Raw genomic sequence first — 56,064 nt, forward strand, 5'->3', positions numbered from 1 at the left:
CGATCTGCTGCTGCAGCCGGCCCGGCACGCGTTCGAGCGGACCCTGACCGGCCGCGGCTACCGGCCGACCGCGACCGTCGCCCTCGCCTCGTTCCGCAACGACGCCGGCCTGATCGGGGCGGCCGACCTGGCCCGCGTCTCGATGTCCGAGCCCCCGGGCTCGGAGGGCTCCGGGTTCTGGCCGCGGCGCCGGAAGCGCAAGTCGCGCCGGATCCTGCGCGGCCGCGGCCAGGTCTGATCACCGACGCCGCCGACCCCTGAGCCTGTCGAAGGGACGCCGACGACCCCTGAGCCTGTCGAAGGGCAGAGCCCGGGTCCCCATCTCGGACGTCAGGCGATCCAGGCCGGCAGCACCGGCTCGGCACCGCCCGGCGTGGTCGCGCGGCCGCCGGCGGTGGCCGCGACGATCGCGGTGAACCCCGCCTCGGTGCTGACCCGGCGCGGCACGCCGGCCGGGATCACCAGCGTGTCGCCGTCGTGTACGTCGATCGGCCGGTCGTCCACCGCCACGGTGGCCGAGCCGGCCAGCCAGGTCCAGATCTGCTCGACGTCGAAGGCATGATCGGGGCCGGTCTTCCCGGCCTCCATCTCGACCTGCCACAGCGCCAGTCCCGCGTTGCCCTGAGTCGGCGACGCGAGCGTGATCATGACGGCGTTCGGTGTCTCGGTGCGTCGCGCGTCGGCGCGACGGATGGCGTCGGTCATGGTTCCCCCTCTATGATTGGTCAATCAGGTTGACCAATATAGTCAATGAGGTTGTCTATCGTGTCAAGTGAACCGCCCGGCTTCGAGCTTCCGCTGCGGCTGCTGCTCGGGTTCCGGATGATCATCGACCGGTTGCACGCCGAGCTGGCCCGGCAGGGTCATCCGGACCTGCGGCCGCTGCACGGCTTCGTCTTCCAGGCGGTCGGCCGGGACGGGATCACCGGTGTCGAGCTGGCCAGGCGGCTGGGGGTGAGCAAGCAGGCCGCGGGCAAGACGATCGAGCAGCTGGAACGGCTCGGCTACCTGGAGCGGAGCACCGACCCGGCCGACGCTCGGCGCCGCACGGTGCGGCTCACCGAACGTGGCGTCGACGCGCTCCGGCGCTCGGCCCGGATCTTCGACCGGGTGCGCAGCGAGTGGGCCGAGACGCTCGGCCCCGAGCGGTACCGCGCGTTCGAGCAGGACCTGCAGCGGCTCACGCCGGATGACCTGTTCCGTCTGGACGCGCCGGGCTGGCTCGGCGGCTGAGTGCCCGGCGGAGCGTTGGTCGGCTCTGCTCGATGATCGAGATCCGCCCGGTGCCGGGCAGGGTCAGAGGATCGCGCCGTCGTCCGAGCCGGGCGGCCGGTTGCGGGGCAGCCGGAAGACCAGGATCGCGCAGCCGATCAGGAAGCCGACGATCGCCAGGACGCCGGCCCAGGCCGGGAGCGGCGCGCCGAACATCAGGGCGATCATGACCAGCGTCGCGTACCCGATCGAGACGGTGGCCAGCAGCGTCGGCCAGGACGGCCGGGGGAGCGGTGGCGGCGGCTCCGGCACGTACCGCTCGTCCTCCGGCTCCGGATCGGGCCGGGTCGGCGGCGGGTCGAACGTGAACAGCGGATGATCATCGGCCCAGATCGTCGGCTCCGGTTCGTCGACCGGATCGCGCTCCGAGTGGGGCGGCAGCGGCTCCGGGTCGTGCTCCGGGCCGTCGGCGGTGTGGAAGCGAGCGACGATCTCGGCGAAGGTCCGGTCGATCTCGTTCTGATCCTCGGGAGCGAGATCGCTGGGGTCCGCCGGACTGTCGGGTCGATCCGGCTCGGAGTCGGGCGTGCTCATCACGTCACTCCTTCCGATCCCGCGGACCGGGCCTCCCCGGCGATCGCCGAGCAGAATGCCGCCGAACGATCGAAGATCTCCGGAGCATCGGCGTCCATGGTGGCTACATGGTAGCTACGGCGGAGCACGATCTCCTCCGTCGTGGGCGAATTCACAGTTTCCAGAATCAGTCGGGCCGATGACGGATCGACGACGTGGTCGGTCGCCGAGCGGAACAGCAGCAGCGGTGCGGTGACCTGGTCCAGCCGACCCGCGACGTCCCGCCAGAGCCGGGTCAGCGAGCGCAGCGCCCGCAACGGCAGTCGGTCGTAGCCACCCTCGTCGACGCCGGGCAGCGCGATGTCGTTGGTGATCCCGGCGATCGACGGGGTCAGCAGCTGGAGCAGGGGCAGAGCGTACAGCCGCGGGTCGGGATTGCGCACCGACGGGTTCACCAGCACCAGCCCGGCGACCCGGTCGGCGTGCTCCGCGGCCAGCCGCAGCGCCAGGCTGCCGCCCATCGACAGCCCGAACACGAACACGGTCCGGTGCTCCCGGGCCAGCTCGACGAAGGCGCGGTCGACGCAGTCGTACCAATCCGTCCACCTGGTCGCGTTCAGCTCGCGCCAGTCGGTTCCGTGACCGGGCAGCCGGGGCAGGTCGACGGTGTAGCCGCGTCCGATCAGGTCCTCGGCCCAGGCCCGGAGTGACTTCGGCGAGCCGGTGAAGCCGTGGCAGAGCAGGACGGCGGTCTCGCCGCTGCCGCCCCGGAACGGCTCGGCGCCGGGCCGTACCGTGACCGGGTCGGGACCGGCGGCGGGGGTGTTCATGAGGCGACGATAGCCGTCGCGAATAGAGTTGGGGCCGGTGAAGGAGGCAGTGGGTTGTTGTTCTTTGTGCTCAAATGGGTGATCGTCCGACCCTTGGTGAAGGTGCTGTTCAAGCCGTGGATCGAAGGTGAGGACAACATCCCCGCGAAGGGCCCGGTGCTGATCGCGAGCAATCACCTGTCGGCCGGTGAGACGTTCCTGATCCCGGCCATGATCCGCCGTTCGATGAGCTTCCCGGCCAAGATCGAGTTGTTCACGGCGACGTCGCTGCCGGGACGGCTGCTCGGCCTCTTCCTGCGCGGCATCGGGATCCGCCCGATCGACCGCTCGGGCGGCCGGGTCAGCGCCTCCGACATGGACCAGGTGGCCGACATCCTGCGCGGCGGCGGCGTTCTCGGCATCTTCCCCGAGGGCACCCGGTCGCCGGACGGCCGGCTCTACAAGGGCAAGACCGGGGTGGCCCGGCTGGTGCTGCAGACCGGCGCGCCGGTGGTCCCGGCGGCCATGATCAACACCCATCTGGTGCCGACCAAGCTGTTCGGGATCCCGTGGATGCACCGGCCCGGGCTGCGGTTCGGCAAGCCGCTCCGCTTCGATCAGTACGCCGCCGCCGGCAACGACCGCGAGGTGCTGCGCTGGATCACCGACGAGGTGATGAATTCGATCATGGAGCTGTCCGGCCAGGTCTACGTCGACGCGTACGCGGCGTCGGTGAAGTCCGCCGAGGAGGAGGGCCGCGAGCTGAAGGCTCCGGTCCTGGAGCGGCCGGGAGCGGGTGCGCGGGTGCCGCCGTTGCCGGGCGATCGGCCCGCCGCGCCGCAGGGTTCCCCCTCCAAGGACGCCGATCGGGCACGATGAGGTCATGAACGACGAGCTGGTCACCGTCGACCCGCAGCCGCCGGGCGGGCGTCGCAACGCCGGCCGGGGCATCTACTGGGCGCTGAAGAACGTGGTGCTCGGGCCGACGGTGCGCCGGCTGTTCCGGCCGATCGAGGTCGGCGCCGAGAACGTACCGGCGACCGGGGCGGCGATCGTCGCCAGCAACCACCTCTCCTACGCCGACTGGCTGTTCCTGCCGCTGGCCCTGGACCGGCGGATCACCTTCGTCGCCAAGTCGGACTACTTCACCGGCGCGGGCCTCAAGGGCTGGGCGCAGAAGCGGTTCTTCGCCGGCACCGGCCAGGTGCCGATCGACCGCAGCGGCGGCCGGGCCTCGGAGGGCGCGTTGCGGGCAGGCTTGAAGGTGTTGGAGCGCGGCGAGCTGTTCGGGATCTATCCCGAGGGCACCCGCAGCCACGACGGCCGGCTCTACAAGGGCCGGACCGGAGTGGCCCGGATGGCCTTGCTGGCCGACGTTCCGGTGATCCCGTCCGCGGTGATCGGCACCGACCTGATCGCGCCGCCGGGCAAGATCATCCACAAGGTGATCAGCCCGACCGTCAAGTTCGGCAAGCCACTCGACTTCTCCCGCTATTCCGGGATGAGCGACGACCGCTTCATCCTGCGTTCGATCACCGACGAGATCATGTACGCGATCATGGAACTCTCCGGCCAGGAGTACGTCGACCTCTACGCCCCGGCCGCGAAGGAGCTGGCGGCGAAGGAGAAGGCCGCCGACGACGAGGCGGAGACCTCGCCCCAGGCCTGACCGCCCGCGCTGGCGCCCTGGAACGCAAAGAACTGTTCCGGTTGCCCCGTTGTGTGCAAGGAACGAATGTGAGAGATTGATTGATCGCTGAATTCCTTGGCTCCTCGGGGTGACAGGGAGAGCACGGTGGAACTCGATGTCGACGATGTCTCCCAGGTCGTCTCGACCGGCACGCTCCCGGGTTGGCACGAGGTCGACACACTGGTGGAGCAGGCGCGGGCGAGATATCGGGACCTGGCCGAGGGCGCCGTCGCGGACTACATCCCGGTGCTCGCGTCGGCCGATCCGTCCCTGTTCGGGGTCGCCGTCGCCGAGACGAACGGCGCCGTCCACACCGCCGGCGACTGCCTGGTGGCCTTCTCCATCCAATCCATCTCCAAGGCCTTCGTGTACGCCCTCGTCTGCGAGTCCCGTGGCCATCGGCTGGTCAAGGAACGGGTCGGCGTCGACAACACGGGACTGCCGTTCAACTCGGTGATGGCGATCGAGCTCAACGACGGGTTCCCGATGAATCCGATGGTCAACGCCGGCGCCCTCGCCACCACCGCGCTGGTGGCCGGCGCCACCCCGGCGGAGCAGTGGGAGCACATCCGCACCGGGTTGTCCCGGTTCGCCGGCCGCCCGCTCGAACTGGACGGCGTCGTCTACCACTCCGAGTCGCAGACCAACCAGCGCAACCGTGCCATCGCCCGGCTGCTGGAGAGTTACGGCAGGATCGATCTCGATCCGCTCGAGGTGGTCGACGTCTACACCCGGCAGTGTTCGCTGCGGGTCACCGCCCGTGACCTCGCGGTGATGGGCGCGACGCTCGCCGACGGCGGGGTCAACCCGGTGACCGGCGACCGCGTGGTCTCCGCCGACGTCTGCCGGGACACGCTGGCCGTGCTCGCCGCGAACGGGCTCTACGAGCGGTCGGGGGAGTGGCTGTTCGAGATCGGGCTGCCCGCGAAGTCGGGCGTGGCCGGCGGCGTGGTCGCGGTCTCGCCGGGCAAGGGCGGGATCGGCACCTACTCGCCGCTGCTCGACTCCGCCGGCAACAGCGTGCGCGGCCAGCGAGCGACGGCGTACCTCTCTCGAGCCCTCGGGCTGAACCTCTTCGCCTCCGCTGTCCATCACGCGATCCGGGAGGACTCCGATGTCCACTGACGCCGACACCCGACCCGCCGGGACCGTCCGGTCCTCCTGGACGCCACTGGTCGGGCTGTTCCTGGCCCAGGTGCTGATGTCGTTCAACGTCGCGGCCCTGCCCGTGTCGCTGGGCGGCATGGTCGCCGACTTCGACGTCCCCGCGACCACGGTGAGCACGACGATCGTCGTGTACGGCCTGATGGTCGCGGCCCTGGTGATGGTCGGGGCGAAGCTCGGCCAGCGGATCGGCTGGGTGATCATCTTCCAGGTGGTGGTGGCGCTGTTCGCCGGCTCGGCGGTGTTGATGATCACCGCCCCGACGGTGGAGTTGGCGATCACCGGGCAGGCGCTGGCGGGCGCGTCCGCGGCGATCATCGTCCCGTCGCTGGTCGCCCTGATCGCGGAGAACTACCGCGGCGCTCAGCAGGCGACCGCGATCGGATCGCTCGGATCGGCGCGGGCCCTGTCCGGCGTGAGCGCCTTTCTGATCGGCGGAGCCCTGGCCACCTGGATCAGCTGGCGTCCCGTCTTCGCCATCGTTCTCGGGCTGGCGGTGTTGGTCTTCGTCTTCAGTTTCCGGCTCCGGTCGGACCGTGGCGACGCCGGGATCAAGATCGACATCATCGGTGCGGTCCTGATCGGCGCAGCGATCGTGTCGCTGACCCTGGGCTTCAACAACCTGAACGCGTGGGGCGTCTTCCTGGCCGAGCCGACGGCGCCGTTCGACGTGCTCGGGGTGTCGCCGGCGCCGCTGCTCGTCGTCGTCGGGGTGCTGCTGGGGCAGGGATTCGTCATGTGGACGCTGCGCCGGATCAAGGACGGCCGGGTGCCGCTGGTGGACCTGTCGGTCCTCGGCTCCTCCCGGGAACGGGCCGCCGTGTATGCGATGTTCACCGTCGTCGCCATGGAGGCGGCGCTGAACTTCACCGTGCCGCTGTACATCCAGATCGTGCAGGGCCGGACCCCGTTCGACACGTCGTTGGCCATGCTGCCGTTCAACCTCACGGTGTTCGTCACGGCGATGCTCGTGGTCCGCTTCTACGACCGGTTCACGCCGCGGGCGATCGCCCGGTTCTCCTTCGGGCTGACCACCGTGGCGCTGATCTGGCTGGCGTTCGTGGTGAACAACAACTGGGAGACCCTGCCGACGATCCTCGGACTGATCGTCTTCGGCGTCGGCCAGGGCAGCCTGGTCACGCTGGTCTTCAACGTGCTGGTCACCTCGGCGCCGAAGCAGCTGGCGGGCGACGTCGGCTCGATCCGCGGCACCACCCAGAACCTCGCGTCCGCGGTGGGGACCGCGGTCGTCGGGGCCTTGCTGGTCACCCTGCTCGGGGTGAGCCTGGGCCGGGCGGTGGTCGAGCATCCGGAGCTGCCGCCGGAGCTGACCTCGCAGGTGGAGCTGGACAACCTCGACTTCATCAGCAACGACCAGCTCCGCGAGGCGCTGGCCGAGACCGACGCGACGGACGCCCAGGTCGAGGCGGCCGTCGCGGTGAACGAGGAGGCCCGGCTGCGTGCCCTGAAGCTGGGCCTGCTGATCCTGGCCGGGGTCAGTCTGCTCGCCCTGATCCCGGCGAGCCGGCTGCCGGATTACCGATCGGAGGCGCTGCCCGACCCGGCGCCCGCCGGCGAGGGGGAGGACCTGCCGTGAGACAAGCGATGATCAGGACGATGACCGAGGCCGAGCAGCGGCTGATCGCCGAGACGGAACGCGCCGTCCTGCAGGAGCTCGACGAGGACGATCTCCTCGACCTGCACGGCCGGATCCGGCGGGCCCGGAACAAGTACGTGAAGCTCTACCGCCGCCAGGCCGGCGCCCGGGTCCGCGACGTCGGCGGCCGTGGGTTCGCCCGGCCGCAGGGCCAGCGGGACCGGGACAAGGCCGAGGTTTTCGAGGACGCCCTGGCCCGGGTCAGCCGGCAGGTCGCGACGGTGGCGAGACGTGCGGCGGCGGAGCTGCGGGCGGAGCGGCTGGCGGCGGCCCGCGGCACTGGTGGATCCGGGCCGAGCCCGGAACCACCGGCCCCGGCCACGGTGACCGAGGGTCGTGCCCGGACTCATCGCAAGACGACGGGTGGCCTGAAGAAGGACGCCAGCAGCCGCGCGGCGGGCGCCCGCCGCCAGGCACGCCGGGACGGGTGACCCGGCTCGGAGCCGAAAATCGGGTCGCCGTCGCGGATCGGGCGCGGTTGAGTGGGGCCGTGCGCGAAGAGCGAGCGAGCGGACGGCCGGCGCTGGCCCTGGCCACCGAGCTGCTGCGACGAGCCCGGCTGGCTGGGCCCGATGCGGGCGTCTGGGAGGCCGCGGATGTGCAGTGGTGGAGCCGTCGGCCGCGCGCCTCGGACGACGTGCCGCAGCCGTTCTGGCTGGACGACGACGGTCCGGTCGCGGGCGTCGTGATCACCAGCTGGCGCGACGATCGTTGGCAGTGCGACCCGGTCCTGGTCCCGGGTGCCGGGCCGGAGCCGGAGGTCCTCCGGGACCGCGTTGTTGATCTTGTACGGACGTACGCCCGCGGCACCGTCGAGCTCACCGTACGGGAGGACGACCCGACCTTCACCGAGTTGATCATGGACGCGGGCTTCGTCGTCCAGGGCCGCGGCATGATCGACTGGCTGGCCCCGGGCGACCGGGCGGTGTCGCCGCCACCGGCGACTGGATTCACGATCATCGACCGCATCGCCCGGCCCGACACCCCACACCCGCTGCGCGGGCGCAACGGTCCCGAGGTCGCCGAACGGCTGCGGGCCTGCTCCCTCTACGACCCCGGGCTCGACCTCGCCGTGGAGACCGACGACGGCCGCCTCGCCGGCTATTCGCTCTACTGGTTCGACCCGGTCACCCGAGTCGGCTTGGTCGAGCCGATGCGGGTCGAGGACGAGTTCCAACGCCGCGGCCTGGCCACCGCGATGCTGCTGGAGGGAATCGACCGGCTCGCCCGCCGCGGCGCCGAACGGATCAAGGTCTTCGGCCCCGAGCCGAGCCGCCGCACCCTCTACCGCACCGCCGGCTTCCGCCCGACCAGTCCCGTGATCACCTACGCGTGGTCCCTCGGCTGACTCGCCCCGCGTCGGTTTTTCACGTTGCGTGAAAAACTGGCGCTTTGCCAGAGAAGCTTCTCGGGTAAAGCGCCAGGAAAGTTGGTGAGGTGGTGCGATCAGGGTACGAGGCAGCGCGGATTCGTGCGGTCACGTTCGACTGTCCCGACGCCCAGAGCCTCTCCGCGTTCTACGCCGAGCTTCTCGGGCTGGACGAGCGGGTGGAGAATCGCACGGTTGGGTGATCATCAGGAGAACCGACGGACAACCGCCAGGGCTCTCGTTCGCAAGCGCCGCCGGGAAACCGCCACGGTGGCGGGATCCGGAACGGCCGCCTCAGGCGTACCTGGAGATCGAGGCCGCCGACCCTCGCGCCACGGAGGAGCGGCCGCTGAGGCTCGGCGCGACCAGGCTCGACCGGCACCCGTCGGGCGACATGCTCCTCGCCGATCCGGAAGGCCACCCGATCCGCGTGCACCCTGGTTCCTCGCTACGAGGGTCGGTCCTCGATGCCGAGGAGCTTGCCGTTCTTCGACAGTTCCGGATCGGTGCAGGAGGCCAGGTCGAAGCAGCAGGGCCGGCGCTTGCCGGACCGGAGCTTGGCGACGCTGACCTCGATCCGGCGTTCACGGGTCTGGCTGTTCTTGGTGGCGTTGACCCAGCGCACCCACTCCCAGCGCGCCATCGGCGTGATGTCCTGCCACACCTCGGCGAGGTCCGCAGCCTGGGCCAGCGCGGCGTCGAGATCCTCCGGCAGGTCGGGCTCGGGCCAACCGTCGGTCAGCCGCAGCCCGAGGGTCACGGTGTCACCGTCCGCGAAGACCGGCCCTCCGTCGATCGGCAGCCAATGGCCGCGCCGTCCGTCCGGCTCGACGACCGTGTCGAAGGACCGGCCGCCGATCGTGGCCGTGACGGCGACCTGGCCGCGTGACGGCAGTCGGGCGCTCGCCTCGTCGGGCAACCTCAGGATCGTCCGGTCTCCGATCCGTTGCACGCGCGCCAGGCAGTCGATCGCCGCCTCTTCTCGGACCTGTCCCTTGCCAGCCATGGTTCCGTGCTCCTCCTCGGTGTTTCCCTCACCGTAGGCCGGCCCGGTCGGCGGTGCTTCTCGATTCCTGATCATCCGGTCCGCCTCCCGGCTCCGGGAGCGCGGGCGGCGGGCCGGCGCGGGGTCAGGCCCGGCTGAGGACGGGGTAGCCCACGACGGGGAAGCTGGACATCCCGCGGATCAGGCTGCCGGGGCGCCGCACGCCGGGTTTGATCATGGCCAGGTTGCCGAAGCGCTGGGTGATCTGCTGGATCGCGATCCGGGCCTCGAGCTTGGCCAGCGGCGCGCCGACGCAGTAGTGGATGCCGCTGGAGAAACCGAGATGATCATGGGCGTTGGGCCGATCCAGGTCGAACCGGGCCGGGCGGTCGAACACCTTCGGGTCCCGGTTCGCCCCGCCGAGCAGGGTCACCACGTACTCGCCCTTGCGGACGATCCGGCCGGCGATCTCGACGTCGTCCAGCGCCATCCGGCCGGTCCGCTGCACCGGCGCGTCGTAGCGCAGGGTCTCCTCGATCGCGGCGGTCGCGAGGTCCGGCTCCGCGGCCACCCGGTGCCAGGCCTCGGGGTGTCGGAGCAGCGCCAGGGTGGTGTTGCCGATCAGGTTGACGGTGGTCTCGAAGCCGGCGATCAGCAGCAGGGTGCACAGCGGCACCATCTCCTCGGGCCGGACCTTGTCCCCCTCCGCGGCCACCAGCCGGCTGATCACGTCGTCGCCGGGCTCGGCCCGCTTCAGGTCGAACAGCCGGGTGAAGATCCGCTCCAGCTGCTTCTTCGCGTCCAGCAGTTGGCTCACGTGCCGCAGCGACTGCAGCCCGCCGAGAGCGCTGCCGAAGACGGTCCCGTACCGGGAGAACTCCTCGGCGTCGGCGTCCGGGATGCCGAGCAGTTCGGTGATCACCGCGATCGGCATCGGTGCGGCGAAGTCGGCCACCAGATCGAACGGACGGCCGGTCGGCACCCGGTCCAGCAGCTGCCCGACCACCGTCGTGATCGTGGCGTCGAAGCCGGCGATGGCGCGCGGGCTGAAGGTCGGCGCCGCGAACCGGCGCAGCCGGGTGTGGTCCGGCGGGTTCATCTCCAGGAAGGACAGCTCGGCGGTGTCGTCGACCACCCGGCCGCCGACCCCGAACCGGCGGTCGCGCAGCACCTGGTCGCAGATCGCGTGGTCGGCGGTGGTGAACACCCCGAGCCTGGACAGGGTCAGCGGGCCTGCCGCCCGAACCCGCTCATAGAGGGGGTACGGGTCGACCCGGCCCTCGTCCAGGTGCAGCAGCGCCAGCGGGTCACCCCGCAGCCGGCCGTTGATCAGGATCGTCGCTCGTTCCTTGAGGAACTCCCGGACAAAGGCCGCCTGTCCTGCCATGGTCGCCGTCCTTCCCGCCGTGCTGGACCGTCTACAGTAGCCCCGTGTCCGTAACCCTTCCCTCGCTCGACTCACTGCATGCCCTGAAGCCGCTGCAACAGCCGAGCTATCCCGACGCGGAGCAGGTCGCCGAGGTCGTCGCCCGGCTGCGTGCGCTGCCGCCGCTGGTGTTCGCCGGCGAGTGCGACGACCTGCGGGCGAAACTGGCCAGCGCGGCGGCGGGCGAGGCGTTCCTGCTGCAGGGCGGGGACTGCGCCGAGACGTTCGCCGGGGTGACCGCGGCCAACATCCAGGGCAAGCTGCGTACGTTGCTGTCGATGGCCGTTGTGCTCACGTACGCGGCGCAGGTGCCGATCGTCAAGGTCGGCCGGATGGCCGGGCAGTACACCAAGCCGCGCAGCTCCGACACCGAGACCCGCGACGGCGTGACGCTGCCGGCCTACCGCGGCGACTCGGTCAACGGCTTCGCCTTCACGCCGGAGTCCCGGGTGCACGACCCACGCCGGCTGTTGGACACGTACAACGCCTCCGCGGCCACGCTCAACCTGACCCGGGCGTTCGTCACCGGCGGCTTCGCCCACCTGCGCAGCGTGCACAGCTGGAACGCCAACTTCGTCAAGACCTCCGCAGCCGGCGTGCGCTACCAGAACCTGGCCGACGAGATCGACCGGGCGCTGGCGTTCATGGTGGCCTGCGGCATCGACGACGAGGAGTTCCGGACCGTCGACTTCTACTCCAGCCACGAGGCCCTGAGCCTGGAGTACGAGCACGCGCTGACCCGGATCGACTCCCGCACCCAGCTGCCGTACGACGTGTCCGGCCACTTCCTCTGGATCGGGGAGCGGACCCGCCAGTTGGACGGTGCCCACGTCGAACTGCTCCGGCACGTCCGCAACCCGCTCGGCGTCAAGCTCGGCCCGACCACCACCGCCGACACCGCGCTGCAGTTGGCCGACCGGCTCGACCCGGAGCAGGAGCCCGGCCGGATCACGTTCATCACCCGGATGGGCGCCGGCAAGATCAGGGACGTGCTGCCGGACGTGGTGGAGAAGGTGACCGCCAGCGGCCGCCAGGTGACCTGGGTCTGCGACCCGATGCACGGCAACACGTTCGAGTCGGCCAACGGCTACAAGACCCGGGCGTTCGCGGACGTGATCGACGAGTTGAACGGCTTCTTCGACGTCCACGAGGAACTCGGCACCTGGCCGGGCGGCGTGCATGTCGAGCTGACCGGCGACGACGTCACCGAGTGCCTGGGCGGCGGCGACGACCTGGTCGAGGCGGACCTGGCCAACCGGTACGAGACGCTGTGCGACCCGCGGCTGAACCGGAACCAGTCGCTGGAGCTGGCCTTCCTGGTCGCCGAACGGCTGACCACCGGCCGGATCAAGCGGCCGAATCCGGTGCAGGCCTTCCAAGCCGACGAATGAGCAAGATCATCGATCTTCGGTCGGACACGGTGACGCGTCCGACCGAGGCGATGCGGCAGGCCATGATCATGGCCGAGGTCGGCGACGACGTGTACGGCGAGGACCCGACCGTGGTCGCGCTCGAGCGGCGCGTCGCCGAACTGCTCGGGCACGAGGCGGGGCTGTTCTGTGCGACCGGGTCGCTGGCCAACCTGCTCGGCGTACGGCTGCTGGTCGAGCCGGGCCAGGAGGTCGTCTGCGACGTCGAGGCGCACATCGCCCGGGCCGAGATGGGGGCCCACGGCGCGCTCGGCGGGTTGACCATGCGGACCTTCCCGTCCGACCGCGGCCGGGTCGACGTGGCCGAGGTCGCCAAGATCATCTCGCCGAACGCCGGCCCCTATCTGGTGTCCACCGCGGCGGTCGCGGTGGAGAACACGCACAACTTCGGCGGCGGTACGGTGCAGCCGCTGGAGCAACTCCGCGCGGTCTCCGAGCTCGGTCGTGATCATGGTCTCGGGCTGCACCTGGACGGTGCCCGGCTCTGGAACGCCCACGTCGCGACCGGCACGCCCTTGATCGACTACGGCCGGCTCTTCGACACGGTCAGCGTCTGCTTCTCCAAGGGACTCGGCGCTCCGGTGGGCTCGGTGCTGGTGGCCGACGCGGACCGGATCGCGCGGGCCCGGGTGCTGCGGAAGCGGCTCGGCGCGGGCTGGCGGCAGGCGGGAATCCTTGCCGCAGCGGCCTTGTACGCACTTGATCATCACGTGGACCGGCTGGCCGATGATCATGCCGCGGCCCGGGCGTTCGCCGACGCGGTGGCCGAGAGCGCGCCGGCGGCCGTGGACCCGGACACCGTCGAGACGAACATCGTGATCATCGACACGGGGGACCGGCCGGCCGGGCCGATCGCCGCCGCGGCCGCGGAACAGGGCGTCCGGGTCTCCGCGCTCGGCGCCCGCATGATCAGAGCCGTCACCCACCTCGACGTCGACTCGGCCTCGTGTGCCGCCGCCGGAAAGATCATCGGCACCCTGCTGACCACCGCGCCCTGAGCCTGGCGAAGGGCTTGCGGAGGACGTGCCCTGAGCCTGTCGAAGGGCCTAGCCAGCTGTGGCCTTGCCCTTCGACAAGCTCAGGGAATGTCGTGGCGGGTCAGGTCCAGACAGGCTCGGCGGTTTCGCTGACTCGGCCGTCGCCGCCGAACTGGACGAAGCGGTCGAAGCCGCGGACGAACCAGCGGTCGTGGGTGACCGCGAGGACGGTGCCGTCGAACTCGTCCAAGGCCGCCTGCAGGGCGTCGGCCGAGGCGACGTCGAGGTTGTCGGTCGGCTCGTCGAGCAGCAGCATCGTCGCGCCGGACAGCTCGAGCAGCAGGATCTGGAAGCGGGCCTGCTGGCCGCCGGACAGGGTGTCGAAGGGCTGCTCGCGGGCGGCGACGAGCTCGTACCGGTTGAGCACCCGGGCCGCCTCCTCGGACCGCAGTGAGCAGTCGGTCCAGAGGATGTCGAGCAGGGTGCGGCCGGCCAGCTCCGGGTGCTCGTGGGTCTGCGAGAAGTGCCCGGGGACGACCCGCGCGCCGAGCTTCCAGGACCCGGTGTTGGCGACCGCGTCCGGCTCCGGCCAGCCCGCCAGCAGCCGCAGGAAGTGGCTCTTGCCGGTGCCGTTGCCGCCCAGCACCGCGACCCGCTCGCCGTAGTACACCTCCAGGTCGAACGACTCGGTCAGCCCGGTCAGCGACAGCCCGGCGCAGGTCAGCGCACGGACCCCGGTCCGGCCACCGGGCAGCCGCATCCGCAGGCTCTGCTGGCGCGGCGGCTCCGGCGGCCGGACCGCCTCGTGCCGGCGCAGCCGGGTCACCGCGGCCTGGACCTTCGGCGACTTGGCCAGCCGCAGCGTCTGGACCAGGTCGGCGAGCCGGGACCGGTGCTCCTCCCAGCGGCGGCCCAGCTCGGCGTACCGCTCGTGGCGGTCCAGCCTGGCCTGGTGGTAGGTCGCGAAGCCACCGCCGTGCGTCCAGGCCGTGTTGCCGGCCGCACCGCCCTCCAGGGTGACGATCTGGTCGGCGGTGTTGGCCAGCAGCTCGCGGTCGTGGCTGACGTACAGGACGGTCTTCGGGGTCTCGTTGAGCTGCTCCTCGAGCCACCGCTTGGTCGGCACGTCGAGGTAGTTGTCCGGCTCGTCGAGCACCAGCACCTGGTCCGGGTTGCGCAGCAGCACCCGCAGCACCAGCCGCTTCTGCTCGCCGCCGGACAGCGTGCCCAGCTCGCGATACTTGGCCCGGTCGTACGGGACGCCGAACGCCTCCGTACAGCAGATGTCCCAGAGCACCTCGGCCTGGTAGCCGCCGGCGTCGGACCACTCGGCGAGCGCCGTCGCATAGCCCAGCTGGGTGGCCTCGTCGTCGCGTTCCATCGCCGCCAGCTCGGCCCGGTCCACGGCGGCAGCGGCGGCCCGCAGCCGCGGCGGTGACACCGACAACAGCAGTTCGCGTACGGTCTCGGTGCCCGACCCGGCGAACTGGCGCATCACGCCGAGCCCGCCGCTGGTCGTGACCGCGCCGGCGTCCGGGTCCAGGTGGCCGGCGATGATCTTGAGCAGGGTCGTCTTGCCGCAGCCGTTCGCACCGACCAGCGCCACGTTGGCGCCGTCACCGACCCGGAAGCCGACCTCGGCGAGCAGTCGCCGCCCGTCGGGGAGTCGGTAGTCGACGCCTGACACCTCGACATGGCCCATGGCGGGACAGTCTTCCGGCAGGCCCGCCCCGGAGCGACTGAATTTCGATGGTGACGTTTCCAGAATGTCCGTACAGCTGCGACCAAATCTCAGACAGATAAGCAAACTCTTGTGGTGAGAACGTTTCCACTCTACGGTTGGGCCCAGGCATCGTTGAGGGGATCGAGGCGGATCTGACATGAGACTTGGTGCACTTCTGGCGACCGGCGCGCTGGTCGCCGCGGCGGCCCTGTCGGCCTGTGGCGGCGGCGGTACGGCGGACGGACCGGTGACGCTGACCTTCCGGCAGTTCGACCCGCCGGCCGAGACGGCCGGCCTGCAGGCGGCGGTCCAGGCCTGGAACGAGAAGCATCCCGAGACCCAGGTGAAGCTGGAGACGCTGTCCGGGCCGGACAGTGCTCAGCAGTTCGCCCGGGAGGCCAACTCCGGGTCCGGTCCGGACGTCGTCCAGATCGCCAACGTCAACGTCAAGGACCTGGCCAAGCCCAAGATCCTGCGTCCGCTGGACGAGCTCGCGGCGACGTCCGCGCCGGAGACGCCGGTGGAGGACTACCTGGCGCTCGACCTGGCCCGGTTCGAGGAGAAGACCTGGGCCCTGCCGTGGACGGTCGACACGTTCGCGCTGGCGTACCGGCCGGAGTTGCTGGCCGACGCCGGGCTGAAGCCGCCGACCACCTGGGAGCAGCTGGCCGACCAGGCGAAGCAGCTGTCGGACGTGAAGGCGAAGCGGTCCGGCTTCTGCCTGCCCGGCGCCAGCGGTCCGGACTCCGGCCAGTGGTTCGCGATCAACTACTACCTCTGGTCGCACGGCGCGACCTTGATCAAGAACGAGGGCGGCACCTGGCAGGTCGGTGCGACGGCCGAGCAGCTGCAGCAGGCGATCGACTGGTTCAACGGGCTGTTCACCGACGGCGGCACCGCCAAGTCCATGATCGCCGTCGCGTCGCTGACCGATCCGCAGATCGTCGACGGACTGGCCCGCGGCACCTGCGCGATGACGCTGATGGCGCCGCAGACGTTCCGCAAGGCCAAGGAACTCGACTCCTCGCTGCGCACCGCGCCGATGCCCGAGGCGCTGAAGGACGGCAACAGTCACCTGGGTGGCCGGATGCTCGGCATCAACGCGTCCAGTGATCATCCGGAGCAGGCCTGGGAGTTCATCCGCTATCTGAACAGCGCCGAGGCGTTCACCGAGATCGATCAGTACCCGGCGGCGACCAGCGTGCTGACCTCGATGAAGGTGCCCGAGGGCGAGGAGGGCTACCAGCAGCAGCTGCCACACTCGGAGACGTTCGGCCGCTACATCGCCGGCCCGGTGCCGGTGACGACGATCACCAAGATCACCAACGCCCAGTTCGGCGCCGTCTACTCCGGCCAGACCGACAGCCGGGCTGCGGCCGAGGCGATCGTCGCCCAGCTGCAGGCCGAGCTGGCCGCGGGGCAGTGACGGTCGCGACCGGGGCCGCCCCGACCGGCACCGCCCCGGTGCCGGCCCGCCGCCGGCCGTGGGCGACCCGGCTGACGCCGTACGGGCTGGTGGCGCCCGGAATGATCATGCTGCTCCTGCTGTTCGGGGTGCCGGCCGGCTACAACGTCTGGCTGTCGCTGCACGAGGTGACGCCGTACGACGCGCTGGGTGACGGCCCGTTCGTGGCGCTGGGCAACTTCGCCGCCGTGCTGAGAGATCCGCAGACACCGCTCAGCCTCGGCAACACCGTGCTCTGGCTGACCCTGCTCACCGTGGCATTGCGGCTGGTCTTCGGGCTCGGTGTCGCGCTGCTGCTGAACGCTCCGGTGCTGCGCCGGCTGCGGCTGCTCGGGGTGTGCCGCACCCTGGTGCTGATCCCGTGGATGATCCCGCCCACCGTCGCGGTGGCAGCCTGGCGCTGGCTGCTGGACGGCCAATCCGGTTTGATCAACCAGCTGCTGCTGCGCTGGGGGCTGATCGAGCAGGGCATCCCGTTCCTCGGCCAGACCAGCACGGTGTGGTGGTGCCTGACCGCGATCATCACCTGGCGGGAGCTGCCGTTCGTGATCATCGTGCTGATGGCCGGGCTGCAGGCGATCCCGGGGGAGCAGTACGAGGCGGCGGCGATCGACGGAGCCGGTGCCGGGCGGTCGCTGCTGCACGTGACGCTGCCGAATCTGCGCCCGGTGCTCGGTGTGGTCGGCCTGATGATCACCATCGGCTCGTTCAACAACTTCGTCTACGTCTGGCTGACGACCGGCGGCGGACCGGGCACGTACACCCAGGTGCTGGCCACCCAGCTCTACACCTACGCCTTCGTCGACAACGATCTCGGCCGCGGTGCGGCGATCGGGTTGATCATGTCGGTCTGCATGGTGATCTTCGCCCTGGCCTATCTGTTCCTGCTGCAGCGCCGGGAGCGATCATGAGTGCCACCGTGCCGGTCCGGCGCCGGCGCCGGCTGATCCGGCCGTCCGAGATCGCCGTGCTGGCGGCGGTCGCCGTGGTGTTGTCGATCATGGTCTTCCCGTTCGCCTGGATGCTGCTGACCTCGCTGCGGCCGGCGGCCGAGATGTTCGACCTGCGGCAGATCCTGCCGTCGGCGTTGACGTTCGACTCGTACGGGAGGCTGTTCGCCACCTCGTCGTTCGGCCGGTTCCTGATCAACAGCCTGCTGGTCGCGACGGTGGCCATGATCGCGTCGGTGGTGTTGTCCTGCCTGACCGGCTATGCGTTCTCCCGGTTCGAGTTCCGCGGCAAGCGGGTGCTGATGGTGCTGGTGATCGCGGTCCATCTGTTCCCGTTCGTCATCCTGATCACGCCGCTCTACCTGTTCTTCTCCGAGCTGCGGCTGCTGAACACGTACCAGGGCTTGATCATCGCCTACGTGGCGATCACGCTGCCGTTCGCGACGTACCTGATGATGGGCTACTTCGAGACCGTACCGAAGGGTCTGGACGAGGCGGCCCGGATCGACGGCTGCTCCACCCTGTCGGTGCTGTTCCGGGTGGTCTTCCCGGTCGCCTGGCCGGGCGTCGCGACGGTCGCGATCAACACGTTCATCGTGGCCTGGGAGGAGTATCTGTTCGCCAAGGTGCTGATGACCGACGAGACGCTGAAGACGGTCCAGGTCGGGCTGTCCAACTTCTTCGGCGAGTTCACGACCCAGTGGGACCTGGTCATGTGCGCCTCCGTCGTCGCCTCGGTGCCGACTATCGTGCTCTTCGCGATCGCCCAGCGCCGGCTCGTCTCGGGCCTCGCGGTCGGTGGCGTGAAGGAGTGAACGTGAGCAAGGGACTGCGGGGGCGCCCGCCGACGATCCGCGACGTGGCGGCCCGGGCCAGGGTCAGCATGTCGACCGTGTCGCGGGTGCTGAACGATTCCGGCCCGGCCTCGCCGGACGCCCGGGAGCGGGTGCTGCGGGCGGTCGACGAGCTGGACTTCGTGACCAGCGCCTCGGCCCGGACGGTCCGGCCGGACGTGCGCTCGATGACCTGGGGACTGCTGGTCGACGACGTCGACTCGCACTACTTCGCCCGGATCGTCGTCGAGCTGGACCGGGCCGCCCAGGAGCACGGCAGCACGCTGCTGGTCGCGGTCACCCAGAAGGCCTGGGCCCGGGAGAAGCACCTGGTCAAGGAGATGACCAGCCGCCGGGTGGACGGCCTGATCGTGGTGCCGGCCAACGGCGACGAGTACGGCGAGCGGCAGCGCCAGACCGGCGTGCCGCGGGTCTACCTGGACCGGTTCCCGGGCGGCGGGATCACCGCCGACGTCGTCACCTTCGACTACTACCGGGCCGTGGTGGACCAGGTCGAGGAGCTGTGGCGGCGCGGCCACCGGCGGATCGCCTTCGTCGGCGGCGAGATCGAGACCGACCCCGGGACCCGCCGGTACGCGGCCTGGAACGACACGCTGCACCAGCACGGGATGCCGGTGGAGACCCGACTGGTCAGCGTCGGGCACGGCGCCGCGGCGACCGCGCGCCGGGCCGCGGCCGAGCTGCTGCGGGCTGCCGACCCGCCCACGGCGATCGTCACCACGACCGGGCTGCTGCTGCTCGGCGTCCTCGAGGCGGTCGCCGAAGCGCGCGCCACGGTCGAGGTCGCCGCGTCGGAGGACATCGACGCGGCGTTCCTGTCGCCGGTCCCGCTGCGGCTGGTCGAGGCCGACATCGGCCGGCTGGCGCACGAGGCGGTCGACCTGCTGGTCGCCCGGATCGAGGGGGCGGACGGGCCGCCGCAGACCCGGATGCTGCCGGTCGGGCACGTCCGGCACGGATTTCAGGAGGAGCAGGAGTGAGCGGACCGAACGTCGTGATCATCTACACCGATGATCTTGGTTGGGGCGACCTCGGTTGCTACGGCAGTACGGACGTCGAGACGCCGCACCTGGACGCGCTGGCCGAGCGCGGCGTCCGGTTCACCCAGTGGTACTCGAACTCGCCGGTCTGCTCGCCGTCCCGGGCCTCCCTGCTGACCGGCCTGCACCCGGCGCACGCAGGCGTCGAGTCGATCCTGGGTGCGGCCCGGACGGTGACCGGGCTGCCGGACCAACCGACGCTGGCCTCGCGGCTGGAGGAGCTGGGCTGGACCACGGCGATCTTCGGCAAGTGGCACCTCGGCGTCGAGCCGGGCTCGGCACCGCAGCGGCGCGGCTTCGGTCGGCACCTCGGGTTCCGCGCCGGCTGCGTCGACTACTACTCCCACATCATGTACTGGGGGAATCGCTACCCGCTGCACGATCTCTGGGACGGTGACACCGAGATCTGGCGCAACGGCGAGTACCTGACCGACGTGATCACCGACGAGGCGGTCGGCTTCCTCGAAGAGGTCCGGGATCCCTTCTTCTGTTACGTGTCGTACAACGCGCCGCACTACCCGATGCACGCGCCGGCGGAGGCGATGGCCCGGTTCGCCCATCTGCCCTGGGAGCGGCAGGTGATGGCGGCCATGATCAGCCGGGTCGACGACGGGGTCGGCCGGATCGTCAAGGCGCTGCGCCGGACCGGTCGGCTGGACGACACGATCATCGTCTTCTCGTCCGACAACGGACCGTCCGCCGAGGAGCGGAACTGGCTCGGCGGCGAGGAGATCGCCTACCCGGGCGGGTCCACCGGCGGGCTGCGCGGACACAAGGGATCGCTGTTCGAGGGCGGGATCCGGGTGCCCGGGATCTGGTCCTGGCCGGGCGGGCTGCCGCAGGGCGTGGTCTGCGACGAGCCGGCGATCATGATGGACGTGCTGCCCACCGTGCTGGCCGCCGCCGGCCGTCCGGTCGACGACGTGGACGGAGTTGATCTTGGTCCGCTGCTCCGGGACGGCCGGGCGGCGGAGCGGACCCTGTGCTGGGCGTACGAGAGCCAGCGGGCGGTCCGGCGCGGGCGGTGGAAGCTGGTGATCGATCCCAGCGAACGGCTCGGCACGCCGTCGGTGCCGGGACGGTTGCTGTTCGACCTGGAGGCCGATCCGGCGGAGGTCCACGACCGGTCGGGTGACCGGCCGGACGTGCTGGCCGAGCTGTCCACGGCGGCGCAGGACTGGTCGGCCGAGCTCGATCGCTGGCGTACCGGAGCGGTTGCCCCGACCGGCTGAACCCGCCCGGGTGGCGTACCGTGGCGATCATGAAGATCAGCCACCTTGGGCACGCGGCCGTCCTGGTCGAGACCGAACGGACCCGGATCCTGATCGACCCGGGCAACTTCGAGCCCGCCTGGCACGGACTGACCGACCTGGACGCGGTGCTGGTCAGCCACGTCCACCCCGATCACCTCGACCCGGCCGCCGCGGCGGACCTGCTGGCGGCCAACCCCGGCGCCGCGGTGCACGTCGAGCCGTCGATCACCGAGGCGGGGCTGCCCTTCGCCGACCGGCTGGCCGCGGCGCCGGTCGGCACGACGCTGACCGTCGGTGAGTTCACGGTGGAGACCGTCGGCGGGCAGCACGCCGAGATCCACCGCGACATACCGCGGATCGGCAACATCGGTCTGGTGCTGCGGGCGGAGGGCGAGCCGACGCTGTTCCATCCGGGCGACTCGTACGCGACCGCGCCGGAGGGGATCGACGTGCTGGCGATGCCGGCCTACGGTCCGTGGGCGGCGATGAAGGAGACCGTCGACTTCGTCCGGGCGGTCGGCGCCGCGCACGCGTTCCCGATCCACGACGAACTGCTCAACGACCGCGGTCGCGGGCTGGTCGCCGGCCGGATCGCCGACATGACCGAGACCGCGGTCACCGATCTTCGGGATCACCAGCCACACACCTTCTGAGGGAGACCAACATGCGGATCGCCATCGCCGGCGGGCACGGCAAGATCGCCCTGATCATGATCGAGAAGCTCGCCGCGGCGGGTCACGAGGCGATCGGGATCATCCGCAAACCCGAGCAGGCGGCCGATCTGGTCGCGCTCGGCGGGATCCCGCTGGTGCTGGACCTGGAGGCGATCGGTCCGGACGAGCTGGCCCGGGACCTGGCCGGCGCCGACGCGGTGGTGTTCGCGGCCGGTGCCGGGCCGGGCAGTGGGACGGCCCGCAAGCTCACCGTCGACCGGGACGGCGCGATCCTGCTCGCCGAGGCGGCGGAACGGGCCGGGATCCGCCGCTACGTGATGATCTCCGCTCACCGTACCGACGACTTCGATCCGGACTCCGACGAGGTCTTCCAGGTCTATCTGCGGGCCAAGAGCGAGGCCGACGCCGACCTGCGCGGCCGGGACCTGGACTGGACCATCGTCCGGCCCGGCGGGCTGACCGACGAGCCGGGCTCCGGCCTGGTCATCCTGGCCGAGCAGACCGAACGCGGCCGGGTGCCGCGGGCCGACGTCGCGGCCGTGATCACCGAGTTGTTGATCACGGGCCACGGCGTCCGGCGTCAGCTGGAGTTGATCACCGGGCCGACGCCGGTCGCCGAGGCTGTCGCTGCCTCCTGATCAGGCGGCTTCCTTCGCGCAAGATCCGGAGACCTTGCTGAAGGCCGCCGTGTCGCTGGCGTCCATCTTGGTCGGTTCGCCGTCCTTGAACGCCGTCATCGTCTTCGGCTTCGCCTGGTCATACATCGCGTCGACGATGCAGGTGGCGATCTTCTCCGCCTTGTCCTGCGGCAGGCCGTTCGAGACCCAGTACTTGGCGAAGCCGGCGATGACCTCCTCCTTGGCCGGCTTGCCGCCGGTCTCGGTGCCGCCGCTGCTCTCGCTCGGTGCGGAGCTGCTCGCCGGGGCCTGGCTGGACGGCTGAGCCGCCGGCGGCTGGCCGGTCTCGGCGGCGCCGGAGCCGCCACAGCCGGACAGCAGCAGCGCGGACGCCGCGACGGCGCCGGCCAGGGTGATCGACAGCTTGCGGATCATGAATACTCCTTGTTCGTCTGGTCGTCGGACCGCGACGGCGACTCCGGCGGAGCGATCCGAGGCGCGAGACTAGCGAAGCATCGGGTCAGCCGACGAATCGGCTCAGGCCGGGGGAGCCGGGACCGGCGGCGCGGCGCCGAGATCGTTCCAGACGAACTCCGGGATCCGGCCCAGGAAGGACGTCATCAGGTCGGCCAGCCGGGAGATCGCGGCCGGGTCGTGCACGCTCGGGTACGTGATCAACATCCCGCGGGTCATGATCAACTGCGGCGGCCGGGCCCAGATCAGGAACTCCATCATCCGCGGGTGCACCACGTCGTGGGCGAACTTCGGATGATCACTGGTCACGTCGAAGAGGTCGTTGAACGCCGAACTCTCGAAGTCGATCGAGCCGCTCCCGAACAGCCCGCTGAACGCCCCGTCGGAGGCGATCGTCAGCGACGGCGTGTGCACCGGCAGCGTCACGGTCATGATCGGCTGCTGGTGGGACCGGGTGTACGTCTCGGTCCGGGTGCCGCCCTTGCCGTCGGAGACCGTACGGGTATGGGTGGTCTTCCAGTGGTAGACGAACGCGACCAGTGGCACCAGGCCGCGGGCGGTGCCGGTGATCACGTTGCTGGTGCTCCAGCCGTGCCCCTGGCCGAACGGACGCAGGCCCTGGAATCGGTCGATCAGCGAGTTGTCGACGCCGACCAGCGTCCAGTCGGTGCCGTGGAAGCCGAGCCGGGGTTGCTTGGGCTCGATCCGGTACGGGGCGAGGGCCGCCGGGTCGAACGCGGCGGCCACCGCGTCCAGCCGGTCCAGGTAGCCGCGCAGCTCGTCGGGGTCCTTCGGCGCACCGCTGGAGACCAGGTTGTCGCCGTCGACGCTGAGGTCGATCGCCTGCGGTTCCGCGCCCGGCGGCCGGCCGAGATGGTCGACGGCCTGGACCAGACCCGGCGTGACCACGGTCCGGGCGTACTGCGGGTCGGCGCCGAGCACCTGGAACGGCGTCCCGAGGTCGACCGGCGGTTCGGTGACGCCGGCCCGGGGCCCGTTCCCGGTCAGGTAGAGCTCCGGCAACGGCAGCGGCAGCTTGACCAGGGCCAGCCGCCGCTCACCCGTACCGCCGTAGCTGTAGTCGAACACCGCGAACGGGCGCCCACTCGCCGTCCGGCCGGTGATCAACTCATCGGTCTTGCGGTCGAAGCCGAGGTCGAACGGCGGGTTGGCCAGGGGGAGCACCGGCGCCAGCGAGGGCGACGACTCGAAGGTCCAGCCGAGCTCGCGGACCCGGCCCTTCCAACGTTGCCGGCGGATGATCAACACGGTGGCCACGACGGCGCCGATCACCAAGACGATGATCAGCACAAGGGCGACGGTCTGGCTCATCGCGCGACCATAGCGAACCCGACGGCCGTCGCGCGCAGGGTGATCGGCATGGCGGATCTTGACCGGATTGCTGGCACGGCCGCCGATCCACGTCATGATTCAGCTAGTTCGTCCCCAACCAACGACTGACGGGAGTTCGACGATGAGCAACGTGGTGAGCAGGCGAACGGCACTCGGACTGGGCGGCGGCGTTCTCGCCGGCGCCGTCGCGGGCACGGGAACGGCACACGCAGCGACCGACTGGTACCGGCTGCCGGTGATCACGGCGAACGTCGGGCGGACCAATCTCGGCGCACGGGAGGCCGCGATCGACGCGGTACGCAACGCCGACGGGGACCATCGGCCTCTGGTCTGCTTCCAGGAGATCGGCGAGGGCACGAACGATACCGGGGAAGACGACATGATCGACCACTACTTCGGGCCGCTCTACACCAAGGCCTTCCTGCGCGACGGCAGGGCGTTCCGGGTCCCGATCTGCGTCGGCCGGCCGTGGGTCGTCGTGTCCCAGGTGCGCCATTTCGCGCACCCCGGCGTCTCCGGCTGGTCACCGGAACGTTGGCTCACCGAGGTCGTCGTCCAGCACGAGACGTACTCGCAGCTCGAATTCGTCGTGCTCAACACCCACTACATCGCCAACGCGTTCAACGGCGACCAGCGCACGGACCTGCAGGACGAGTGGTGGCTGATGCGGGACATCCATCGGGCCCGGTCGCGCTTCCACCACGAGGCGAATCGGCTGGTGATCTGGGGCGCCGACACCAACCGCCCGGACTTCGGCACCGCGTCGGACCTGTCGGCGGAACAGAAGGCGTTCGGTACGGGGATCGACCGGCTGCACTGGTTGCCCGGCAAGAACGGGAACGTCCAGATCACCCTGAACGACACCAAGATCATTGACATGAACGTCGACTCGCACAACGCGCGGCTGGCCATCTTCCACGTCCGCGCCGTCTGAGGCGGCTCAGGTCCGTTCGGTCGCGGCCGGCTCCGCCGCGGTCCGCGGAGCCGCTCCGCGGCGGCGCAGCCGGGGTGCGAGCTCGGTCAGATACATCGCCGCGACGATGGCGAGGCCACCGACCAGCATCCGCCAGGTGATCGACTCGCCACCCAGCGCCACCGCGAACCCGGCCGCCCAGATCGGTTCGCCGGCCATGATCACCGCGGCCCGGGTCGGCTCGATCCGGGCCTGCGCCCAGGTCTGCAACAGCATGGTCAGCGCGCCGGCCACCACCGCGATGTAGACGACGATCGCCCAGTCGGTGCCGGTGGCCGGCAGCTGGATGCCGCCGGGCAGCGCGAAGATCGCGCAGAGGACGGTGATCACCACGAGCTGCACGGCGGTCAGCCCGAGCGCGTCGCCCGGTTTGCTGAGCCGGCTGAGCGCGAGGATGTGACCCGCGTAGACGACGGCGGAGGCGAGCGTGAGCAGCTCCCCGTACCCGACCGAGAAGCCGTTCAGCGACAGGATGCCGAGCCCGACCGTCGCCAGCCCCACCGCGAGCCAGGTCAGGGGACCGATCCGGGTGCGCAGGATCAGCGCGCCGAGCAGCGGCGTCGCGACGACGTAGAGCCCGGTGATGAAGCCGGACACGCTGGCCGCCGTATGCGCGAGGCCGAACGTCTGCAGCAGTTGCGCGCCGCCGTAGAGCAGTCCGAGCACCGCGCCGTCCCGCAGAATCCGGCGGTCCAGCCGGAGCCCGTTCGGCCGGCCGACGGTCGGCGCGGCCAGCAGGATCAGCGCCACCGCCGCGATCCCGAACCGCACGGCGAGCAGGTCCGGCACCGGGATCCGGGTGACGATGTCGCCGATCATGAAGAACGTCGAGCCCCACGCCGCGGTCATCGCGATCAGCGCGACGAACGCCAGCGTCGTCCCTCGTCCGCCCAGCTTCACCCGGACAGCCTAAGGTCCCGGCCCGGCTCCGCCGGCACGGTCCCGGTACGGCCGCGGAGGCATTCGCGACTGCGATCTGGAAGGGGGCGGCGAGGAACGGTCACGGCACGTGGAGGGAGCATCCGAGCCCGCGCCAGGCAGTCGAGAGGCAGCTCAGTCGATCCCCGGCCCACCGGCAGCTGCGCTCGGTTGCCCCGTCCGCGACCGCTCGGCCCGTCCGCGACCGTTCGGCCGGTCCGCGACCGTTCGGCCGGTCCGCGACCGTTCGGCCGGTCCGCGACCGTTCGGCCGGTCCGCGACCGTTCGGCCGGTCCGGGATCCGTGCAACTGTCCTGTTGCGAGGAGCGGTCGGGGCTGCAAGCGGCACGCCCCGGGATCTCGATCGGCTCAGCCGCGCTCTTCGGGTCTCCGGTATCCGTGACCGCAGCATCCGTCGCGGCCGCGCGGGCTTCACCCCGCTCCGGACGAGTGACACAGATCTGCAACGCAACGTCCCGGGCAACCGATTTCTCGGCGAGCGGGATGGGTTGCGAGCCAGATTTGCGTCACTCGCGCTCACAGGCGGGGCGCGAGCCACGTGACCCGGGGGGAATTGGCCGGAACTGACTGCCGAAGCGGTCGCGCAGATCGCCCGAGTCCGCAATGACGGCAGCGGCCGGCATCGGAGATCAGGTGACGGCCGGGCACGGCAGCGGCAGAGGCTGGATCCTGGCGGACCTTCGCAGCCGCGTGATCGGCCGCGGTGCCCCGGCAGAGCTCGGTCTTGTCGCGGATGTCCCGCGCTGCGGGCACAACGTGTCGGATTCGGCCCGAACTTGCCGGAGCGCGGGACAGTCGCGACGGCCAGGCTCGGTGATCGCCTCCTGCGGCACACCCACAGCAGTGACGTGCGCTGCCCACTGGCTCGATCGGGGCGGCTGCGCCATGCCGTCGGGGCCGCCGGCTGGATCGGCTGGCGGCCGAATTCCGAAAGAGCGCCCAGATCCCGAGCCGAGCCGAGCCGCCGACTCTGCCGCACCCGAACCCCTGCGCGACCAGTCACTTCCGCAGCGACACGCCGCCAGAACGCCTGCTCTTCTGACCGGTCGGCGGGGTTCAGATCAGGTAGAGGGTGATCGTCGAGCCTTTGGGCGCCTTGGAGCGTTCGCCTGGGTCGGTGTAGGCGACGAAGCCGAGGTTGAGGAAGTTGACCGGGGCCGGCTTGCTGACGACCTTGAAGCCGGCGTCCTTCATGACCTGGGTGGCCTGCGCCTCGGGCATGGAGCGGACGTTCGGCACGGTGATCAGGATCGGGCCGAGGGACTTGGTCAGGGTGATCGAGTCGCCCTTGTGGCCGTTGCCGGAGTCGGGCGACTGCTTGATCACCAGACCCTCGGGGACGGTGTCGGAGTGCTCGGAGACGATCTTGACCTCGAAGCCGTCGTCGGACAGCTCCCGGTCGGCCTGCTTCGCCGACTGGCCGGTGAAGTTCTCGATCTTGATCGGCTTCGGGCCCTTCGACACGACGAGGTCGATCGGGGTCTGCTTCTTCAGCGAGGCGCCCTTCTTCTCGGACGCCTCGAGGACGATGCCGACGTCGGCCTTCTCGTCCCAGCGGCCCTCGACGTCGCCGATGGCGAGGTTCGCCTCGATCAGCGCCATCCGGGCCTTCTCCTCGGACAGCCCGATGATCTTCGGCATCGCGTACCGCTCCGGACCGAGGGACAGCAGCACGGTGAGTTCGCTGCCGTCGAGGATCCGGCTGCCCTTGGCCGGGTCGGTGGAGACCACCTGACCCTTCGGTACGTCCTCGGAGTAGGTCTCGCCGAAGGCGGCGGCCAGCCCGGCGGTCCGGACGGCCTGGACGGCCTGGTCCTTGGTCATCCGGGTCAGGTCCGGGGCCGTGGTGAACCGCCCCTCGACCAGGTACCAGCCGGCCACCGCGACGGCCGTGGTGAGCGCGAGCACGAGCAGCAGGATCACGATGCCGCGCCGGCGCCGGCGAGCGGCCCGGCGCTGCTGGGCCAGGGCGGACGGTCCCGGCCCGGCGGCGGTACGGGAGGTCTCCTCGACGACCGGCTGCGGCAGGGTCGGCGGGCCGGCGTCGAAGACGGACGGGGTCCGCGGCGTGCGGGCGCGGCGATACTCGGGGCTGGCCGGCGACCGGACCGGGCGGACCGGCTGGTCGGTCCCCACCGCCGAAGCGACCAGCGCGGCCGGAGCCGGGGTCGGCGACACCGGGGTGGCCGGCGGCACCTCGACGAACTCGATCGACGGGGCGAAGCCGGCCGGCCCGGTGACCGGGGCCGCTCCGGGCACCACGTCACCGAGATTGGGGATCGGCTGGGTCAGCTCGCTGCCGGGATCGACCAGGATGCCGCCCGGATTGCTGGGCAGGGCCAGGTCGGCGGTCAGGCGCGGGTCGTCCGGCAGGCCGTCCCGCAGCGCCGCCTGGACCCGGTGGATGTGGGACAGCAGCACCCGCGCGTCGTGCGGCCGGAACTCCGGCCGGCGGGCCGACATCCGGGCCACCAGCGCGTCCAGGTACGGCGGGATCGGCGCGACGGTCCGGTAGCCGGACGGCGCCGGGACGTCGTTGTGGACGTGGGCGTAGGCGACCTGGATCGGGGTCTCGCCGGTGTGCGGCTTGCGGCCGGTGAGCAGCTCGAACAGGACCACGCCGAGGCTGTACACGTCCGACCGGGCGTCGGCCTTGCCGGTGACCACCAGCTCCGGCGGGAGGTAGGAGACCGTACCGATCAGGACGCCCTGGGTCGCCGTCGACGTCTGCGAGGTGATCGCCTTCGCCAGCCCGAAGTCGGCCACCTTGATCTGGCCCTGGTCGGAGATCAGCACGTTCTCCGGCTTGATGTCGCGGTGCACCAGGCCCGCGTCGTGAGCGGCGGCGACGGCCCGGACCACCGGCTCGATCAGGTCGAGCGCCCGCAGCGGCGGCATCGCACCCTCGCGGCCGATCACGTCGCGCAGGGTCTGGCCCTCGACGTATTCCATGACGATGTACGGGCGCCGGCCCTGGCCGCCGATATTGTCGGCGCCCTGGTCGAACACCGCCACCACCTGCGGATGGGACAGCCGGGCGGCGGCACGGGCCTCCCGGTCGAACTTCCGGGCGAACTCGGCGTCGTCACCGAGGCCGACGTGCATCACCTTCACGGCGACGGTCCGGGTCAGCCGGGCGTCGACGGCTTCGTACACGGTGGCCATGCCACCGCGGGCGAGTCGACGGGTGATCCGGTAGCGCCCGTCGAGCACGAGACCCACCAAGGGGTCGCTGATGCTCGTCATGGTCACGCTTGCTCCAAACACGGTGGGGAAGTGGCCGTGTTGGCCTGCATCGGAGTCTAGAAGGGGTCGGGTCGAATGAAGCTCCGGCACGCCGCTTCCGTACCGAATCGCTCCGTCACCGTGTCCACCACGCGGTTCCCCCGAACCCAAGACCGTCCTCCGACCTCATCGCTGCTCCAAGCTCCAGCCAGTCTGCCGAGTGCCGCAAACCGCTGTCGAATGCCCGGCGCCGCCGGGCTCCGGCGGGCAGCCGGGATCGGCTGTCAGTGCCGCGGTCTAGCGTCTCCGGCGTGACGAAGACGAGCGCCCTGGACAGCGGGGTCGACCTGGATCCGGAGCGGCTGGAGCGCGTCCGCGGCCGGCTGGCGAGCAACCTGATCGCCTGGCTGACCACCGTGGACTCGCACGGCCAGCCGCACAGTGTCCCGGTCTGGTTCCTGCACCGCGACGACGGGACGGTCCTCGTCTACACCCGGCCGGGGAAGCACAAGCTGGCCGCCCTCGAGCAGAACCCGAGGGTGAGCCTGGTCCTCGACGTGACCGACATCGGCCGGGACGTGATCCGGATCGAGGGGAAGGCCCGGATCGATCGCACCGTGCCGCCGGCCGACCAGGTGCCGGCGTTCACGGTGAAGTACGCGGAGCGGATCGGTGCGCTGTTCGACTCCGCCGCCGAGTTCGCCGCGATGTTCTCGGTGCCGATCGTCATCGTGCCGGAGCGGCTTATGGGGTGAAAGACACTAATCTGACCGGATGACCGCTCTGCTGGGCCTCGGTGCCCGATTGCGACTGGCCCGGTTGTATCTGTGTACGGACGCGCGGACCCGGTCCGGCGACCTCGCCGAGTTCCTGGCCGCGGCGCTCCGCGGTGGGGTCGATGTCGTGCAGCTGTGGCAGCCGGGCCTGGATCCGGACCAGGAACTGGCCGCGCTGGAGGCCTGTCGTGCTGCCGCGAAGAAGCACCAGGCCCTGGTGGTGGCTTACGGTTCGGCCGACCTGGCCGCCCGGTTCGACGGTGACCTGCTGCACCTCGGGCCGGACGACGGGGCGAGCCGGGTCGCACGCCGCAAGCTGCACCGGTTCGCCCTGCTCGGCCGGACCGCGCACACGCCGAAGGCGCTCGACGCCACGGTGGCCGACGGCGACGTCGACTACTTCAGCGTCGGCCCGGTGTTCGCCACGCCGACCGTGCCGGACCAGCCGGCGGTCGGGCTCGACCTGGTCCGCTACGCGGCCCGGCTGGCGCCGGTCGCCGATCCGGACAGCAAGCCGTGGTTCGCGATCGGCGGGATCGGTCCGGACACGATCGACGACGTGATCGAGGCCGGTGCCCGACGGGTCGCGGTGGTCAGCGCGATCACCCGGGCCGACGACCCGGAGGTTGCGGCGCGCCGGTTGTCGGAGCGGCTGCGGCAGGCCTGGCGGGACGATCCGGCGATGGAGTCGTACGCGTTCGCCGCCGCGGCCTGGTCGGGGCCGGACCGGTGACGCTCGGCGACCGGCGACGGGACGGGCCGCGCTCGGCCGGGTCCCGGCTCGGCGGTTGGGTCGCCGGGCTGCTGGTCGTGCTCGCGCTGGTGGCCGGCTGTTCCGTCGGTACGGTGACCGAGCCCGAGGCGGGCCCGGGAGCCCGGGACCCGGAGTCCGGGCTGGCGTTCGTCGAGCTTGATCAACTTCCGCCCGAGGCGGCCCGGACGGTGGCGTTGATCAAGGCGGGCGGTCCGTTCCCGTACTCGAAGGACGGGTCGACGTTCGGCAATCGGGAGGGCCTGCTGCCGGACCAGCCGCGCGGCTACTACCGCGAGTACACGGTGCCGACGCCGGGCGAGGGGGATCGCGGCGCGCGCCGGATCGTCACCGGCGACCGGGACCGGATCTTCTACTACACCGGTGATCACTACATGTCGTTCTCGAGGATCCGATCATGATCGATGACCTGGCGGGACTGCTGGACGGCGGGAGACGGCCCGGGGTGTATCGCGCCGGGCCGGGCGAGTTCGCGTTGTCGGAGCGGACCGTGGCGGCAGGGTGGCAGGTGGCCGAGGTCGGGCCGTTCGACGACCTGGAGGGCTTCTACGACCAGGTCGCCGACGCGCTCGGGCTGCCGCGCTACTTCGGCCGCAATCTGGACGCGCTGTGGGACTGCCTGACCGATCTGATCGAGCCGACCGCGTTGATCATCGCCGACTGGAGCCGGTTCGCGTTGCCCGAGCCACGGGACGCGGCCCGGCTGCTCGCCGTGCTGACCGACCGGACCCGGGAGGGCAGCCCGTTCGCGGTGGTGCTGGCCAATCGCGGCGCGCTGGACCTCGACGACCAGGTCGCGGGCTTGAACCCGACGTAACGTCATGTTCTACGGTGCGGCCATGAACACCGCAACAGTCTTCGGACTCTCCGTGATCATGGAAACCAACGACGACGTCGACCGGGCGGCGGACCTGCTGCGGGCGGTCGGCCTCGCGGTCGAGGGCGAGGACGGCTTCGTCCAGGTGAAGGGTCCGTCGGTCAATCTGACGATCATGCGCGGCGCGATGATCGACACCCCACCGCACGGCGGTCTGCTGCTCCAGCTCCAGGTCGCCGACGTCGATGCCGCGGCCGCGGCGGCGGCCGACCACGGCGGCGAGGTGGGCTGGGGTCCGGGACGGACCGACTTCGGCACCTACTCCGCCTACGTCCGCGGCCCGGCCGGGCTGACGGTCGAGCTGCTGACGCCGGTCGGCGACTGACGCCGGTGGCGGACGAGCGACCGTACTGGCGGGTCGGAGAGCTCAGCCAGGCCACCGGCCTGACCGTGCGCACGCTGCACCACTACCACCAGATCGGCCTGCTCGACCCGGCCGCCCGCAGCGGCGGCGGTCACCGGCTGTACGCGCCGGCGGACGTCCGCCGGCTGATGTACATCGTCATCCTGCGCCGCGCCGGCCTCTCGCTGGCCGCGATCAAGGAGGTCCTGGACCGGGACCGGATCGATGTCGCCGCCCTGATCGATCAGCAGCGGCGCGACCTCGAGTCGGTGCTGATGGACACCGTCGAGTTCGGCCGCCGGCTGCAGGACGCGTCGATCGACGAGCTGTCCCGCGACCCGCGCCGGCTCCGCGAGTTGATCAACTGGGTGACGCCGAACCCGATCGCGTCCCAGCCGGTGGTGCTGCTCGTCTACGCCGACGTCGAACTGGCGTACCGGACCTTGATCGCCATGTTCGGCTTCGGTCCGGGCGTGATCGCCCGCGACGCCGACGGCCAGGTCGGCTACGCCGAGGTCACCGGGCCGATGGGCCACGTCCGGCTGCACTGGCCGCGACCCGGGCTGAGCCCGCCCGATCCGGACCGGGACCCGTCGTCGATGACGACCGTCGAAGTGGCCGACCTGGACGCCCACCACGCCCGGGCGCGGGCCGCCGGTGCGACGATCGTCCGGCCGCCGACCGAGCTCCACGGCACCCGGGACTACCTCGCTCTTGATCATGAGCACCACCTCTGGTGCTTCCAACAGGGCTAGCCGGGCAGCAGCCGGAGCCCGTGCCGGGTGCCGCCCCAGACACCGTCCTCGATCACGACCCGGCCGCGCTGCAACACCCAGCCGATCCCGGCCGGCGGCACGTCCGGCTCGGTGTAGCTGCCGTCATGATCGACCACCGCCGGGTCGAAGCAGACCAGGTCGGCAACGGCGCCGCGGGCGATGGTGCCACGCCCGGGAACGCCGAAGATCGCGGCCGGCAGCGAGGTCATCCGGCGGACCGCCTCGGCCAGGTCGATGATCTGGCGCCGGCGTACGTACTCGCCGAGGACCCGGGGGAAGGTCCCGTAGAGGCGGGGGTGCGGAGTGCCACCGAGACCGGGCGGCAGCCCGTCCGACCCGATCGCCGTGTACGGGGAGCGGAGCACGGTCTCCACGTCGTCCTCGCTCATGGTGAACAGCACGGTGGTCACGTGCAGTTCCTCCTCGAGCAGGATCCGGACCACGGTCCCGAACGGGTCCAGGCCCAGGTCGTCGGCGAGCTCCGGGACCCGGCGGCCCTCGTAGCGGTGGCTGCGGGTGGAGGAGATCATGATCCGGTCGTAGTTCGGGTCGGCCTCGGCCCGCAACCGTGCCAACGCGCCCGGGTCCTGCAACCGGCGGAGCGCTTCGGCCGGTCCGGCGTCGAGCAGCCAGCCGGACAGGCTCGAGGTGAGGCCGGTCGAGGAGGCGATGTAGGGGTACTGGTCCTGGGTGACCGGCAGCCCGGCCGCGCGGGCCGCGTCGAGCCGCTCCAGGGCCGGCACCACGGCGCCCCAGCTGGCCCGGCCGGACGCCTTGAGGTGCGAGACCTGCACCCGGCAGCCGGCCTCCCGGCCGATCCGGACCGCCTCGTCGATCGCGTCCAGCAGCCCGGCGCTCTCGTTGCGGATGTGGCTCGCGTAGACCCGGTCGGCGGGCAGCCGGCGGGCCAGCGCGATCACCTCCTCGGTGTCGGCGTACCGTCCCGGCGGATAGACCAGCCCGGTGGACAGACCGAACGCGCCGGCCGCCAGCGCCTCGTCGAGCAGGTCGCCCATCGCGGCAAGATCATCATCGGTCGGTACGGCCGCGGTCGGCCCGATCACGGCCTGGCGCAGGGTCCCGTGCCCCACCAGCGGGCAGACGTTGGTGACGGTGCCGGCGGCGTCCACGGCGGCGAACCACTCGGCGCTGCTGTGCCAGCCGCCGGGCTCGATCCCGAACAACCGACCGGGACCCTGGGCGAAGGACGCGTCGTCGCCGGCCCGGATCGGTGCCAGCGACGAACCGCAGTTGCCGACGACCTCGGTGGTCACGCCCTGGCTGATCTTGGACAGGTCGTCCTCGGCGAGCACCGGCGCGTTGTCGGCGTGCGAATGGGCGTCGATGAAACCGGGGCAGACCACCCGCCCGCCGGCGTCGATCACGTCCGCGGCGTCCGGCGGCACGGTGCCCGGCGGCTCGATCGCGGTGATCGACTCGCCCTCGACGATCACCTCGCCCGGGGTCGGCTGCGCTCCCGTACCGTCGACGATCAAGGCGTTGATGATCTTCATCCGGCGAGTCTACGAAGCCCGGCCGGCCCGGTCGGGAACCTTTCCCGGCCTGCCGGACACTCCTCTACGGCGGGGCCCGATCCCGCTGTCCGGACGGACCTGGAGGAACGGTGAATGGTGCATGATGGCGGGCGGCGGAAGGGTCATCGAGGTGCGGGACGACGAGCGGCAGGCCGGCGACCCGAGCCTGCCTGCCGCCGAACTGCTGTGGCCCGACGAACCCGAACTCACCGATCCGGACCCGGCGCAACCTCCGAGTTCGGACGACGGCGAGGCCTGGCAACGGCTGCGGTCGGGCGACGAGGACGCCTTCCGGGAGCTGTTCCAGCGGCACAGCAAGGCGGTCTACAACTACGCGTTCCGCGGTACGGGCTCGTGGGCCGCGGCCGACGACGTCGTCCAGGTGGTGTTCACCGCCGTGCTGCGGCGGGCGCTGGCCGATGACCTGCCCGCGCTCCGGCTGCCCTCGGCCCGGCCGCTGCTGTTCGCCATGGCCCGCAAGGAATGCGCCAACCAGCTCCGTTCGGTCCGCCGCCAAGCCCGGCTCGCGGACCGGATCCGGATGCACGACACCGGCCACGCCGACGACAACACCGCGGAATGGCTCGCCGCGGAGACCGCGATGAACCAGATCCTGGAGTCGCTGCGGGTGCTGCCGGCCAACCAGCGCGAGGTGATCGCCCTGGTCCGCTGGTCCGGTCTGTCGCTGGCCGAGGCCGCCGAGACCCTCGGGGTGCCCGTCGGCACCGTCAAGTCGCGGCTGAACCGGGCCCACCGGCGTCTCGCCGACACGCCGCTGGCCGGACTGCTCAGGGGAGAACGCTCATGATCACACCCACCGAACCGCCCCGGGACCGGCTGCCGCGGGATCGGGACCTGCCCGACCCGCGGGGCCGGATGGAGTCGATCATCCGGGAGGCGACCAGCCCGCCGGCCCGCCGGCCGGCCCGGCCGCTGATCCCGGTCGCGGCCGCCGTCGCGCTGATCGTCGCCCTGGTCGCCGTCGGCGTGCTGATCCGGCCCTCCGGCCCGGGCGTCGTGGGACACCCGCCACCGCCACCCGCCACGCCGTCGATCGGCACCACGGGGCCGTACCGGATCGGGGACCGGGTCGCGCTGACCTATGTCGCCGTCACGCTGCGGGAGGCCAGGCAGAACAAGGACGGCCTCGCCCTCTCGGTCGAGACCTGCCTCGTCGCGGCACCGCCGACGGAGCCGGCCGGCGAGGATCCCTGGTACTCCTGGGAGGTGGTCTCCGATCAGGGCACCTACGTCATCGAACCGTTCCGAACCTTCGACGAGCGGGGCTCCAGCAGCGTGCCGGTCTTCCCGGGCCGCTCCGACGTCGAGCTCGGCGACTGCGTCGAGGGCTGGCTGCCGTTCGCGGGGATCGGGCCGGACGAGCGGCAGGTCACGCTCAGCTATCGGGACAGCCTCGACGAGTCGGCCCACTGGATCATCCGGTGATCATGCGTCGGTGAGCTGGATCACCGACAGGGCAGGGAACCCGCAGGCCCGATCCGGACCCTCTTGATCAAGAACGCAACTCGCAACCCGAGGAGATTCGATCATGAGGATGATCACGAGAGCCGTCGGTACGGCGCTCGCCGGCGCAGCTCTGGCCCTGGCCGGGGCGTCGGTGGCGGCCGCCGATCCGAGCCCGTCCGACCCGAAGGGCTCCGACGCCGACCGGCTCGGCATCAACTGCGAAGGGCCGAAGGAGGCCTGGACCAGGGGCGTCTGGACCTTCTACCTCTACGAGGGCGACTCACCCGAGGAGGGGGACAAGGTCGTGATGCGCAAGCTCAAGGGCGTCTCCTGCGAGGTCAGTGCGCTGACCTGGCCGAGGGGCAGCGGCGAGTACGAGCCGGCACCGAAGTAGCCCGCGGCGCTCCGGGCCGCCGTCGAGGAAACGGACGGCGGCTCCGGAGTGACCGTTCGCGGAATCGTGGACACCTCATTCCCAACTGCGTGATTCTGCGTGTAGCTTCAGGCATCCAGCACGAATGCGCATTCGGATGCCTCAGGTGACGGGGGAGTTCATGACGGACGCAGACGAGGATCAGGAGCGGTTCAGCCGGCGGGCGGTGCTGGGGGTCGGGGCCGCCGTCGTGGCCGCGACCCAGGTCGGCGCCCGGGCCTACGCCGACGAGAACGGGCAGGACCAGGCTCCGCCGGACGTCGACACCGACCGGTACGTCGACGTCCAGTTGCTCAACATCACCGACTTCCACGGCTATCTCTCGCCGACCGACGTCGACGGGGACAACCTGGTCACCGACGGCGGTGTGCCGAAGGTGGTCGGCGGCGCCGCCTATCTGGCCGCGCACCTGAAGCGGCTGCGTGCGGGCCGCCGCAACAGCATCTTCTTCTCGGCCGGTGACAACTTCGCCGGCTGGCCGTTCACGGTCGACGCGCACGCCAACGAGCCGACCATCGAGGTGCTCAACGCGCTCGGCCTGCAGTTCAGCACGGTCGGCAACCACGAGCTCGACCAGCGGTTCCCCGAGTTCCTGGTCGACCACATCGAACGGGGCGAACCGATCGGCGTCGCGGGCCGGGACAGCTCGTTCCCGGATTCCCGTGGCCGGCAGTTCGGCGGCGCCGCCTTCTCCTTCTACAGTTCGGATGTCGTGCTCGACGAGACCGGGCTGACGGTGCGCCCGCCGTACAACATCGTGCAGGTCGATGCCGGCGACGGACGGAAGTTGCCGATCGGGTTCATCCACCTCACGGTCACCAGCACCGCGACCGGCTCCACCTCGTACCAGCCCGGGATGCGCAACCTCGATCATCTCGAGACGGTCGACCGGATCGCCGCCCAGCTCAAGGCGAAGGGCGTCCGGGCGATCATCGTCAACATGCACGAGGGTGGCACCGCCGGCCGCGACATCAACGCCCTGACCGACCCGAACGGGCCGTGCTTCACGCTGGCCCGCACCGCGACGCCGGACATCGCGGCGTTCGTCACCGGCCACTGGCACGCGGCGTTCAACGGGATGGTGCCCGGCCCGGACGGGGTGCCGCGGCCCGTGGTCGAGGCCGGCTGCCACGGCCAGATGATCAACGAGATCACGCTGAAGCTGGACCGGCGGACCGGCGCCGTGGTGCCGGAGCTGACCACCTCGAAGAACCACGCCAACACTCACGAGATCCCGCCGGATCCCCGGGTCGGCAAGATCGTCAACTACTGGGTCGACCAGGGTGTCCGGCGCTACCAGACCCCGCTCGCCCGGCAGAGCGCCGATCTGACCAGGGCCCCGTCGCCGCTCGGGGAGAGCGCGATGGGCAACCTGGCCGCCGACGTGTTGCACTGGGAGGCACATCGGCAGGGCGACGAGGTTGATCTTGCCCTGTTCGCGACGGCGCCGCGGAAGGGTTCGGTGGCGCTGGCCGGGGACGGGCTGCTCCACGCCGCCGGCCGCAACGCCGGCGACGCCGAGGGCCGGATCCTGTTCGGCGAGGCCTGGAAGGCCTTCGGGTACGGCAATCCGGTGCTCGGCGTGACGGTGACCGGGGCGGCGATCCTGACCGCGCTGCAAGATCAGTGGAAGGTCAGTGGAGCCGGCGTCTCGACCTCGCCGCTGGCCGTCTCGGCCAACGTGACGTACGAAGTCGATCTTGAAGCGGTACCGGGCAGCCGGGTCGACCCGGCCTCGGTCAAGATCAACAACGAGGTGCTGGACCCGGCCCGGACCTACCGGGTCGCGGCGCTGGCGTACACCTTGATCGCCGCGGACGGCACCACCGCCCTGGCCGGGTTCACCGACGCGGTCCGGCACGAACGCGACCGCGAGTCGTTCATCGCCTATCTGCGGGCGCACCCGACGATCGACCCGCCGCCGCTGACCCGGGTCAGACCGGCCGGCGGCACCGGTGAAGGGAGCCGATGATCATGACGGCGACGATCAGCACCGTCACCGGGTACGGCTTCGACCAGACCGGCTTCGGCGGCCCGGCGGCGAACGTGGACCTGCGCCAGCTGGGCACCAGCTCCCGGATGCTCGGCCACAATCAGGGCATCGCCGTCGACGCCGGCGGCCGGATCCTGGTGTCGGCGACCGTGAACAACGTGGTCGGCCGGATCGCCGCGCCGGACAGCTGGACCGAGCAGCCGCTCGGCGAGGCGCTGACCGCGCCGACCGGCGCCCTGCCGTGGCGGTTCTACTCGCCGTCGGCCTCGGCGGTGGGCGCCTTCGCGGCGACGACGTACCAAGGTCAGAGCGCGGTGCACTACGTCGCGACGAACCCCGACCGGCACACGGTGCTCTACCTGCAGCCGACGGTCATCGCCGGCGCGACCGGGGTCGGCCGGCTGACCGTCGTCGGCAGCGGCACCGTCGTGCTGAACCTGTACAACGGCAAGGTCGAGATCTACAGCCAGACGATCACGCTCGGCGACACCCCGCAGACCTTGATCGCGGAGAAGGTGTTCGCGCCGGGCGCGCTGGACTTCAAGCTGCGCAGCCCGATCGCCCAGGAACGGATCGAGGCGATCGTGTCCGGGGCGTCGATCCAGCAGCGGCAGGTCACCGGGGCCACCACGCCGATCGCCGGCCGGATGGCCAGGCTGGGCGGCGACGGGGACGGCGGTCCGGCCACCGACGCCCGGCTCAACGCGCCGGCCGGGATCGCGGTCGGCCCGGACGGCACGGTTGTCATCGCGGACGCGTACAACCACCGGATCCGGGCCGTCGACCCGCGCGGCCGGATCCGGACCATCGCCGGCACCGGGACGGCGGGCGACGGCGGCAGCACCCGGGCGATCGACTGCCGGCTCGACCATCCGGGCGGCGTCGCGGTCGACGCGCGGGGCACGGTCTACGTCGCCGACACGTACAACCACCGGATCCGGGCGGTGTCGCCGGGCGGCTCGATCCGCACCATCGCCGGCACCGGCGAGGCCGGCGACAGCGGCGCCCGCGACCTGGCCACCCGGACCCGGCTCAACCATCCGCAGGGGGTGGCCGTCGACGCGGCCGGGAACGTCTACGTCGCGGACACGTACAACCACCGGGTGCTGCGGATCCACCCGCACGGGCGCGTCAGCATCGTCGCCGGGACCGGGAGCGCGGGCTTCGGCGGCGACGGCGGCCCGGCCGTGGAGGCCCAGCTGGCCACACCGCACGACGTGGACGTCTCCGCCGACGGCACGCTGTACGTCGCCGACACGCTGAACAACCGGATCCGGCGGATCGCCGGCGGCACCATCGCGACGTACGCCGGGGTCGGCACGTACGGCGGCACCGGCCGGGCCGGCGGTCCCGCGAGCGCGGCGCAGCTGGCGCATCCGGTCGGCGTCGCCGCCGACCCGCGGTCCGGCGACGTGTACGTCGTCGAGAGCACCCAGGGAGTGCTCCGGATCCAGCCGTAACCCTGGGGTCGCCGCGATCCCTTATGGTTCGCCCATGACACGCGTTCGGGGACTCTTGTTGTCGCTGCTGGCCGCCGTCCTGGCCGTCGGCCTGGCGCCGGATCTCGCGTCGGCAGCCGTGCCGCAGGTACGGTTCGCGACGTTCAACGCCTCACTCAACCGGGCCGCCGCCGGTGAGCTGCTGGCCGACCTGTCCACGCCCGGCGACCCGCAGGCCGAGGAGGCCGCGGAGGTGATCCAGCGGGTCCGGCCGGACGTGCTGTTGATCAACGAGTTCGACTACGTTCCGGACAACGCCGCCGCCGACGCGTTCCGGGCCAACTACCTCGAGATCGGGCAGCAGGGCGCCGACCCGATCGAGTATCCGTACGCGTACACGGCGCCGGTCAACACCGGCGTCGCGACCGGGTTCGACCTGGACCGCAACGGTCAGGTCGGCGGCGGCAACGACGCGCACGGGTTCGGCCTCTTCGAGGGGCAGTACGGGATGCTGGTGCTGTCGAAGTACCCGATCGAGTTCGACGAGATCCGTACCTTCCAGACGTTCCTCTGGAAGGACATGCCGGGCGCGCTGCTGCCGGACGACCCGGCCACCTCGGCGCCGGCCGACTGGTATTCCGACGCCGCGCTGGACGTGCTGCGGCTGTCGTCGAAATCGCACTGGGACGTACCGATCACGATCGGCAAGCGCGCCGTGCACTTCCTGGTCGCCCACCCGACGCCGCCGACCTTCGACGGGCCGGAGGACCGCAACGGCGTCCGCAACCACGACGAGATCCGGTTCTGGGCCGACTACGTGGGCTCCCGGCGGCAGAGCCGCTACATCTATGACGACGCCGGCGAGCGCGGCGGCCTGCGGCCGGGCAGCCGGTTCGTGATCGCGGGCGACTACAACGCCGACCCGCTGGACGGCGACAGCGTCGACGGCGCGGTCGACCTGCTGCTCGGCCACCCGCGGGTCGCGGACCCGGAGCCGACCAGCGAGGGCGCCGTGATCGCCGCCGAGCAGCAGGGCCAGGCGAACACGACCCACCGCGGCGACCCGGCCCTGGACACCGCCGACTTCAGCGACACCGCCCCGGGCAACCTGCGGGTCGACCTGGTGCTCCCGTCCCGCGGCCTGGTCCAACGCGGCGCCGGCGTCTTCTGGCCGACCCCCGACTCGCCCCTGGCCCGCCTCAACGACGCCTCCGACCACCACTCCGTCTACCTCGACCTACGCCTCTGAATTCCGCCGACCGGTCACCAAAGCAGCGGTTCTGGCGGCGTGTCGCTGCACAACTGACCGGTCGGCGAGGGGAGGGGTCAGGGGGCGCGCGGCGGCGGACGTCGCTGAGGTTCACGAGCGGGCCAGGCGGGTGACCCGGGAAGGTTCGCCGGTCGGGCCTGAAGTGGCCGGCCCGGCGCCCGGTGCCGCGACGCACGGGACCGACCTCGCGGGTCGCCTACCCACAGGCTCGGCATCAACCGGTGCTGCGGCTCGGACAGACCCTCGGTCCCCGATGATCCTGCGAACCCTTCGGCCACAAGGCCGGTGACGACTCCGATCCGGGTGGGTCGTCGGTGCGGCCTCGGGATGTCGCGATTTCTCTTCAGCTCGACCTGCACAACGTTGACATCGGCCCGAGCGCTTCATCAGCAGAGGATCGGCGACACGGACCGGGACCCGGCAGTCGTCGATGGTGACGGGGCCGACTTGGCTGAGGACCGTCGGCTGCCGTCGGTCGGGTCTCCCAGCCGCGGGATCTCCGCCGCTCGGTCCGGGGGATCACCGCCGTCCGGGTCGGCGTCACTCGCCGGTGGCTCCGTCGATCGACTCGCGGATCAGGTCGGCGTGGCCGTTGTGGCGGGCGTACTCCTCGATCATGTGGAGCAGGATCCAGCGGAGCGAGAAGGGCTCGCCGGTGTCGCGGCTCGGGCGGGAGGAGGGGTGCTCGAGGCCGCCGGCGGCGGCAGCCTCGGCGATGTTCGCGTCGGCGGTACGGACGGCGTCGTCCATCAGCCGGTGCAGGTCGGCAGGGGAGTCCTGGACCGCAGTGGTGAGCTCCCAGTCGATGTCGGAGTCCCAGTCGGCCGAGGCGAACGGCTCGGGCAGCGGGCGGTCGTGCAGGACGTAGCCGAACCAGTGCGCCTCGTTCAGGGCGACGTGCTTGAGCAGGCCGGCCAGGGTGAGCGTGGACGGCGGATGGGTCCGCCCGAGTTGATCGTGGTCGAGGCCGGCGGTCTTGTGGCGCAACGTGTCGCGGTGGTAGTTCAGGTAGCCGAGCAGCGTGGTCAGCTCGTCGGCGCGGAGCGGCGGATCGGTGCGATCCTTCGTCACGGCGGTGGCCCTTCGGGTGTGGTGATCACTGGGAGTGCGGTGATCAGTGGGAGTGCGGTTTTTGATCAGTGGGGTCGGGGATCAGTGGGTGCGGTGGGTGGCGAGGGTGGCCAGCGTGCCCAGCGCCTGCCGGCCCTCGTCGGTGATCTCGGTGCCGGGCAGTGCGGTCAGGGCGGCCTGGGCGGCGCCGTGGCTGGAGTCGATCGTGGACTCGACCTGGTCCCGCGCTCCGGTCCCGGTGATCAGGTCGCGGAGCCGGTCGACCTGGTCCCGATCAAGGTCGGGCCGGCCGAACAGGTCCAGGATCTCCTTGCGGGCCACGGGTTCGGCGGCGGCGAGGGCGTGCGCGACCAGCACGGTGCGCTTGCCCTCGCGAAGATCGTCTCCGGCCGGCTTGCCGGTCAGCTGCTCGTCGCCGTAGACGCCGAGCAGGTCGTCCCGCAGCTGGAACGCCCGGCCCAGCGCGGAGCCGTACTCGGCCAGCATGGTGATCAAGGACTCCGATCCGCCGCCGAGGCTGGCGCCGATCTGGCAGGGCCGCTGGATCGTGTACCGGGCCGACTTGTACTCGACGACCCGCTCGGCCGCCTCGATCGCGGTCGCCAGGTCCTGTTCGGTGACCGGTCGGGACTGGGCCAGGATGTCCAGGTACTGGCCGGCCGTGACCTCGGTCCGCATCGACTCGACCAGCGGCAGCGCGCGGGCCAGCGCCGCGGGCGGCAGGCCGGACCGGTGCAGCAGTTCGGAGGACCAGATCAGCAGCAGGTCCCCGTACAGGATCGCGGCGGCCCGACCGAACACCGCCGGGTCGCCGATCAGACCATGATCATCGTGCAGCCGCTCGAACTGCCGATGTGCGGACGGCCGGCCGCGGCGCAGATCGGAGCCGTCCATCACGTCGTCGTGGACCAGGGCGCTGACGTGCAGCAGGTCCAGGCTCGCGGCCGCCGCCAGCAGCGGACCGCGGTCACCCTCGCCGGGCAGCCCGGCCGCCGCGACGTACCCCCAGACGCAGCCGGCCGGCCGGACCCGCTTGCCGCCGGCGACCAGCGCGCGGGCCTGCTCGTGCAGCGGAGCGAGCGACGGGTCGATCGCCTCCAGCACGTCCCGCTGGCCGTCCAGGAAGCCGTCCAGTACGCCGGCGACGGCGTCCCGGAACCCGGCCGCGAGGGGCGCCGCCGGATCGAGCGCAGGGCCCGCGTCGAGGTGCGAAGTGGTCACCCGCCGAGCCTACGGAATCGAATCCTGGGAACCCGCCCGGCCCGGCCGACGACGGCCACTAGGGTGTTCGCATGGCGCCTGAGACGACGCTCGACCGCCGGCCCGGGACGACTCCCCGGACGGATCCGCACGCGACGATCGCGGAGTTGCTGGCCGCCCCGGCGGGCCCGCTGTTCTCCTTCGAGCTCTTCCCGCCCAAGGACGACGACCAGCGCCGCACGCTGTGGCAGACCGTGCGCCGGCTGGAGGCGCTCGGGCCCGACTTCGTCTCGGTCACGTACGGCGCGAACGGGTCCAGCCGGGAGCGGACGATCGAGATCACCGAGGCGATCGCCCAGCACACCACGTTGCGCACGATGGCCCACCTGACCTGCGCCAGCCAGCCGGCCGAGCAGCTGCGCCGGGTGATCGGCTGGTACGCGGCTGCCGGGATCCGGCACGTGATGGCGATCCGCGGCGACATGCCGGGCGGGCCGACGGTGCCGTGGGAGCAGCACCCGGAGGGTCTGCGGAACGCGACCGAGCTGGTCGAGCTGGTCCGCTCGCTGGGCGATTTCTGCGTCGGCGTCGGCGCATTCCCGGACCTGCACCCGGAGCGGTACGACGCCGCCCTCGATGCCCGGTTGCTGGTGGAGAAGGCCGAAGCCGGCGCCTCGTTCGCGATCACCCAGCTGTTCTTCACGCCGAGCCGCTATTTCGAACTGGTCGACCGGGTCCGTTCGCTCGGCTGCGAGATCCCGATCATCCCGGGCATCATGCCGGTCACCCGGCTGAGCCAGATCCAGCGGTTCGCCGAGCTGTCCGGTGCCGACCTGCCGACGTCGGTGGTGGCCCGGCTGGAGCAGGCCGGCGACGATCCGGCCCGGGTCCGCCAGGCCGGCATCGACATCGCGACCGAGCTCTGTGCCGACCTGCTGGAGGGCGGCGTGCCCGGCCTGCACTTCCTCACCATGAACCGGTCCACCGCGACCCGCGAGATCTACGGCCGGCTGAACCCCGACCCGAGCTAGCCGCGCGGTTCAGCGAAGCAGCGCCTCGACCAGTTCCGTTCCGATGGCGGGGAGCCGGTCGCAGTCGACCGTGTTGTCCTCGATCGGCCCGGTCACGTTGTAGCTGATGGACAGGTGCTGGGTGTCGTGGATGTCGATGTTGATCTCGCACGTCGGTCGTACATCCATTCGTTGCCCGGTCCAGGCAGGGAATCCGTCGACCTCGATCTCCTTCGGTTCGGTGTCGGAGAAGATGCTCCGGTCGTAGATGCTCTCCTGATACTTGATCAAGGTCAGGGCGTACGGCGGCTTCTGGTGCGCCCAGGAACAGGACACGGTCCCGGACTTGAGCCGCTCGCCGACCGGGCGGCCGGGCTGCACCTGCCACCGGGTGACGGGAACGTCGTCGAGGGCGGTGCAGTCCTTCATCGCCGACAGATCAAGATCACGGGCCCGCTGGCGGCGCGACGGCTTCCAGGCCCCGTCCAGGCCGCTCGGCGGGCGGGACGACGGGGCGGTCGGGGTCGGGCTCGGCGGCGGTTCCTGCGTCGGGAAACTCGGCGGCTCGATGGGCGAGACGCCGAACGACGGCTCGGATCCCGGAGCGAGTGCCGCGCACCCGACCGCAAGCGGCATCAGTACGGCGATCGCGGCCCAGACGACGATCCGGCGGCCCAGCCTGACCACAGCATCTCCTCGTGAATCGGCGCTGCCCGCGGTCGGGCCCGCGGGTCCGGCCGCAGCCTAGCGACGCCTCGGTCCGGAAACGTCGCTCCGACACCCGTCTGTCGCCAAGTCGGATCGATGTCCGACATCGCCGGCTCGGGGTCGGCGGCTCAGCCGAGGGCGGCCCGCCAGGCCGCGCCCGGCGTCGCGTCGACGGTGACCAGTCGCTGGGTCGGCCGGGTCAGCGCGACGTAGAGCACGCGGACGCCGCCGGGGGACTCGGCCACGATGTCGTCCGGCGTCACCACGATCGCGCCGTCGTACTCGAGGCCCTTCGCGGCCAGCGGGGTGACCAGGACCACCCGGTCCGCCGCTGCGTCGTCGGTGATCAACTTCGCGTCGGTCAGCGCGTCCCGCAGCGCCCGCTGCCGGGACGGGGGAGCGATCACGCCGACCGTGCCCTCGACCTGGTCGAGCAGTTCCCGGGCCGCCTCGATGACGGTGTCCTCGACCGGGCCGGCCAGCAGCTCCGGCTGGTAGCCGACGGAGCGGACGGCGGTCGGCAGATCCGCGTCCGGGACCGTACCCACGACGACCTTGGACGCCAGGTCGAACACCTCGGCCGGGCTCCGGTAGTTGGTGCTCATCCGGAACCGGCGGACCGGCGCGGTGCCGACCAGCTCGGTCATCGCCCGCTCCGACTCCGCCTGGTCCGGCCAGGAGCTCTGGGCCGGGTCGCCGACGATGGTCCAGCTGGCGCTGCCGCCGCGGCGCCGCAGCATCCGCCACTGCATCGGGCTGATGTCCTGTGCCTCGTCGACCAGGATGTGCGCGTACGTGTCGTGCGGGGTCGCGAACGGGTCCGGCTCGGACCGGTCGGCCAGCCGCTCCATCGTCGTGAACACCTCGGGCACGTCGTCGCCGCTCTCCAGGAACAGCGGGATCTCGACCGAGTTCGACTCCGGCACAGGCCCCAGCAGTGAGGCCAGCTCGTCCAGCAGTGCGCTGTCGGCGACCGACCAGTCCCGCCGCGCGGCCGGCACCGAGGTCAGCCGGGCGTAATCGGCGGCGAGCAGGTCCTGCTCGTGCCGGGACAGGTGGGAACCGGCGGCCCGGCCGAGCAGTGCCCGGTCGGCCAGCCGGGCCAGCGCGGCCGGGGCGCTGAGGGTCGGCCACCAGGCGGAGCTGAAGGTGTGGAACGCCGCGGTCGAGGTGACCGCGTCGTCGAAGTCCGGCCGGTCCAGGTCCAACTCGCGCGGCCGGCGCCGCCAGAGGGCCGTGAGCAGCGCGGTCTCGGCGGCGTCGCGGGCCTGGTTGAGCTTGTTGTGCGCCAGGACGTCGGTACGGATCCGGGCCAGCGTCGGTCCGTCGAGGGAGTAGACCACGCCGTCCACGGTCAGCCGGAGCTCGTCCGGCACGCCGGCCGGGGGTTCGGTGACCAGCCGGCGCAGCACCCGGACCATCCGCAGGCTGCCCTTGATCGCGGACAGCTCGGCCGGGTCGTGCCGGACCCCGGCGACGTCGACGACGTCGTTCGGCACGGTGCCGACCGAGCGCAGCGTCACCGACTCCTCGCCGAGCGAGGGGAGCACCCGCTCGATGTAGTTCATGAACACCTGGCTCGGCCCGACCACGAGCACGCCGCCGGACTCGAACCGGCGCCGGTTCGAGTAGAGCAGGTAGGCGGCCCGGTGCAGGGCGACCACCGTCTTGCCGGTGCCGGGACCGCCGCTGATCATGGTGAAGCCCTGCCAGGGTGCCCGGATCGCCTCGTCCTGCTCGGCCTGGATGGTGGCCACGATGTCGCGCATGTTGTGACCGCGGGCCCGGCTCAGCGCGGCCAGCAGGGCGCCGTCGCCGATCACGACCAGGTCGTCCGGCGCGTGCTCCGAGTCGAGCAGATCGTCCTCGATCCCGATCACCCTGGCGCCCTGGCAGCGCAGCACCCGGCGCCGGGTGACGTTCATCGGGTTGCTCGGCGTGGCCCGGTAGAAGGCCGCCGCGGCCGGCGCCCGCCAGTCGATCACCAGCGGCTCGTAGTCGGCGTCCCGGACCCCGATCCGGCCGATGTAGCGGGCCTCGGCGTCCACGTGGTCGAGCCGGCCGAAGACCAGGCCCTCGTGCTCGGCGTCCAACGTGGCCAGCCGCTTGGCGGCCTGGAAGGCGAAGATGTCCCGTTCCAGGAGCCCGGTGCCGTCCTCCTCCCGGACGTAGCTGGACCGGTCCGACTGATAGAGCGACCGCCCTTCGGCGGCGACCAGTCGGGCCGACCGGGAGGCGACATCGAGTCGCTGATAGACCTTGTCGACGTGGGCCTGCTCCGCGGCGAGCTCGCGGTCCAGGACGGCAGCCGCCTCCTGGTCCGAGGGTACGGATTCCGGCGCCGCGGTGTCCGACGATGAAGTCAAAAGCGTGTCCTTACCCGAGTGACGAAACACTCCAGTCTACAAACGATCCGACGTCAGGTCGTCATGACAGGCGTACGAGGCGAGGGCGCCGGACAGCAGGGTCTGGGACAGGCCCGGTCCGGCCGCGGAGAACGGGCCTGCCTGGTAGAGCCGGGGCAGCGGGCCCCGGATCGGCGGCCGGACCAGCCAGCTGCCGAAGCCCTGCCAGGCCAGGCCGCGGCTCCAGTCCGGGCGGGGCCGGGCGTAGTCGTAGCTGAGCTCGACCATGGTGTCGCCGGCCGGCCGGACCACCGTGACGAGCGGCCCGGCGCCGGCCCGGTGCTCGACGGACTCGGTGAGTTGGCCGGTCACCGGTCCCGGCAGCCGGGTCGCGGTGACGGTCGGGGCCAGGGCCGGCCGCAGCCGGGCCAGCGTGGCCCGCTGCAGCGGCAGGTCGACGCCGGCCAGGAGTTGATCAAGGAGCCGGGGCGGGTCCACCGTGCTGATCACCGCGGCCGCGCGGACCGGGCCGGTCCCGGTGATCACGCCCGCCGCCCGGCCGGAGTCGATCATGATCTTGGTCGCCTCGCCGTCGATCATGGTCACCCGGCGGGTCGTCAGCCGGCCTGTCAGAGCCTCGACCAGGGCCGAGGTGCGTCCCGTCTCGGTGCCGTCGGTGCGGCGCATCGTCCAGCGTCCGAAGCGGCGCAGGACGGCCAGGTCGACCGCGCTGTGGGCCGGGGTGGAGCTCGGCACGGACCCTTGCAGATAAGCGACATCGCGGACCAGGGCAGTCAGTGCGGGATGTCCCTGCCGGTCGGCCAGGCGGTCCAGGCCGAGCCTGCTCCTCAAGATCGTCTCGACCCGCCGGGTCAGTTGGAACCGTCCGTGCAGCTCCGACTCCAGCCCCAGCGGCCGGAGGGTCTGCCAGACCTCGTCAAGATCATCGAGCAGATCCCGCCAGCGGTCCGCCGCCGCGCTGCCGTACGTCTCGGAGAGTGCCGCGTACTGTTCGCCGCGGTCGGTCGGCAACCGGAGCTCGCTGCCGTCCGGGAACCGGTGCAGTGCCGGTGGTGCCGGCGCCAGCTCCCAGCCGGTCCGGGCCAGTTCGGCGTCCAGCGGCCGGCCGCTCTTGCGGAACAGGTCCCGCCAGGCCGCCGGCAGGGTGAGCACCGCCGGGGCGTCGTCCACCACCGGGCCGGACGGATCGTCCAGTGGGCGGCCGGCCCAGGTCCCGCCCACCGGCAGGCCGTCGCTGACCAGGGCGACCCGGTGTCCCGCCTTGGCCAGTCGGGCCGCCGCGGCGAGCCCCGCGATGGTCGCTCCGATCACGATCACGTCGAAGTCGGCGTCCGGCCCGGCTGGCATGGCACCGTCCTATCAGAGCCCGTCCCGGGCCTCCGCCGTCAGGTCCAGCGGACCACCTCGTCGTGCTCGAGCCGCGGCAGCCGCGGGTACCAGGCGTCGGAGTTCTCGGGGTGGCCGATGTTGACCACCAGCGTGGAGGTCCAGCCGCCGTCCGGGAAGAACTCGGCGTCCAGTCCGACCGCGTCGAAGCCGCCCATCGGGCCGGCGCCGAGGCCGACCGCGCGGACGGCCAGGATGAAGTAGCCCGCCTGCAGCGCGCCGTTGAAGCGGCCCAGCTGCTCCCGTACCGGCGGGTTCTCGGCCAGTTCGTGACGCAGCTCGGCCCGGAACGGGGCGACCCGCGGGATGTGCTCGTGGAAGCCGTTGTCGACCGCGAGCAGGGCGACGGCCGGCGCGGCCAGGGTCTTGGCCCGGTTGCCCTCGTGCAGGTGCCGGACCAGCCGTTCCCGCGCCTCCCGGGACTGTACGTAGACCAACCGCAGCGGCTGGATGTTGACCGCGGTGGGTGCCCACCGGGCCAGGTTCCAGATCTCGGCGAGCTGATCGTCGGTGACCGGGGTCGGGGCGAACGCGTTGATCGTGTGCGCGCCGGTGAACAGCTTCTCCAGCGCGGCGTCGTCGAGCCGTCCGGTGGTCGCCGGGTCGGTCAGCAGCTCGGTCATGATAGTTATCTCCAAGTCACTAGGAAATTACAAGTACCACCGGGAATGATAGTCCGCCGGGTACAGTGGCTGACATGGCGCCGACAGGTGAGATCCCTCACGAGGAACACGGTTGCGACGAGGCGTTGGCGCGCGCCTTCCAGTTCCTCGGCAAGCGCTGGAACGGGGTCCTGCTGGGCACCCTGATGGGTGGCGCGGCCGGCTTCGCCGAGTTGCGCCGGGCGATTCCCGGGATCAGTGACTCCGTGTTGTCCGATCGGCTCTCCGAGCTGTCCGGTGCCGGGCTCGTGCAGCGCACGGTGCGGGAAGGCCCGCCGGTCACCGTGGGCTACCGGCTGACGGCTGCCGGCGAGGCGCTGCTGCCCGCGCTGGAGGAACTGATGGTGTGGTCCCGGCAGCACCTGACGGACGAGCGGTGCCAGGCTGCGACCCGGAAACGCGGGACGGCCCGGGCAGCCGCCGAGTAGCCTGCCGCCATGGCAGACCTCGAACCGGTCGACGAAGAGTGGCAGCGCGGACTCGGCGTGGTGGCGCATCCGGATGATCTCGAATTCGGTGCGGCGGCCGCGATCGCGCGCTGGACCGACCAGGGCAAGCACCTCTCCTATGTCATGGTGACCAGCGGCGAGGCCGGCATCGACTCGATGACGCCGGACGAATGCCGGCGGGTCCGGGAGGCCGAGCAGATCGAGTCGGCCCGCATCGTCGGTGTGGAGACCGTCGAGTTCCTGGGGCTGCCGGACGGGATTCTGGAGTACGGGATCGGCCTCCGGGCGGCCATCTGCCGGACGATCCGCCAGCATCGGCCGGAGGTCGTGATCACGGCGAACTTCCGGGATACCTGGGGCGGCCGGGCGCTCAACCAGGCCGACCACATCGCCACCGGCCGCGCGGTGCTGGATGCGGCCCGGGACGCCGGCAACCGGTGGATCTTCGCCGACCAGCTGACCGACGGGCTGGAGCCCTGGGGCGGGGTACGCCAGGTGCTGGCCTCGGGCTCGCCGGAGGCCGAGCACGCCGTGGACACCACGGCGACCTTCGAGCGCGGCGTCGCCTCGCTCAAGGCGCATGCGGCCTACATCGACGGGCTGGGCTGGGAGTTCGATCCCGAGGAGTTCCTGGAGGGGTTCTCACGGCCGGCCGGGGCCCGGCTGGGCACCACGTTCGCGGCGCCGTTCGAGGTCTACTCGCTCGCCTTCGGCGGCTGATCCGAAGGTCTCCTGGTTCGGTCCTTGACGGACTGTCAGTGCCCGGGTGTAGATTGATCCTTGTTCGAACACGCGTTCGATATCGATACTTGGGGAAGGATCGCGTACGCGAGTTCGGCACAGCGCCGTGTTCGCGGCACGCGCTCTGGCTCGCCTTGGCGTGGATGGACTCGACCCCCGTCCACGCCAAGGCCGCCACTCACCCGGGTCGAGCCTCCCTGCTCCCGAACTGCGCCCCGAAACAGGAACCCCTGACATGCCCCTGCCTGCGACCGCCCTCGTCTCCGACCCGACCGAACGCACTCTGCCCGGCCAGCCCGTGCTGTCGGGCTCCTTCCCGCGCGCCGACCATGATCGACTTCCGGCCGCGCTGCGGTCCGACCTGCACCGGATCGAGGGCACCCTGCTGGAGGCCGAGCTGGCCGGCCGGCCGAGCGAGCGCTATCTCGCGGCACACCTGGCGGCGCTGCGGACCGGGGCGCTGATCGTCCGGCTGCGCTCGGCCCAGGTGCGGTTCCCGAGTCACCTCTGGTCCCTGGTCGCGGCGGTCGCACCGGAGTACGCGGAGTGGGCGGCCTTCTTCGCCGCCACCGAAGGCAAACGGGAAGCCGTCCGGTCCGGCGCGACCTCGATCGTCAGCGAGCGGGAGGCGGCCGATCTGCTGCGCGACGCCGGTCTGTTCTACCAGCAGGTGTACACCCGGCTCGGCCCGGAGCCGTCGGCACGGGACCGGTCATGATCATCGGCTCGGCGCGGCGGGTGCGGCCGCCCGGCGGTCGCCGGGTCGTCGGCACTAGGCTTCCTCCCACCACGAGGCTGCCGAGTGTTTCGGCGGAAGGAGGGCGGCATGGCGACCCGCGCCACGACGCACCGCGCCAAGCGCCGCCTGCCGGTGACCCAGGCGCTGCTGCTGCAGATCCTCGACGCCCAGCTCGCCGAACTGGACGGCGAGGGGGCGCGGACCGTGGTCGACCTGGGCGGCGGAACCGGCGGCGTGGCGACCGCGCTGGCCGAACGCGGCCACCGGGTCACCGTCATCGACCCCAGTCCGGACGCGCTGGCCTCGCTGGAGCGCCGGACCGCGGAACTGGGCCTGGCCGACCGGATCAGCGGGCTGCAGGGCGACGCCGGCACGCTGGCCGACCTGGTCGCTCCCGGCACCGTCGACCTGGTCCTGTGCCATCGGGTCCTGGACGTCGTGGACAACCCGGCCGACGCGCTGACCGAGGTGGCCCGGGTGCTCCGGCCCGGCGGCAGACTCAGCCTGCTGGTGCCGCAGCGGCACGCCCTGGTGCTCTCGCACGCCCTTGCCGGGCACATCGCCCTGGCCCGGGAGGTGCTGGCGGACCGCAGTCGGTTCGATCATGCCTCGACGCTGGAACTGGTCCGGCAGGCCGGCCTGGAGGTCGTCGCCGAGCACGGGCTCGGCGCGGCGGCGGACCACGTCGCCGAAGCGGTGGTGGAGTCGGCGGCGGGGGCGTACGCGGAGCTGCTCGCGCTGGAGACCGACCTGAGCACCGACCCCGCGTTCCGGCCCATCGCGCCGTCCCTGCACGTCTCGGCGCGCCGCGCGGACTGACCCGGCCGCCCGCCCCGAGGTCCGGCGGTGATCGCCGATGGCGGTGATCCTCCACGTCGACATGGACGCGTTCTTCGCCTCGGTCTCGATGCGGCGGCGCCCTGAACTGCGCGGCAGCCCGGTGGTCGTCGGCGGCTATCCGCGGGGCGTGGTGCTGTCGGCCAACTACGAGGCGCGGGCGTACGGGATCCGGTCCGGCATGCCGTCCGGCCGGGCCAAGCGGCTCTGCCCGACGCTCAACTTCATCGACCCGACCTACGACGACTTCTCGTCGGTGGCGAAGGGGATCGTGGCCGTCTTCCAGACCGTCACGCCGATCGTGGAGGCGGCGTCGATCGACGAGGCCTACCTCGATCTCGCCGGGGCGCGGCACCGGTTCAGCTCGCCGTACGCGATCGGGGAGTACGTCCGGGCGATGGTCTGCGACGAGCAGCAGATCACCTGCTCGGTCGGCATCGGGCCGTCCAAGTTCGTCGCCAAGATGGCCTCCCGGGCGGCCAAGCCGGACGGGCTGATCGAGGTGCCGCCGGCGCGGGTGGCCGACTTCCTGCACCCGATGCCGGTGGACGCGATGTTCGGCGTCGGCCCGCCGACCGCGGAGAAGCTGCACCGGCTCGGCATCCGTACCATCGCCGACCTGGCGCGCACCCCGCCCGGCGCGCTCCGGCAGACGTTCGGCCCGCACCTGTCGCACCAGCTGGTCGAGCTCGCCTGGGGCCGGGACCGGACCCGGGTCGTGCCGGCGGTGCCGGAACGCGGCGTCGGCTCCCAGGAGACGTTCGGCTCCGACACCGAGGATCCCACCGTGGTCCGGCGCGAGCTGCTGCGGATGGCCGCGAAGACGGCGCGCCGGATGCGGCGGGCCGGTTATCTCGGCCGCACGGTGACGATGTCGATCCGGTTCGCCGACTTCCGCACCCTGACCCGGTCGTCCACGCTGGCGACGCCGACCGACGTGACCGACGAGATCTACGCGGCGGCGCTCGCCCTGCTGGACCGGCTCGGGCTGGACCAGGCCCGGATCCGGCGGGTCGGCATCAAGGTCGGCGGCCTGGTCCCGGCCGAACGGGCCGAGCGGCAGCCCTTCCTCGACGACCCGGAGTTCGGCTGGCGCGAGGCCGAGCGTGCCGTCGACGCCGCCGTCGGAAGATTCGGTCCGAAGGCCGTCCAGCGTGCCGTCCTGGCCGCCCCGCGGAACTGGGTCGCCGCGATGGGCACCCCGGGCCAGACGGACCACGATCGGCGCGCCCACCAGCCCAAGTGATCGCGGTCCCGGCGTGGGGTTTCTCACGTTCTCGGGGCCCGGGTTGGCGAGTCGTCGTTCCGGGTGGGTGCGGTTTGAGCCGCCCGGCGGTAGTGTCGGAGTCGGGCCTTTCCCGTACCGCAGATCAGGGCACCACCGGAGCGTCAGGTGGTGGGTTTTCCTGGGCAAGGGGTGGGCCTAGACTAGGGTCAAGGAATCACGCCAGACAGGGTGTGAGGACCGCAAGCAGCGCCGTTGGCGCATGGAAAGCCGGAGGTGGCCACGTGGCCCTCTCAGAGGAAGAGCAGCGGCTCCTCGAACAGATGGAAGCCGCCCTCGCCGCGGAAGACCCGAAGCTGGTGAACACCATGCGCGGGACGGGTCCGCGACGGGTCCATCGTCGACGGGCAGCGCTCGCCGGGGTTGGGTTCTTTGCCGGATTGGCACTCCTGATCGCGGGAATGTCGACCTACCTGTTCCTCAGTGTGCTCGGTTTCGTGGTGATGGTCGCCGCCGCAGTGACGGCGATCTATGCGTGGCAGCACGTGGGTTCCGGCCCGGATCATCGGACCGGCGCGGAGCGGCAACGCGCGTCTCAACCGTCCGGCCCGGACAGCACCCGCAACTTCATGGACAAGATGGAGGAGCGCTGGCGTCGCCGGCGCGACGAGGGTTTCTGACCGGAGCCGATTGTCCCCGAGGCTCGTTCTTCAGTTGAAGAACGAGCCTCGTTCATGTTCCCGCCCGTGTCGGTGTGGGAGCGGACGCGTCAGGCGCTCTCGGATTCGACGGTGACCGCGAAGTCGGTCTCGGGCCGGTCGGCCGGATCGGGCGCGGAGTCCTGGGCGGCCGCGTAAGCCCGGCGCACCGCGGCCGGGATCCGGCCCCGGTCGGGCACCTTGTGGCCGTTCGACTGGGCCCAGGCCCGCAGCGTCGCGTTCGCCGGCGGAAGCTCGGTCACGAACGTTGCAGACCCGCCACCGTTGGGGGCGCCGTGGCGGCGCGCCTTCTCCGCGTACGGCTCCAGGACGCCCCGCAACTGGGCGGCGTGCTCGGCCGAGAGATCGATCGCATAGTCGACGCCGTCGAGCGCGAAGTTGACGGTTTCATCGGCCCGGCTCCCGTCGAGATCGTCTTCGAGGGTGATTTCGATCCTGCGCGCCATTGAACCGCCTTCCGATTCCGTACGAATTCGCCCGTCGACTCGGTTTTCGCAGTATTTCACCGGCGTCGACCGCCGTCCAGTATTGCGGATCGGGACAAGACCGCGGTCGCACGTCGGGTCAGGATTTCCCTTGTTTTGCGGGCAGATCGGGCACCGAGCATGGCGCCGGGCCGGGTTTCCTAACGACGACGGAACAATGAACGGGGCAGCCAAAAGGCCAGGAATCGCCGCCATCGGCTTTGCGGTTCGGCCAGTCCGGCCCGCACGTTCCGGGTGATTTCCGGCAATTCGTCGAGTTCACCGTCGGGTGCGGTCGGGGCATAGCGGGAACGTTCGACGAGCACGGCCACACTGGTCATTTCGTCGGCCTGGCTGCGGTCCAGGCGATTCGCGACCGCGTCTCCGATCCGGCGCGGCGAGCCGTCCGGCCAGCGCCCGCCGAGGTCGATCATCGTGTCCCGGATCTCCTGCCAGGCGCCCTCCACTCGTTGTCGGCCGTCCTGGTGCGGGCTGAGCCGGCTGGCGCGGCGCCGGATCCGGAGCGTGGCCGGGGCGGCCAGCACGGCGAGCACGAGGAGCCCGATCCCGGTCGCCAGCAGCGCCTGCCACGGGTCGGCCGCGGTCTGGTTCGGGTCGGTCGGGGTCTCGGTGGGCGCGTCGGTCGGGCCGGCAGTCGGTTCGGTCGGCGTGTCGGTCGACTGCTGGGTCGGCGCCGAGGTCGGCTCGGGGGAGTTGCCGTTCTCCGACGGCGGCACCGACCAGTCCGGCACGGTGCCCGCCTGGCTGGCCGGGGTCGGCTCGAACCGTACCCACCCGTAGCCGGAGAAGTAGAGCTCGGGCCAGGCGTGCATCTTGTGGTTGGTGACGGTGTAGCTGCCGTCGCTGTTGCGCTGGCCGGGCAGGAACCCGATGGTCACCCGGGACGGGATGTTGGCCACCCGGGCCATCATCGCCATCGCGCCGGCGAACTGTTCGCAGTAGCCGCGGCGGTCGGTGAGCAGGAAGTTCTCCAGCGCCTGGTAGCCGCTGCCGGGCAGCGGCCGGGTGTCGTACTCGAAGGCGTCACTGCGCAGGAACGACTGGATCGCGATCGCCCGCTCGAACGCCGTCGTCGAATCCTCGGTGACCTGGTTGGTCAGGTCGATCAGGCTCTGCGGCAGGTCGTCCGGCACCGCCGTCGTGATCGCCGAGTCCTGCGGCGTGCCGGCCGCGGCCAGGGACAGCTGTTCGGCGGTCGGTTCGATGTCGATGCTCTGCACCCGGTACGACAACCCGGCGATCTGTCGGCGCCGGACGTCCTCGTTGCCCATGGCCAGGATCGACAGCGCGCCCGGGTCGAAGCCCCAGGACCCGTCGGCGCTGAAGTTGCGCGGGGCGTACGGCGCCGGCAGGTACTCCGACTCGAAGCCCTGGCTGACCGTGACGTCGGTGGTCCGCTGCCCGCGCGGCTCCGTGGTGACGCCGGGGATCTGGCCGAGCCGGTTGCCCGGCGTGACCTGGATCTGGACCGGGGACCAGCCGGCGTTGCCGAACTGGGGGAGCGTGGTCAGCCGCAGGTACGTCCCCGAGGCCCGGTCGTCCTGGGTCGACCGGTAGCGCAGCACCGGCCGCTCGTCGGCCTGGGTCAGGTTCCGCCTCAGGTCGAGCGTCGGGTCGCCCAACTGCAGCGGCCCGTTGCCGCCGGAGCCATTGCCGATGCCGAAGCCGGACAGCGCCAGGGTCGGCATGATCAGCGACACGACCACAGTGATCACCAGCGCCGGCACCGCCAGGTAGCCGGCCGCCCGCCAGACCACCGGGGCGGCAGCGCCCATCGTCTCCGACGAGTCGTGGGACAGGCCGCGGGTCCAGCGGGCATTGGAGTTCAGTCCGTCGGCGATGAGGATCGCCAGGTAGCCGACCGCGACCAGGCCGAAGCTGAGGATCGAGGCGTCCTTGGCCAGGCCGAGGGCCGGCACCAGGTAGAGCGCGGTCGGCGGTGCGAAGGCCCAG

56 protein-coding genes and 1 pseudogene (2 of these 57 running past the window's edge) are annotated in these 56,064 nt (G+C 71.3%); 38 read left to right on the forward strand and 19 right to left on the reverse strand.

The window, feature by feature from the left end; genetic code table 11:
- Positions 1-238, forward strand: partial view of an ROK family glucokinase gene (locus tag AC6CCG_RS09680; RefSeq protein ID WP_496654288.1) — the end only. Its footprint begins 800 nt before the window's first position; only the last 238 of its 1,038 coding nucleotides appear in the window; its start codon lies off the left edge, out of view; its stop codon occupies positions 236-238.
- A 92-nt stretch (positions 239-330) separates the two neighbouring features.
- Here AC6CCG_RS09680 and AC6CCG_RS09685 read toward each other — a convergent pair whose 3' ends face one another.
- Entirely contained in the window at positions 331-705 is a 375-nt protein-coding gene (locus AC6CCG_RS09685) for a cupin domain-containing protein (protein WP_496654289.1), read from the reverse strand.
- Positions 706-765: 60 nt separating this feature from the next.
- Here AC6CCG_RS09685 and AC6CCG_RS09690 point away from each other — a divergent pair, with 60 nt between their 5' ends.
- Positions 766-1,233: a MarR family winged helix-turn-helix transcriptional regulator gene (locus AC6CCG_RS09690; protein ID WP_496654290.1), complete on the forward strand. Its 468-nt coding sequence runs from the start codon at positions 766-768 to the stop codon at positions 1,231-1,233.
- 63 nt (positions 1,234-1,296) lie between these two features.
- On the opposite strand, the gene AC6CCG_RS09695 is transcribed toward AC6CCG_RS09690, so the two are convergent.
- Complete coding sequence (locus AC6CCG_RS09695) at positions 1,297-1,806, reverse strand: hypothetical protein (RefSeq protein ID WP_496654291.1); 510 nt, start codon at positions 1,804-1,806, stop codon at positions 1,297-1,299.
- On the reverse strand, positions 1,806-2,615 hold the full coding sequence (locus tag AC6CCG_RS09700) for an alpha/beta hydrolase (RefSeq protein ID WP_496654292.1): 810 nt from the start codon (positions 2,613-2,615) through the stop codon (positions 1,806-1,808). Before AC6CCG_RS09700 ends, AC6CCG_RS09695 begins: the two co-directional genes overlap by 1 nt.
- Positions 2,616-2,693: 78 nt before the next feature.
- On the opposite strand from AC6CCG_RS09700, the gene AC6CCG_RS09705 reads away from it, so the two are divergent.
- The 7 genes and pseudogenes from AC6CCG_RS09705 to AC6CCG_RS09735 all read left to right on the forward strand — a co-directional run.
- On the forward strand, positions 2,694-3,473 hold the full coding sequence (locus AC6CCG_RS09705; protein WP_496654293.1) for a lysophospholipid acyltransferase family protein: 780 nt from the start codon (positions 2,694-2,696) through the stop codon (positions 3,471-3,473).
- Positions 3,474-3,477: 4 nt separating this feature from the next.
- Positions 3,478-4,263 (forward strand): lysophospholipid acyltransferase family protein, encoded by a 786-nt coding sequence (locus tag AC6CCG_RS09710; RefSeq protein ID WP_496654294.1) that lies wholly within the window; start codon positions 3,478-3,480, stop codon positions 4,261-4,263.
- Positions 4,264-4,389: 126 nt separating this feature from the next.
- On the forward strand, positions 4,390-5,409 hold the full coding sequence (gene glsA, locus AC6CCG_RS09715; protein ID WP_496654295.1) for a glutaminase A: 1,020 nt from the start codon (positions 4,390-4,392) through the stop codon (positions 5,407-5,409).
- Positions 5,399-7,045: an MFS transporter gene (locus AC6CCG_RS09720; protein WP_496654296.1), complete on the forward strand. Its 1,647-nt coding sequence runs from the start codon at positions 5,399-5,401 to the stop codon at positions 7,043-7,045. Before glsA ends, AC6CCG_RS09720 begins: the two co-directional genes overlap by 11 nt.
- Entirely contained in the window at positions 7,042-7,536 is a 495-nt protein-coding gene (locus AC6CCG_RS09725) for a hypothetical protein (RefSeq protein WP_496654297.1), read from the forward strand. The genes AC6CCG_RS09720 and AC6CCG_RS09725 overlap by 4 nt, the downstream gene beginning before the upstream one ends.
- A 59-nt stretch (positions 7,537-7,595) precedes the next feature.
- Entirely contained in the window at positions 7,596-8,453 is an 858-nt protein-coding gene (locus AC6CCG_RS09730) for a GNAT family N-acetyltransferase (RefSeq protein WP_496654298.1), read from the forward strand.
- 220 nt (positions 8,454-8,673) lie between these two features.
- Positions 8,674-8,895, forward strand: a pseudogene (locus AC6CCG_RS09735) (VOC family protein); the annotation flags it as partial.
- A 27-nt stretch (positions 8,896-8,922) separates the two neighbouring features.
- On the opposite strand, the gene AC6CCG_RS09740 reads toward AC6CCG_RS09735, so the two are convergent.
- Both AC6CCG_RS09740 and AC6CCG_RS09745 read right to left on the reverse strand, forming a co-directional pair.
- Complete coding sequence (locus AC6CCG_RS09740; protein ID WP_496654299.1) at positions 8,923-9,480, reverse strand: YdeI/OmpD-associated family protein; 558 nt, start codon at positions 9,478-9,480, stop codon at positions 8,923-8,925.
- Between the two features lie 124 nt (positions 9,481-9,604).
- Entirely contained in the window at positions 9,605-10,846 is a 1,242-nt protein-coding gene (locus tag AC6CCG_RS09745) for a cytochrome P450 (RefSeq protein WP_496654300.1), read from the reverse strand.
- A 44-nt stretch (positions 10,847-10,890) separates the two neighbouring features.
- Here AC6CCG_RS09745 and AC6CCG_RS09750 point away from each other — a divergent pair, with 44 nt between their 5' ends.
- Both AC6CCG_RS09750 and AC6CCG_RS09755 read left to right on the forward strand, forming a co-directional pair.
- Complete coding sequence (locus tag AC6CCG_RS09750; RefSeq protein WP_496654301.1) at positions 10,891-12,276, forward strand: class II 3-deoxy-7-phosphoheptulonate synthase; 1,386 nt, start codon at positions 10,891-10,893, stop codon at positions 12,274-12,276.
- Positions 12,273-13,313 (forward strand): threonine aldolase family protein, encoded by a 1,041-nt coding sequence (locus AC6CCG_RS09755; protein WP_496654303.1) that lies wholly within the window; start codon positions 12,273-12,275, stop codon positions 13,311-13,313. Before AC6CCG_RS09750 ends, AC6CCG_RS09755 begins: the two co-directional genes overlap by 4 nt.
- A 100-nt stretch (positions 13,314-13,413) precedes the next feature.
- Here AC6CCG_RS09755 and AC6CCG_RS09760 read toward each other — a convergent pair whose 3' ends face one another.
- Entirely contained in the window at positions 13,414-14,994 is a 1,581-nt protein-coding gene (locus AC6CCG_RS09760; protein WP_496654304.1) for an ABC-F family ATP-binding cassette domain-containing protein, read from the reverse strand.
- 178 nt (positions 14,995-15,172) lie between these two features.
- On the opposite strand from AC6CCG_RS09760, the gene AC6CCG_RS09765 reads away from it, so the two are divergent.
- From AC6CCG_RS09765 to AC6CCG_RS09795, 7 genes are read left to right on the forward strand one after another with little or no spacing between them, the layout of a single operon-like run.
- Positions 15,173-16,441 carry an ABC transporter substrate-binding protein gene (locus AC6CCG_RS09765; protein ID WP_496654306.1) on the forward strand — a complete coding sequence of 423 codons (1,269 nt, stop codon included), beginning with the start codon at positions 15,173-15,175 and terminating at the stop codon, positions 16,439-16,441.
- Entirely contained in the window at positions 16,438-17,391 is a 954-nt protein-coding gene (locus AC6CCG_RS09770; RefSeq protein ID WP_496654307.1) for a carbohydrate ABC transporter permease, read from the forward strand. Before AC6CCG_RS09765 ends, AC6CCG_RS09770 begins: the two co-directional genes overlap by 4 nt.
- Positions 17,388-18,245: a carbohydrate ABC transporter permease gene (locus tag AC6CCG_RS09775; protein ID WP_496654308.1), complete on the forward strand. Its 858-nt coding sequence runs from the start codon at positions 17,388-17,390 to the stop codon at positions 18,243-18,245. The genes AC6CCG_RS09770 and AC6CCG_RS09775 overlap by 4 nt, the downstream gene beginning before the upstream one ends.
- A gap of 2 nt (positions 18,246-18,247) precedes the next feature.
- Complete coding sequence (locus tag AC6CCG_RS09780; protein WP_496654309.1) at positions 18,248-19,264, forward strand: LacI family DNA-binding transcriptional regulator; 1,017 nt, start codon at positions 18,248-18,250, stop codon at positions 19,262-19,264.
- Entirely contained in the window at positions 19,261-20,556 is a 1,296-nt protein-coding gene (locus AC6CCG_RS09785; protein WP_496654310.1) for a sulfatase family protein, read from the forward strand. The genes AC6CCG_RS09780 and AC6CCG_RS09785 overlap by 4 nt, the downstream gene beginning before the upstream one ends.
- Before the next feature lie 29 nt (positions 20,557-20,585).
- Entirely contained in the window at positions 20,586-21,230 is a 645-nt protein-coding gene (locus AC6CCG_RS09790) for an MBL fold metallo-hydrolase (protein WP_496654311.1), read from the forward strand.
- Positions 21,231-21,241: 11 nt separating this feature from the next.
- Positions 21,242-21,889, forward strand: a complete 648-nt coding sequence (locus AC6CCG_RS09795; RefSeq protein ID WP_496654312.1) for an SDR family oxidoreductase — start codon at positions 21,242-21,244, stop codon at positions 21,887-21,889.
- Here the strand turns inward: AC6CCG_RS09795 and AC6CCG_RS09800 are convergent, their stop codons facing one another.
- Both AC6CCG_RS09800 and AC6CCG_RS09805 read right to left on the reverse strand, forming a co-directional pair.
- On the reverse strand, positions 21,890-22,303 hold the full coding sequence (locus AC6CCG_RS09800) for a hypothetical protein (protein ID WP_496654313.1): 414 nt from the start codon (positions 22,301-22,303) through the stop codon (positions 21,890-21,892). It lies immediately after the preceding gene.
- Between the two features lie 102 nt (positions 22,304-22,405).
- On the reverse strand, positions 22,406-23,674 hold the full coding sequence (locus AC6CCG_RS09805) for a hypothetical protein (protein WP_496654314.1): 1,269 nt from the start codon (positions 23,672-23,674) through the stop codon (positions 22,406-22,408).
- Between the two features lie 142 nt (positions 23,675-23,816).
- Between AC6CCG_RS09805 and AC6CCG_RS09810 the strand changes: the two genes are divergently transcribed.
- Complete coding sequence (locus AC6CCG_RS09810; RefSeq protein ID WP_496654315.1) at positions 23,817-24,629, forward strand: hypothetical protein; 813 nt, start codon at positions 23,817-23,819, stop codon at positions 24,627-24,629.
- Between the two features lie 6 nt (positions 24,630-24,635).
- Here AC6CCG_RS09810 and AC6CCG_RS09815 read toward each other — a convergent pair whose 3' ends face one another.
- Together AC6CCG_RS09815 and AC6CCG_RS09820 are read right to left on the reverse strand one after the other, a co-directional pair.
- Positions 24,636-25,568, reverse strand: a complete 933-nt coding sequence (locus AC6CCG_RS09815) for a DMT family transporter (RefSeq protein ID WP_496654316.1) — start codon at positions 25,566-25,568, stop codon at positions 24,636-24,638.
- Positions 25,569-26,663: 1,095 nt separating this feature from the next.
- Complete coding sequence (locus AC6CCG_RS09820) at positions 26,664-28,853, reverse strand: protein kinase domain-containing protein (RefSeq protein ID WP_496654409.1); 2,190 nt, start codon at positions 28,851-28,853, stop codon at positions 26,664-26,666.
- A 290-nt stretch (positions 28,854-29,143) separates the two neighbouring features.
- Here AC6CCG_RS09820 and AC6CCG_RS09825 point away from each other — a divergent pair, with 290 nt between their 5' ends.
- The 6 genes from AC6CCG_RS09825 to AC6CCG_RS09850 are packed head-to-tail and all read left to right on the forward strand — an operon-like array spanning position 29,144 to position 32,355.
- Entirely contained in the window at positions 29,144-29,587 is a 444-nt protein-coding gene (locus AC6CCG_RS09825; protein WP_496654317.1) for a TIGR03667 family PPOX class F420-dependent oxidoreductase, read from the forward strand.
- Between the two features lie 19 nt (positions 29,588-29,606).
- On the forward strand, positions 29,607-30,341 hold the full coding sequence (locus tag AC6CCG_RS09830; protein WP_496654318.1) for a thiamine phosphate synthase: 735 nt from the start codon (positions 29,607-29,609) through the stop codon (positions 30,339-30,341).
- On the forward strand, positions 30,338-30,781 hold the full coding sequence (locus AC6CCG_RS09835; RefSeq protein ID WP_496654319.1) for a guanyl-specific ribonuclease: 444 nt from the start codon (positions 30,338-30,340) through the stop codon (positions 30,779-30,781). The genes AC6CCG_RS09830 and AC6CCG_RS09835 overlap by 4 nt, the downstream gene beginning before the upstream one ends.
- Positions 30,778-31,197 carry a barstar family protein gene (locus tag AC6CCG_RS09840; protein WP_496654320.1) on the forward strand — a complete coding sequence of 140 codons (420 nt, stop codon included), beginning with the start codon at positions 30,778-30,780 and terminating at the stop codon, positions 31,195-31,197. The genes AC6CCG_RS09835 and AC6CCG_RS09840 overlap by 4 nt, the downstream gene beginning before the upstream one ends.
- Before the next feature lie 22 nt (positions 31,198-31,219).
- Entirely contained in the window at positions 31,220-31,582 is a 363-nt protein-coding gene (locus AC6CCG_RS09845; RefSeq protein ID WP_496654321.1) for a VOC family protein, read from the forward strand.
- Positions 31,583-31,587: 5 nt separating this feature from the next.
- Positions 31,588-32,355 carry a VOC family protein gene (locus tag AC6CCG_RS09850; protein WP_496654322.1) on the forward strand — a complete coding sequence of 256 codons (768 nt, stop codon included), beginning with the start codon at positions 31,588-31,590 and terminating at the stop codon, positions 32,353-32,355.
- On the opposite strand, the gene AC6CCG_RS09855 is transcribed toward AC6CCG_RS09850, so the two are convergent.
- Positions 32,352-33,890 carry an N-acyl-D-amino-acid deacylase family protein gene (locus AC6CCG_RS09855; protein WP_496654323.1) on the reverse strand — a complete coding sequence of 513 codons (1,539 nt, stop codon included), beginning with the start codon at positions 33,888-33,890 and terminating at the stop codon, positions 32,352-32,354. The two genes, AC6CCG_RS09850 and AC6CCG_RS09855, sit on opposite strands and share 4 nt — an antisense overlap.
- A 151-nt stretch (positions 33,891-34,041) precedes the next feature.
- Here AC6CCG_RS09855 and AC6CCG_RS09860 point away from each other — a divergent pair, with 151 nt between their 5' ends.
- From AC6CCG_RS09860 to AC6CCG_RS09885, 6 genes are all read left to right on the forward strand, one after another.
- Positions 34,042-34,719, forward strand: a complete 678-nt coding sequence (locus tag AC6CCG_RS09860) for an RNA polymerase sigma factor (protein ID WP_496654324.1) — start codon at positions 34,042-34,044, stop codon at positions 34,717-34,719.
- Entirely contained in the window at positions 34,716-35,357 is a 642-nt protein-coding gene (locus AC6CCG_RS09865) for a hypothetical protein (RefSeq protein ID WP_496654325.1), read from the forward strand. Before AC6CCG_RS09860 ends, AC6CCG_RS09865 begins: the two co-directional genes overlap by 4 nt.
- Before the next feature lie 109 nt (positions 35,358-35,466).
- On the forward strand, positions 35,467-35,772 hold the full coding sequence (locus AC6CCG_RS09870) for a hypothetical protein (protein ID WP_496654326.1): 306 nt from the start codon (positions 35,467-35,469) through the stop codon (positions 35,770-35,772).
- Positions 35,773-35,932: 160 nt separating this feature from the next.
- Positions 35,933-37,783, forward strand: coding sequence for a bifunctional metallophosphatase/5'-nucleotidase (locus AC6CCG_RS09875; protein ID WP_496654327.1), 1,851 nt, complete (start codon positions 35,933-35,935; stop codon positions 37,781-37,783).
- The gene (locus AC6CCG_RS09880; RefSeq protein ID WP_496654328.1) at positions 37,780-39,264 is read left to right on the forward strand and encodes an NHL domain-containing protein; all 1,485 of its coding nucleotides are present in this window, start codon (positions 37,780-37,782) and stop codon (positions 39,262-39,264) included. Before AC6CCG_RS09875 ends, AC6CCG_RS09880 begins: the two co-directional genes overlap by 4 nt.
- A gap of 34 nt (positions 39,265-39,298) precedes the next feature.
- Entirely contained in the window at positions 39,299-40,492 is a 1,194-nt protein-coding gene (locus tag AC6CCG_RS09885; RefSeq protein WP_496654329.1) for an endonuclease/exonuclease/phosphatase family protein, read from the forward strand.
- 561 nt (positions 40,493-41,053) lie between these two features.
- Here the strand turns inward: AC6CCG_RS09885 and AC6CCG_RS09890 are convergent.
- Positions 41,054-41,584: a DinB family protein gene (locus AC6CCG_RS09890; RefSeq protein WP_496654330.1), complete on the reverse strand. Its 531-nt coding sequence runs from the start codon at positions 41,582-41,584 to the stop codon at positions 41,054-41,056.
- A gap of 81 nt (positions 41,585-41,665) precedes the next feature.
- Positions 41,666-42,805, reverse strand: coding sequence for a polyprenyl synthetase family protein (locus tag AC6CCG_RS09895; RefSeq protein WP_496654331.1), 1,140 nt, complete (start codon positions 42,803-42,805; stop codon positions 41,666-41,668).
- 71 nt (positions 42,806-42,876) lie between these two features.
- On the opposite strand from AC6CCG_RS09895, the gene metF reads away from it, so the two are divergent.
- Positions 42,877-43,815 carry a methylenetetrahydrofolate reductase [NAD(P)H] gene (gene metF, locus AC6CCG_RS09900; RefSeq protein WP_496654332.1) on the forward strand — a complete coding sequence of 313 codons (939 nt, stop codon included), beginning with the start codon at positions 42,877-42,879 and terminating at the stop codon, positions 43,813-43,815.
- Between the two features lie 9 nt (positions 43,816-43,824).
- On the opposite strand, the gene AC6CCG_RS09905 is transcribed toward metF, so the two are convergent.
- The 4 genes from AC6CCG_RS09905 to AC6CCG_RS09920 form a co-directional block, all read right to left on the reverse strand.
- Positions 43,825-44,481: a DUF3558 family protein gene (locus AC6CCG_RS09905; protein ID WP_496654333.1), complete on the reverse strand. Its 657-nt coding sequence runs from the start codon at positions 44,479-44,481 to the stop codon at positions 43,825-43,827.
- 149 nt (positions 44,482-44,630) lie between these two features.
- Positions 44,631-46,868, reverse strand: coding sequence for a HelD family protein (locus AC6CCG_RS09910; RefSeq protein ID WP_496654334.1), 2,238 nt, complete (start codon positions 46,866-46,868; stop codon positions 44,631-44,633).
- 36 nt (positions 46,869-46,904) lie between these two features.
- A complete protein-coding gene (locus tag AC6CCG_RS09915; protein ID WP_496654335.1) occupies positions 46,905-48,215 on the reverse strand; it encodes an FAD-dependent oxidoreductase in 1,311 nt (436 codons plus the stop codon).
- A gap of 38 nt (positions 48,216-48,253) precedes the next feature.
- Complete coding sequence (locus AC6CCG_RS09920; RefSeq protein ID WP_496654336.1) at positions 48,254-48,877, reverse strand: malonic semialdehyde reductase; 624 nt, start codon at positions 48,875-48,877, stop codon at positions 48,254-48,256.
- 74 nt (positions 48,878-48,951) lie between these two features.
- Here AC6CCG_RS09920 and AC6CCG_RS09925 point away from each other — a divergent pair, with 74 nt between their 5' ends.
- The 6 genes from AC6CCG_RS09925 (at position 48,952) to AC6CCG_RS09950 (ending at position 53,587) form a co-directional block, all read left to right on the forward strand.
- Positions 48,952-49,344 carry a winged helix-turn-helix transcriptional regulator gene (locus tag AC6CCG_RS09925; RefSeq protein WP_179757453.1) on the forward strand — a complete coding sequence of 131 codons (393 nt, stop codon included), beginning with the start codon at positions 48,952-48,954 and terminating at the stop codon, positions 49,342-49,344.
- A gap of 9 nt (positions 49,345-49,353) precedes the next feature.
- Positions 49,354-50,085: a PIG-L deacetylase family protein gene (locus AC6CCG_RS09930; protein WP_496654337.1), complete on the forward strand. Its 732-nt coding sequence runs from the start codon at positions 49,354-49,356 to the stop codon at positions 50,083-50,085.
- A 256-nt stretch (positions 50,086-50,341) separates the two neighbouring features.
- Positions 50,342-50,824 (forward strand): SAV_6107 family HEPN domain-containing protein, encoded by a 483-nt coding sequence (locus AC6CCG_RS09935; protein ID WP_496654338.1) that lies wholly within the window; start codon positions 50,342-50,344, stop codon positions 50,822-50,824.
- Between the two features lie 108 nt (positions 50,825-50,932).
- Positions 50,933-51,664, forward strand: a complete 732-nt coding sequence (locus AC6CCG_RS09940) for a methyltransferase domain-containing protein (protein WP_496654339.1) — start codon at positions 50,933-50,935, stop codon at positions 51,662-51,664.
- Positions 51,665-51,701: 37 nt separating this feature from the next.
- Entirely contained in the window at positions 51,702-52,928 is a 1,227-nt protein-coding gene (dinB, locus tag AC6CCG_RS09945; protein WP_496654340.1) for a DNA polymerase IV, read from the forward strand.
- Positions 52,929-53,191: 263 nt separating this feature from the next.
- The gene (locus AC6CCG_RS09950) at positions 53,192-53,587 is read left to right on the forward strand and encodes an SCO2097 family morphological protein (protein ID WP_377497994.1); all 396 of its coding nucleotides are present in this window, start codon (positions 53,192-53,194) and stop codon (positions 53,585-53,587) included.
- An 89-nt stretch (positions 53,588-53,676) separates the two neighbouring features.
- Here AC6CCG_RS09950 and AC6CCG_RS09955 read toward each other — a convergent pair whose 3' ends face one another.
- Together AC6CCG_RS09955 and AC6CCG_RS09960 are read right to left on the reverse strand one after the other, a co-directional pair.
- Positions 53,677-54,072, reverse strand: coding sequence for a histone-like nucleoid-structuring protein Lsr2 (locus AC6CCG_RS09955; protein ID WP_496654341.1), 396 nt, complete (start codon positions 54,070-54,072; stop codon positions 53,677-53,679).
- A 179-nt stretch (positions 54,073-54,251) separates the two neighbouring features.
- Positions 54,252-56,064 carry the 3' portion of a transglutaminaseTgpA domain-containing protein gene (locus tag AC6CCG_RS09960; RefSeq protein ID WP_496654342.1) on the reverse strand. It continues 419 nt past the right edge of the window, so 1,813 of the gene's 2,232 nt are visible here — the last part of the coding sequence; its start codon lies beyond the right edge, outside the window — the gene reads right to left on this strand; it ends in the stop codon at positions 54,252-54,254.

The sequence above is a fragment of the Microlunatus sp. YIM B11417 genome, assembly GCF_059617205.1.

Bases quoted from the DNA above. Each gene is read 5' to 3' on its own strand.
- AC6CCG_RS09775 (WP_496654308.1), top strand. From the start codon at position 17,388: ATGAGTGCCACCGTGCCGGTCCGGCGCCGGCGCCGGCTGATCCGGCCG.
- AC6CCG_RS09740 (WP_496654299.1), bottom strand. From the start codon at position 9,480: ATGGCTGGCAAGGGACAGGTCCGAGAAGAGGCGGCGATCGACTGCCTG.
- AC6CCG_RS09865 (WP_496654325.1), top strand. From the start codon at position 34,716: ATGATCACACCCACCGAACCGCCCCGGGACCGGCTGCCGCGGGATCGG.
- AC6CCG_RS09955 (WP_496654341.1), bottom strand. From the start codon at position 54,072: ATGGCGCGCAGGATCGAAATCACCCTCGAAGACGATCTCGACGGGAGC.
- AC6CCG_RS09870 (WP_496654326.1), top strand. From the start codon at position 35,467: ATGATCACGAGAGCCGTCGGTACGGCGCTCGCCGGCGCAGCTCTGGCC.
- AC6CCG_RS09880 (WP_496654328.1), top strand. From the start codon at position 37,780: ATGATCATGACGGCGACGATCAGCACCGTCACCGGGTACGGCTTCGAC.
- AC6CCG_RS09685 (WP_496654289.1), bottom strand. From the start codon at position 705: ATGACCGACGCCATCCGTCGCGCCGACGCGCGACGCACCGAGACACCG.
- AC6CCG_RS09720 (WP_496654296.1), top strand. From the start codon at position 5,399: ATGTCCACTGACGCCGACACCCGACCCGCCGGGACCGTCCGGTCCTCC.
- AC6CCG_RS09795 (WP_496654312.1), top strand. From the start codon at position 21,242: ATGCGGATCGCCATCGCCGGCGGGCACGGCAAGATCGCCCTGATCATG.
- AC6CCG_RS09820 (WP_496654409.1), bottom strand. From the start codon at position 28,853: ATGACGAGCATCAGCGACCCCTTGGTGGGTCTCGTGCTCGACGGGCGC.
- AC6CCG_RS09930 (WP_496654337.1), top strand. From the start codon at position 49,354: ATGGCAGACCTCGAACCGGTCGACGAAGAGTGGCAGCGCGGACTCGGC.
- AC6CCG_RS09840 (WP_496654320.1), top strand. From the start codon at position 30,778: ATGATCGATGACCTGGCGGGACTGCTGGACGGCGGGAGACGGCCCGGG.
- AC6CCG_RS09800 (WP_496654313.1), bottom strand. From the start codon at position 22,303: ATGATCCGCAAGCTGTCGATCACCCTGGCCGGCGCCGTCGCGGCGTCC.
- AC6CCG_RS09915 (WP_496654335.1), bottom strand. From the start codon at position 48,215: ATGCCAGCCGGGCCGGACGCCGACTTCGACGTGATCGTGATCGGAGCG.
- AC6CCG_RS09855 (WP_496654323.1), bottom strand. From the start codon at position 33,890: ATGAAGATCATCAACGCCTTGATCGTCGACGGTACGGGAGCGCAGCCG.
- AC6CCG_RS09745 (WP_496654300.1), bottom strand. From the start codon at position 10,846: ATGGCAGGACAGGCGGCCTTTGTCCGGGAGTTCCTCAAGGAACGAGCG.
- AC6CCG_RS09885 (WP_496654329.1), top strand. From the start codon at position 39,299: ATGACACGCGTTCGGGGACTCTTGTTGTCGCTGCTGGCCGCCGTCCTG.
- AC6CCG_RS09695 (WP_496654291.1), bottom strand. From the start codon at position 1,806: ATGAGCACGCCCGACTCCGAGCCGGATCGACCCGACAGTCCGGCGGAC.
- AC6CCG_RS09845 (WP_496654321.1), top strand. From the start codon at position 31,220: ATGAACACCGCAACAGTCTTCGGACTCTCCGTGATCATGGAAACCAAC.
- AC6CCG_RS09810 (WP_496654315.1), top strand. From the start codon at position 23,817: ATGAGCAACGTGGTGAGCAGGCGAACGGCACTCGGACTGGGCGGCGGC.
- AC6CCG_RS09875 (WP_496654327.1), top strand. From the start codon at position 35,933: ATGACGGACGCAGACGAGGATCAGGAGCGGTTCAGCCGGCGGGCGGTG.
- AC6CCG_RS09760 (WP_496654304.1), bottom strand. From the start codon at position 14,994: ATGGGCCATGTCGAGGTGTCAGGCGTCGACTACCGACTCCCCGACGGG.
- AC6CCG_RS09790 (WP_496654311.1), top strand. From the start codon at position 20,586: ATGAAGATCAGCCACCTTGGGCACGCGGCCGTCCTGGTCGAGACCGAA.
- AC6CCG_RS09830 (WP_496654318.1), top strand. From the start codon at position 29,607: ATGACCGCTCTGCTGGGCCTCGGTGCCCGATTGCGACTGGCCCGGTTG.
- AC6CCG_RS09805 (WP_496654314.1), bottom strand. From the start codon at position 23,674: ATGAGCCAGACCGTCGCCCTTGTGCTGATCATCGTCTTGGTGATCGGC.
- AC6CCG_RS09765 (WP_496654306.1), top strand. From the start codon at position 15,173: ATGAGACTTGGTGCACTTCTGGCGACCGGCGCGCTGGTCGCCGCGGCG.
- AC6CCG_RS09925 (WP_179757453.1), top strand. From the start codon at position 48,952: ATGGCGCCGACAGGTGAGATCCCTCACGAGGAACACGGTTGCGACGAG.
- AC6CCG_RS09755 (WP_496654303.1), top strand. From the start codon at position 12,273: ATGAGCAAGATCATCGATCTTCGGTCGGACACGGTGACGCGTCCGACC.
- dinB (WP_496654340.1), top strand. From the start codon at position 51,702: ATGGCGGTGATCCTCCACGTCGACATGGACGCGTTCTTCGCCTCGGTC.
- AC6CCG_RS09940 (WP_496654339.1), top strand. From the start codon at position 50,933: ATGGCGACCCGCGCCACGACGCACCGCGCCAAGCGCCGCCTGCCGGTG.
- AC6CCG_RS09920 (WP_496654336.1), bottom strand. From the start codon at position 48,877: ATGACCGAGCTGCTGACCGACCCGGCGACCACCGGACGGCTCGACGAC.
- metF (WP_496654332.1), top strand. From the start codon at position 42,877: ATGGCGCCTGAGACGACGCTCGACCGCCGGCCCGGGACGACTCCCCGG.
- AC6CCG_RS09710 (WP_496654294.1), top strand. From the start codon at position 3,478: ATGAACGACGAGCTGGTCACCGTCGACCCGCAGCCGCCGGGCGGGCGT.
- AC6CCG_RS09935 (WP_496654338.1), top strand. From the start codon at position 50,342: ATGCCCCTGCCTGCGACCGCCCTCGTCTCCGACCCGACCGAACGCACT.
- AC6CCG_RS09700 (WP_496654292.1), bottom strand. From the start codon at position 2,615: ATGAACACCCCCGCCGCCGGTCCCGACCCGGTCACGGTACGGCCCGGC.